The organism is Deinococcus seoulensis, assembly GCF_014648115.1.
GTDB classification, from domain to species: domain Bacteria; phylum Deinococcota; class Deinococci; order Deinococcales; family Deinococcaceae; genus Deinococcus; species Deinococcus seoulensis.
In genome coordinates this window covers 1-50,267 of sequence record NZ_BMQM01000026.1, presented here as the reverse complement: position 1 = coordinate 50,267, position 50,267 = coordinate 1, and the positions used below count along the sequence as shown (strand labels likewise).

45 protein-coding genes, 1 tRNA gene and 1 pseudogene are annotated in these 50,267 nt (G+C 70.7%); 28 read left to right on the top strand and 19 right to left on the bottom strand.

Annotated elements, in window-relative coordinates; all coding sequences use genetic code 11:
- The first annotated feature begins 64 nt into the window (after positions 1-64).
- From IEY70_RS16050 to IEY70_RS16005, 10 genes are all read left to right on the top strand, one after another.
- Entirely contained in the window at positions 65-937 is an 873-nt protein-coding gene (locus IEY70_RS16050; protein WP_189066033.1) for a hypothetical protein, read from the top strand.
- Position 938: 1 nt separating this feature from the next.
- Positions 939-4,001, top strand: a complete 3,063-nt coding sequence (locus IEY70_RS16045; protein ID WP_229777987.1) for a DUF11 domain-containing protein — start codon at positions 939-941, stop codon at positions 3,999-4,001.
- Positions 4,002-4,196: 195 nt separating this feature from the next.
- Entirely contained in the window at positions 4,197-6,473 is a 2,277-nt protein-coding gene (gene ung / locus IEY70_RS16040) for a uracil-DNA glycosylase (RefSeq protein WP_189066032.1), read from the top strand.
- Complete coding sequence (locus IEY70_RS16035) at positions 6,470-7,507, top strand: DNA topoisomerase IB (RefSeq protein WP_189066031.1); 1,038 nt, start codon at positions 6,470-6,472, stop codon at positions 7,505-7,507. Before ung ends, IEY70_RS16035 begins: the two co-directional genes overlap by 4 nt.
- A 154-nt stretch (positions 7,508-7,661) precedes the next feature.
- Positions 7,662-8,099 (top strand): DoxX family protein, encoded by a 438-nt coding sequence (locus IEY70_RS16030; protein ID WP_189066030.1) that lies wholly within the window; start codon positions 7,662-7,664, stop codon positions 8,097-8,099.
- 85 nt (positions 8,100-8,184) lie between these two features.
- Entirely contained in the window at positions 8,185-10,329 is a 2,145-nt protein-coding gene (locus tag IEY70_RS16025; RefSeq protein ID WP_189066029.1) for a putative bifunctional diguanylate cyclase/phosphodiesterase, read from the top strand.
- Positions 10,330-10,446: 117 nt separating this feature from the next.
- Positions 10,447-10,944, top strand: a complete 498-nt coding sequence (locus IEY70_RS16020) for a DUF427 domain-containing protein (protein ID WP_189066028.1) — start codon at positions 10,447-10,449, stop codon at positions 10,942-10,944.
- Positions 10,945-11,326: 382 nt separating this feature from the next.
- Positions 11,327-11,752 (top strand): hypothetical protein, encoded by a 426-nt coding sequence (locus IEY70_RS16015; protein ID WP_189066027.1) that lies wholly within the window; start codon positions 11,327-11,329, stop codon positions 11,750-11,752.
- A gap of 74 nt (positions 11,753-11,826) precedes the next feature.
- A complete protein-coding gene (gene gmk / locus IEY70_RS16010; protein WP_189066026.1) occupies positions 11,827-12,534 on the top strand; it encodes a guanylate kinase in 708 nt (235 codons plus the stop codon).
- Positions 12,535-12,544: 10 nt separating this feature from the next.
- A complete protein-coding gene (locus IEY70_RS16005; RefSeq protein WP_189066025.1) occupies positions 12,545-13,063 on the top strand; it encodes a macro domain-containing protein in 519 nt (172 codons plus the stop codon).
- A 135-nt stretch (positions 13,064-13,198) separates the two neighbouring features.
- Here the strand turns inward: IEY70_RS16005 and IEY70_RS16000 are convergent, their stop codons facing one another.
- Entirely contained in the window at positions 13,199-15,088 is a 1,890-nt protein-coding gene (locus tag IEY70_RS16000) for an acetate--CoA ligase (protein WP_189066024.1), read from the bottom strand.
- Between the two features lie 167 nt (positions 15,089-15,255).
- Here IEY70_RS16000 and ddrC point away from each other — a divergent pair, with 167 nt between their 5' ends.
- From ddrC to IEY70_RS15980, 4 genes are read left to right on the top strand one after another with little or no spacing between them, the layout of a single operon-like run.
- Positions 15,256-15,960, top strand: a complete 705-nt coding sequence (ddrC, locus tag IEY70_RS15995; RefSeq protein WP_189066023.1) for a DNA damage response protein DdrC — start codon at positions 15,256-15,258, stop codon at positions 15,958-15,960.
- A 53-nt stretch (positions 15,961-16,013) separates the two neighbouring features.
- Positions 16,014-17,060 carry an LptF/LptG family permease gene (locus tag IEY70_RS15990; protein ID WP_189066022.1) on the top strand — a complete coding sequence of 349 codons (1,047 nt, stop codon included), beginning with the start codon at positions 16,014-16,016 and terminating at the stop codon, positions 17,058-17,060.
- 5 nt (positions 17,061-17,065) lie between these two features.
- On the top strand, positions 17,066-18,166 hold the full coding sequence (locus IEY70_RS15985; protein ID WP_189066039.1) for an LptF/LptG family permease: 1,101 nt from the start codon (positions 17,066-17,068) through the stop codon (positions 18,164-18,166).
- Positions 18,167-18,203: 37 nt separating this feature from the next.
- Positions 18,204-19,622 carry a class I SAM-dependent methyltransferase gene (locus IEY70_RS15980; protein ID WP_189066021.1) on the top strand — a complete coding sequence of 473 codons (1,419 nt, stop codon included), beginning with the start codon at positions 18,204-18,206 and terminating at the stop codon, positions 19,620-19,622.
- A gap of 53 nt (positions 19,623-19,675) precedes the next feature.
- Here IEY70_RS15980 and pta read toward each other — a convergent pair whose 3' ends face one another.
- The 6 genes from pta to IEY70_RS15950 form a co-directional block, all read right to left on the bottom strand.
- On the bottom strand, positions 19,676-21,781 hold the full coding sequence (gene pta / locus IEY70_RS15975; protein ID WP_189066020.1) for a phosphate acetyltransferase: 2,106 nt from the start codon (positions 21,779-21,781) through the stop codon (positions 19,676-19,678).
- Positions 21,778-22,977, bottom strand: a complete 1,200-nt coding sequence (locus tag IEY70_RS15970) for an acetate kinase (RefSeq protein ID WP_189066019.1) — start codon at positions 22,975-22,977, stop codon at positions 21,778-21,780. Before IEY70_RS15970 ends, pta begins: the two co-directional genes overlap by 4 nt.
- Positions 22,978-23,077: 100 nt before the next feature.
- Positions 23,078-23,527, bottom strand: coding sequence for a tRNA (adenosine(37)-N6)-threonylcarbamoyltransferase complex ATPase subunit type 1 TsaE (gene tsaE / locus IEY70_RS15965; RefSeq protein ID WP_189066018.1), 450 nt, complete (start codon positions 23,525-23,527; stop codon positions 23,078-23,080).
- A 47-nt stretch (positions 23,528-23,574) separates the two neighbouring features.
- Positions 23,575-25,680, bottom strand: a complete 2,106-nt coding sequence (locus IEY70_RS15960) for a coiled-coil domain-containing protein (protein WP_189066017.1) — start codon at positions 25,678-25,680, stop codon at positions 23,575-23,577.
- Positions 25,680-27,335 (bottom strand): hypothetical protein, encoded by a 1,656-nt coding sequence (locus IEY70_RS15955; RefSeq protein WP_229777985.1) that lies wholly within the window; start codon positions 27,333-27,335, stop codon positions 25,680-25,682. Before IEY70_RS15955 ends, IEY70_RS15960 begins: the two co-directional genes overlap by 1 nt.
- Positions 27,332-28,054: a roadblock/LC7 domain-containing protein gene (locus tag IEY70_RS15950; protein WP_189066016.1), complete on the bottom strand. Its 723-nt coding sequence runs from the start codon at positions 28,052-28,054 to the stop codon at positions 27,332-27,334. Before IEY70_RS15950 ends, IEY70_RS15955 begins: the two co-directional genes overlap by 4 nt.
- Positions 28,055-28,188: 134 nt before the next feature.
- Here IEY70_RS15950 and IEY70_RS15945 point away from each other — a divergent pair.
- Positions 28,189-28,265 (top strand) — tRNA-Arg (locus tag IEY70_RS15945).
- 83 nt (positions 28,266-28,348) lie between these two features.
- Here IEY70_RS15945 and IEY70_RS15940 read toward each other — a convergent pair.
- The 3 genes and pseudogenes from IEY70_RS15940 to tkt all read right to left on the bottom strand — a co-directional run bounded on the left by IEY70_RS15940 (position 28,349) and on the right by tkt (position 31,098).
- Positions 28,349-28,681 (bottom strand): hypothetical protein, encoded by a 333-nt coding sequence (locus IEY70_RS15940; protein ID WP_189066015.1) that lies wholly within the window; start codon positions 28,679-28,681, stop codon positions 28,349-28,351.
- 58 nt (positions 28,682-28,739) lie between these two features.
- Positions 28,740-28,916, bottom strand: a pseudogene (locus tag IEY70_RS15935) (hypothetical protein); the annotation flags it as partial.
- Positions 28,917-29,115: 199 nt separating this feature from the next.
- A complete protein-coding gene (gene tkt / locus IEY70_RS15930; RefSeq protein ID WP_189066013.1) occupies positions 29,116-31,098 on the bottom strand; it encodes a transketolase in 1,983 nt (660 codons plus the stop codon).
- 542 nt (positions 31,099-31,640) lie between these two features.
- Between tkt and IEY70_RS15925 the strand changes: the two genes are divergently transcribed.
- The gene (locus IEY70_RS15925; RefSeq protein ID WP_189066012.1) at positions 31,641-32,567 is read left to right on the top strand and encodes a GNAT family N-acetyltransferase; all 927 of its coding nucleotides are present in this window, start codon (positions 31,641-31,643) and stop codon (positions 32,565-32,567) included.
- A gap of 162 nt (positions 32,568-32,729) precedes the next feature.
- Here IEY70_RS15925 and IEY70_RS15920 read toward each other — a convergent pair whose 3' ends face one another.
- From IEY70_RS15920 to IEY70_RS15895, 6 genes are all read right to left on the bottom strand, one after another.
- Entirely contained in the window at positions 32,730-33,206 is a 477-nt protein-coding gene (locus tag IEY70_RS15920; RefSeq protein WP_189066011.1) for a hypothetical protein, read from the bottom strand.
- Positions 33,203-34,375 carry a DUF1501 domain-containing protein gene (locus IEY70_RS15915; protein ID WP_189066010.1) on the bottom strand — a complete coding sequence of 391 codons (1,173 nt, stop codon included), beginning with the start codon at positions 34,373-34,375 and terminating at the stop codon, positions 33,203-33,205. Before IEY70_RS15915 ends, IEY70_RS15920 begins: the two co-directional genes overlap by 4 nt.
- An 83-nt stretch (positions 34,376-34,458) precedes the next feature.
- The gene (locus tag IEY70_RS15910) at positions 34,459-35,724 is read right to left on the bottom strand and encodes a DUF1800 domain-containing protein (protein WP_189066009.1); all 1,266 of its coding nucleotides are present in this window, start codon (positions 35,722-35,724) and stop codon (positions 34,459-34,461) included.
- A 65-nt stretch (positions 35,725-35,789) separates the two neighbouring features.
- Complete coding sequence (locus IEY70_RS15905) at positions 35,790-36,572, bottom strand: LolA-like protein (RefSeq protein WP_229777984.1); 783 nt, start codon at positions 36,570-36,572, stop codon at positions 35,790-35,792.
- Positions 36,569-36,883 carry a hypothetical protein gene (locus IEY70_RS15900; protein ID WP_189066008.1) on the bottom strand — a complete coding sequence of 105 codons (315 nt, stop codon included), beginning with the start codon at positions 36,881-36,883 and terminating at the stop codon, positions 36,569-36,571. Before IEY70_RS15900 ends, IEY70_RS15905 begins: the two co-directional genes overlap by 4 nt.
- Positions 36,876-37,436, bottom strand: coding sequence for an RNA polymerase sigma factor (locus tag IEY70_RS15895; RefSeq protein ID WP_373290804.1), 561 nt, complete (start codon positions 37,434-37,436; stop codon positions 36,876-36,878). The genes IEY70_RS15900 and IEY70_RS15895 overlap by 8 nt, the downstream gene beginning before the upstream one ends.
- Before the next feature lie 78 nt (positions 37,437-37,514).
- Here IEY70_RS15895 and IEY70_RS15890 point away from each other — a divergent pair, with 78 nt between their 5' ends.
- The 7 genes from IEY70_RS15890 (at position 37,515) to IEY70_RS15860 (ending at position 42,175) form a co-directional block, all read left to right on the top strand.
- Positions 37,515-38,177, top strand: a complete 663-nt coding sequence (locus tag IEY70_RS15890; protein ID WP_189066007.1) for a metal-dependent transcriptional regulator — start codon at positions 37,515-37,517, stop codon at positions 38,175-38,177.
- A complete protein-coding gene (locus tag IEY70_RS15885) occupies positions 38,177-38,893 on the top strand; it encodes an adenosylcobinamide-GDP ribazoletransferase (RefSeq protein ID WP_189066006.1) in 717 nt (238 codons plus the stop codon). The genes IEY70_RS15890 and IEY70_RS15885 overlap by 1 nt, the downstream gene beginning before the upstream one ends.
- Positions 38,894-39,036: 143 nt before the next feature.
- Entirely contained in the window at positions 39,037-39,615 is a 579-nt protein-coding gene (locus IEY70_RS15880; RefSeq protein WP_229777982.1) for a histidine phosphatase family protein, read from the top strand.
- Positions 39,616-39,634: 19 nt separating this feature from the next.
- A complete protein-coding gene (cobT, locus tag IEY70_RS15875) occupies positions 39,635-40,702 on the top strand; it encodes a nicotinate-nucleotide--dimethylbenzimidazole phosphoribosyltransferase (protein WP_189066004.1) in 1,068 nt (355 codons plus the stop codon).
- Positions 40,703-40,784: 82 nt separating this feature from the next.
- The gene (locus tag IEY70_RS15870) at positions 40,785-41,282 is read left to right on the top strand and encodes a hypothetical protein (RefSeq protein ID WP_189066003.1); all 498 of its coding nucleotides are present in this window, start codon (positions 40,785-40,787) and stop codon (positions 41,280-41,282) included.
- A 42-nt stretch (positions 41,283-41,324) separates the two neighbouring features.
- On the top strand, positions 41,325-41,570 hold the full coding sequence (locus IEY70_RS15865) for a hypothetical protein (protein ID WP_189066002.1): 246 nt from the start codon (positions 41,325-41,327) through the stop codon (positions 41,568-41,570).
- Complete coding sequence (locus tag IEY70_RS15860) at positions 41,567-42,175, top strand: phosphoribosylanthranilate isomerase (RefSeq protein WP_229777981.1); 609 nt, start codon at positions 41,567-41,569, stop codon at positions 42,173-42,175. Before IEY70_RS15865 ends, IEY70_RS15860 begins: the two co-directional genes overlap by 4 nt.
- Positions 42,176-42,478: 303 nt before the next feature.
- On the opposite strand, the gene IEY70_RS15855 is transcribed toward IEY70_RS15860, so the two are convergent.
- Positions 42,479-43,333 (bottom strand): metalloenzyme domain protein, encoded by an 855-nt coding sequence (locus IEY70_RS15855; protein ID WP_189066001.1) that lies wholly within the window; start codon positions 43,331-43,333, stop codon positions 42,479-42,481.
- A gap of 185 nt (positions 43,334-43,518) precedes the next feature.
- Here IEY70_RS15855 and IEY70_RS15850 point away from each other — a divergent pair, with 185 nt between their 5' ends.
- From IEY70_RS15850 to IEY70_RS15840, 3 genes are all read left to right on the top strand, one after another.
- On the top strand, positions 43,519-44,412 hold the full coding sequence (locus tag IEY70_RS15850) for a nucleotidyltransferase domain-containing protein (protein ID WP_189066000.1): 894 nt from the start codon (positions 43,519-43,521) through the stop codon (positions 44,410-44,412).
- Positions 44,413-44,540: 128 nt separating this feature from the next.
- On the top strand, positions 44,541-45,311 hold the full coding sequence (locus IEY70_RS15845; protein WP_189065999.1) for a nucleotidyltransferase domain-containing protein: 771 nt from the start codon (positions 44,541-44,543) through the stop codon (positions 45,309-45,311).
- A 33-nt stretch (positions 45,312-45,344) separates the two neighbouring features.
- Positions 45,345-46,586 (top strand): metallophosphoesterase, encoded by a 1,242-nt coding sequence (locus IEY70_RS15840; protein ID WP_229777980.1) that lies wholly within the window; start codon positions 45,345-45,347, stop codon positions 46,584-46,586.
- Positions 46,587-46,679: 93 nt separating this feature from the next.
- On the opposite strand, the gene IEY70_RS15835 is transcribed toward IEY70_RS15840, so the two are convergent.
- Positions 46,680-47,597, bottom strand: coding sequence for a magnesium transporter CorA family protein (locus tag IEY70_RS15835; RefSeq protein ID WP_189065998.1), 918 nt, complete (start codon positions 47,595-47,597; stop codon positions 46,680-46,682).
- Between the two features lie 78 nt (positions 47,598-47,675).
- Here IEY70_RS15835 and crcB point away from each other — a divergent pair, with 78 nt between their 5' ends.
- Both crcB and xseA read left to right on the top strand, forming a co-directional pair.
- A complete protein-coding gene (gene crcB / locus IEY70_RS15830) occupies positions 47,676-48,050 on the top strand; it encodes a fluoride efflux transporter CrcB (RefSeq protein ID WP_189065997.1) in 375 nt (124 codons plus the stop codon).
- Positions 48,047-49,267 carry an exodeoxyribonuclease VII large subunit gene (gene xseA, locus IEY70_RS15825; protein WP_189065996.1) on the top strand — a complete coding sequence of 407 codons (1,221 nt, stop codon included), beginning with the start codon at positions 48,047-48,049 and terminating at the stop codon, positions 49,265-49,267. Before crcB ends, xseA begins: the two co-directional genes overlap by 4 nt.
- Before the next feature lie 27 nt (positions 49,268-49,294).
- Here the strand turns inward: xseA and IEY70_RS15820 are convergent, their stop codons facing one another.
- Positions 49,295-50,164: a sulfurtransferase gene (locus IEY70_RS15820; RefSeq protein WP_189065995.1), complete on the bottom strand. Its 870-nt coding sequence runs from the start codon at positions 50,162-50,164 to the stop codon at positions 49,295-49,297.
- Positions 50,165-50,267 lie beyond the last annotated feature (103 nt).

Here is a 50,267-nt window from a genome sequence, read left to right as displayed (position 1 = left end):
AAGCGGATTTTAGCCGTCTGGGACAGCACTCGCCAGCATGCTGCTTAAAACTGAAAGATGTCAGATGACCAACCTCGCCGTGAACTACGACCTGCCCGGCGCGGACGGCTGGGGCAACCGCGCCCGCTTCGGCGCGGACACCGCCCTGCCCCTCAGCGACAACCTGAACCTGGGCCTGAACGGCAGTTACGTGCTGGACCTCGACGGCGACGCCCAGAACGAGAGCGGCTGGAACGCCGGGGTGGCCCTGCGCTACAAGAACGACCGCCTGACCGGCACCGTCGCCACCGACGCGGCCAGCACCGGCGGCGCGTTCAGCGTGGCCCTCAAGGGCGGCGCCACCTACAGCCTGAACGACCAGCTGACCCTGAGCGCCGACGGCACGCACGTCTTCGCCGGGGACGAGAGCGGCAGCAACTACTCGGTGTCCGCCGCCCTGCGCGCCGGGCAGTGGCAGGGCCTGGCGTACCTGCGCTACAAGGACGGCGCGCTGGCCGGGAACACCCCGGAACTGATCGCCGAGACCACCGCCGAGTACCACACGCCCCGCTACGCCGTGCGCGCCGGACTGGCCGGACGCAGCCTGCTGGACCAGCCGGGCAGCGCCACCTACCAGGGGTCGGTCAGCGGCACCTACTACGTGACCGAGCAGTTCGGCCTGGGCCTCGCCGCGCGCGGCCTGATCCAGCCCGCCACGGGATCGAGCCTGCTGAGCCTGGGCCTGGAAGGCAGCTACCGCGCCCTGCCCGGCACCTGGGTCACGCTGGGGTACAACCCCGTGGGCTTCCAGGGCATCGGCACGAACATCTACACCCGCCAGGGCCTGTACCTGCGCCTGGACCTGATGCTCGACGACGGCCAGCCGAACGGCGTGAACCTGAACGCACCGACCTCGCCCCCCTTGCCCGAAGAACCCGCGACCGGGGGAGGGGACTGATATGGGACACCGCATGCCTGCCCTGCTGACACTGCTCAAACGCGCCGCCGCCACCGTCTCGGCCGCCGCCACCTGCGCCCTGATCGGCGCCGGAGCCGGAGCGACCGGAACCACCGACATCTGCACGCCCAGCTCTCCGTGGGTGCAGTCCTTCAACTCCAATGCCCCGCTGAGCGACATCCAGAATCACAATTACACCACCAGCGTGGACGCCGTCACGGCCACCATGGGCAAGTACACCTTCTGGAGCGGGATCGACCACACCGGCAACCGCGGGTACGCGCTGTACCTGAACGTCGCCGATTACACCAGCCTGCCCGGCCTGCTGTACCGGAACGTCATCAACGTGCCGGCCGGCGGCACCCTGAGCTACCAGAACTACGCCCGCACCCACCAGAACACGCCTGCCAAACTGCGGTACGAGTTCACCGACACCGCCACCGGCCGGGTCCTGCAGACCACGGACGGCAGCACCCTGACCACCGGATACACTCGCCAGACCGTGCCGGACTTCGTCAGCAGCGGCTCGCAGGTCACGCTGAGCATCTACACCCTGAAAGACGGCGTGAGCGGCGACGCGAACATCCTGAAACTCGACGACCTGAAACTGAGCTGCACGGCCGCGCCCGCGACCCGCAAGACGGACCTGCAGGTGTTCAAGACCATCGTGACCCCGCCCCGCAACGTCACCACCGGCAAGTTCTTCGTGGGTGACACCGTGGAGTACGCGCTGCAGGTCATCAACCAGAACGCGAACGGCGTGTCCGCCGACGGCGCCACCCTGACCGACGTGTCCGAACCCGGCTTCGAGGCCCTGACCTGGAAGTGCGAGGTCGTCAGCGGCGGCGCGCAGTGCCCCGCCAGCAGCGGCACCGGCTTCCCGAACTTCACCATTCCGAAGTTCCCCGCGAACAGCGAACTGAAGATCACCTACACCGGCCGCGTCACCGCCGAGGACCCGCAACTGAAGAACACGGCGACCATCACGGCGCCCGTCGGCGTGACCGACACCAACCTCGCCAACAACACCGACACCGTGTACATCTGCACGGCGTTCCCGCCGCCCCCCTCGCTGATCATCACCAAGACCGGCAACGGCCCCTGGACGGCCGGGCAGAGCGGCGCCACCTACACCCTGACCGTCAGGAACGACGGCCCCACCGCCACCAGCGGCGCCATCACCGTCAAGGACCTGCTGCCGGCCGGGATCACGCCCGCCACGGACACCTTCTCGCCCGCCACTGGCTGGAACTGCACGACCAGCGGCCAGACCGTCACCTGCACGGGCAACGGCGTGCTGAACCCCGGTGCCAGCGTCGCACTGACCTTCGGCGTGAACGTCAGTGCCAGCGCGGCCTTCAACGTCACCAACCGCGCCAGCGTGGGCGGCGGCGGCGACCCCGACCCGATCCCCGACCCGGCCAGTTGCACGGCCACCGGCGGCCAGTGCGCCGTGTACACCACCACCGTGAGCGTCACGCCGCCCGTCTGCTCGGCCATCTACGCCCTGACCCTGAAAAGCGGCAGCAACAACGACAAGGACGGCGTCACGATCCGCGCGCTGGACGAGAGCAGCAACACCCTGGGCACCACCATCGCCACGCTGCCCGGCATGGAAACCTCGGCCACGCTGGCCGTCACGTCCGACGCCAGGAAGTTCTTCGTGGTGAACGACTCCAACCGCCTGCGCATCTACGACCTCAGCCTGCGCGACTGGGTCAGCGGCGGCTTGTTCACCGGCGTGGATGGCCGACTGGTCCGCATGACCATCACCAGAAGCGGCGTCGGCTACGCCATGGACACCAAACGGAACCTCTGGAGCTTCCAGACCAGCGGCGGTTATCAGGTCACGGCCCTGGGCCAGCTGACCAGCACCACCCTGAACGCCCCGAGCTTCAACGACAACGGCGACTTCTTCGCCGACAGCACCGGCAAGCTGTACATGATCAGCAGCACCACCGGCTCGACCAACATCGACCTGTGGCTGATCACGCCCGCCACCCTCAGCGCCGAGTACCTGGGCCGCCTGAGCAACCCCTCGCCGGGATCGCAGTTCAACGGCATCGCCGCCAGCCCCAGCGGCATCTACGCCCGCGACAACCAGGGCCGCCTCGTGAAGATCGACCTCGTGAACGTCAGTTACACCACCGTGGGAGGCAACAGCCTCGGCTCGACCGACCTGGCCAGCTGCACCTACCCGGTCCTGGCTCCCAACCTGGGCGCCGTCAAGAGCGTCACGAAAGTCGCCGGTTCCGTGGGTGACAAGGTGCAGCCCGGCGACACGCTGGAATACCGCGTGGTCATCCGCAACAGCGGCACCCTGCCCGCCGGGGGCGTGACCTTCAGCGACGCTCTGCCCGCCGGGACCGAGTACGTGGCGGACAGCGCCCGCGTGAACGGCTTCACCACCACCGTCACCGGGCAGAACGCCACCAGCCTGAGCGGCGCGGCGTACCCCTTCGCGCAGCCGGTCGGCATCTGCAGCCAGGACGGCGCGGCCTGCGACACGCAGGTCCTGAAGATCGACACCACGCCCGACACGCTGGACAACGAATCGGTCGTGAGCTTCCGCGTGACGGTCGTCAGTCCCTTCACCCTGACCCCCGCCGAGGTCCGCAACACCGCCCTGATCCGCTACGCCGGCGGCCCCAACGGCGGCGTGCCCAGCAACGAGGTCGTCACGCCCGTCTACCAGCCCGCGAAACTGACGGTCAGCAAGACCGTGCAGAACATCACGCGCGGCGGTACCGTCGGCACGACCGGTGAAGGCAACCCCGGCGACGTGCTGGAATACTGCATCACCACCACCAACGTGGGCGGCCTGAACGCCACGAACATCGGCTTCAGCGACAGCGTGCCCGCCAACACGGCCTTCGCCCTGAACGGCTTCGGCGCCGGTAAGGACATCCGCCTGACCGCCGCGAGCGGCGAGGTGTTCTACACCGCCGCCGCCGACCTCGACGCCGGGCAGCTGAAAGACGGCAAGGTACTCGTGCAGGGCGGCAGCTTCGTACTCGCCCCCACGCAGAGCGTCGTCATCTGCTTCCGCGCCAGCATCCAGTAACCCCTCCCAGACACGCGGGCCACCTGTGACAAGGGGTGGCCCGCGTTCCCGTCCCCTGCCCGCCGCGCAGCGTTCCCGTTCCCTGCCCCGCCGCGAAGCGTTCCCATCCTCTGCCCGGTGCGGGGCGTTCATGTCCTCTGAAGACGGGGCGCGCGCCTACCGTCCCGCCCGGCGGGGTGGGGGAGAGTGACCCCTATGCTCGGCGGCACCCAACTCGTGTGGTTCAAGAAGGACCTGCGCGTGCACGACCACGCGCCGCTTGCCCAGGCGGCGCGGCGCGGCCCGGTCCTGCCCGTGTTCATCTACGAGCCTGAACAGCTGACGCACGAGGAATTCGCCGGGCACCACCTGACGTACCTGAACGAGTCCCTGCGCGAACTGGACGCCAGCCTGCGCACGCTGGGCACGCCGCTGGTCGTGCGGATCGGGGAGGCCGTGACGGTGCTGGAGGAATTGCGCGCCGCCCATGACGTGCGGGCCGTGTGGGCGCACGAGGAGACCGGCAACGGCGTGAGTTTTCAGCGTGACCGCCGGGTGCGGGCCTGGGCGCGGGCGCGCGGGCTGCCCATGACCGAACTGCCGCAGAACGGCGTGATCCGCCGCATGCGTAACCGCGACGGCTGGGCCGCCACCTGGGAGGAACGCCTGGGCGCCCCGCAGGTCGCCGCGCCCGCGCACCTGAGCGGTGTGGATGCCGACCCCCGCGGCCTGCGCACGCACGCCGAACTGGGCGTGCCCGCCAATGCGAAGACCATTCCGCCGGGGGGCCGCGCCGCCGCGCTGGACACCCTGGAGTCGTTCCTGACGGCGCGCGGCGTGAACTACATGCGCGAGATGAGCAGCCCCCTGAGTGCCGAGAGCAGCTGCTCGCGCCTGAGTGCGCCGCTGGCCTTCGGGACCGTGTCGCTGCGGGAGGTGCTTCAGGCGACCCGGCAGCGCCTCGCGACCGTGAAGGGCGACCCGGACGCCGACCCGCGCTGGGTGCGGTCCCTGCGCTCGTATGAGTCGCGGCTGCACTGGCACTGCCACTTCATGCAGCGCCTGGAAAGCCAGCCGGACATGGAATTCCGCACCCTGAACCGCGCCCTGGACGGCCTGCGCGAACACGAATGGAATCAGGACTTCTACGACCGCTGGCAACACGGCCAGACCGGTTACCCCCTGATCGACGCCTGCATGCGGATGCTGCGCGAGACCGGCTGGTTGAACTTCCGCATGCGCGCCCTGCTGGTCAGTTTCGCCACGCAGCACCTCTGGCTGCACTGGCGCCAGCCGGGGCTGTTTCTGGCGCGCGAGTGGCTGGACAACGAACCCGGCATCCACTGGTCGCAGATGCAGATGCAGAGCAGCACGGTCGGCATCAACCGCGTGCGCATCTACTCCCCGACCCGGCAGGCGCGCGAACAGGACCCAGAGGGGATCTTCATCCGCCGCTGGCTGCCGGAACTCGCGGATGTCCCCACCGACTTCATCCACGCGCCCTGGGAGTGGAGCGGTGCCGGACGCCTGAGCTACCCGCCGCCCATCGTGAACGAACAGGAGGCCGGCCGCCGCGCCCGCGCCCGCATCAGTGCCGCCCGCGCCAGCCCGGAATTCGACGCGGAAGCCCGCCGGATCTACGCGAAACACGGCAGCCGCAAGAAGGCCGACCTGCGCGCCGAAAGGAAAGCTCAGGGTCTGCCCGACAACCCCCCACCCTCACGCCGCCCCGCTGCCGTAAAAAGGAACATCATGAGCGACCAACCCGACCTGTTCGGCCTGTCCCCGGCCACCCCGAAGGCCGTCCTGCCCGCTGGCCTGCCCGACGACTGGCAGCAGGCCCTGCACGGGGAATTCAGCGCCCCGTACTTCCACGAACTGAAGGACTTCCTGATTCAGGAACGCCGCGCCGGGAACGTGTTCCCGCCCGCGCTGGACGTGTTCAACGCCCTGCGCTTCACGCCGCTGGAGGACGTGAAGGTGCTGATCCTGGGCCAGGACCCGTACCACCGTCCCGGTCAGGCGCATGGCCTGAGCTTCAGCGTCCGCCCCGGCGTGACCATCCCCCCCAGTCTGCGCAACATCTACAAGGAACTGACCGCCGACCTCCCCGGCTTCACCGCCCCCCGCCACGGGTACCTGAAGGCCTGGGCGGAGCAGGGCATCCTGCTGCTAAACGCCGTCCTGACCGTCCGCGAGGGGCAGGCGAACAGCCACGCGAACAGGGGCTGGGAGCACTTCACGGACGCCGTCATCCGCGCCGTGAACGACAAACCCGGGCGGGTCGTGTTCGTCCTGTGGGGCGCGTACGCCCGCAAGAAGAAGAAACTCATCACCGCGCCCCAGCACGTCATCATCGAATCCGCGCACCCCAGCCCCCTCAGCGAGGCGAAATTCTTCGGCAGCCGCCCCTTCAGCCAGGTGAACGCCGCGCTGGAAGAAGCGGGCCTGACGCCCATCGACTGGCAACTGCCCATGCAGGTGACGGAATGACCTCCCGCACCGAACTCCTCGCCGAGGAGTACCTGCGCCGCGAGGGCAGTGACCCGAAGAAATTCAGATACTTCTGGCCCGACGGCACCCCGTACAAAGACAAGACGGGCATCGAACGCATCGCGAAGCTTGCCGTGCCTCCCGCCTACGAGGACGTGTACGTCAGCCCCGACGCGGACGCCGAACTTCAGGCCTTCGGGCGCGACGCCGCCGGACGCCTCCAGTACCGCTACCACCCGGACTTCGTGCAGGCGGGCGCGCTTAAGAAATGGCAGCGCCTCACCCGCTTCGCCGGGGCGCTCGGCACCCTCAAGACCGTCACGGCAGGCGACCTGCGCGCCCAGGGCCTCCCACCCCGCAAGGTCGCCGCCCTGATGACCCGCCTGCTGCACGTCGCCCGTTTCCGCGTCGGCAACGACATCTACGCCCAGCAGCACAAGACGTACGGCCTCAGCACCCTCCGCCAGCGGCACGTGAAAGTCGAGGGGAACACCGTCACCTTCCACTTCAAGGGCAAGCACGGCATCACGCAGCACAAGGCCACCACCGACCGCACCCTCGCCACGAACATCGGCCGCCTGCTCGACCTGCCCGGCCCCTGGCTGTTCCAGACCGTAGATGCCGACGGCGCCCGCAGGCGCGTCCGCAGCGGCGAACTCAACGCGTACCTCAAGGAAGTCATCGGCCCGTTCACCGCCAAGGACTTCCGCACCTGGGGCGGCACCCTCCTCGCCGCCGAATACCTCGCCGAGGCGGGCGTCGCCGACACCGAGAAACAGGCCCGGCAGACCCTCGTCGACTGCGTCAAATATGTGGCCGCCGACCTGGGCAACACGCCCGCCGTCACCCGCAGCTCCTACATCTGCCCCGTCATCTTCGACCGTTACCTTGAAGGCAAGATCCTCGACGATTACGAACCCCGCGCCAGCAAAGGTGAGAGCGACCTCGATGGCCTGACCCGCAGCGAAGCCGCCCTGAAACGCCTGCTGGAAAGCGAAAAGACGCTGAGGACGAGGCGGAGGAAGGCGGCGTAGGGGAGACCCCTCACCCCAGCGGGGAGGGAGAGAACTGGAGCGCCCTGAAGCGACAGACGGAAGAGGGATTCGCCCACCGAATGGGGGCGGTTTGCTCAAGGGGTGTGCAGGGGCGGCACATGTGGGCGTGGGGTGCGGCGTTTAGGGTGTGAGCATGACTGCTTCTGTGGTGGCTGATTCCGGGACTTCGTGGCCGCGCACGCTGGCGCGCGTGCTGCTGGGGTCGTTCATGATGTTCGCGGGTGTGGGGCACATGACGTTCCTGCGGCGGGATTTTCAGGCGCAGGTGCCGACGTGGTTGCCGCTGGATAAGGATTTCGTGGTGCTGGCGTCCGGTGTGGTGGAGGTGGGGTTCGGGGCGGCGCTACTGGCCCTGCCCCGGCAGCGGCGGACGGTGGGGTGGGTGCTGGCGGCGTTCTTCGTGGCGATCTTTCCGGGGAACGTGTCTCAGTACCTGACGCATCAGAGTGCGTTCGGGCTGGATACGGACGAGAAACGGTTGACGCGGTTGTTCTTTCAGCCGGTGCTGATCGCGCTGGCCCTGTGGAGTACCGGGGCGTGGCCGAAGTCGCGGCCCAGGTCGCGGCGCTGAACCGGAGGGCGTCCGGGGGCTGACCGCAGGCTTTAGGTTCCGGGGCGTCAATGTTCTGTGAGGGTGCGCCGGTTACGCTGCTGGTATGACTCGCCCGTCCGGTTCTTCCTCGTTTCTGCGCGCGGCCCGCAGTCCGGTCCTGCGTGCCGGGGATGCCGGGCTGGCCGACGCGGTCCTGGACACCACTGACACGCTGGTCGTGGTGCTGGACCCGGCGGGGCGGGTGGTGCGGTTCAATCCGGCGTGCGAGCGTCTGAGTGGCCTGAGTTTCGGGCAGGTGCGGGGGCAGGTGCTGTGGCCACTGGTGCTGGAGGACGACGAGGCGGCGGGTGTGCAGCAGATGTTCGCGCGGCTGCTGGCGGGTGAGACCTCGGCCCGGCATGAGAACCACTGGCGGGACGTGCACGGGGACCGGCGTGTGATCCTGTGGTCGAACAAGACCCTGCTGGACTGGCGGGGCCGCCCGTCGCTGGTCGTGGCGACCGGGGTGGACGTCACGGCCGAGCGGCGCGCGCAGGCGGCGCAGCATGAACTCGAAACGCGGTTCCGGGCGCTGTTCGAGCGGTCGGCGGACGGACTGGTCCTGATCGACCCGCACGATCCGGACGTGCCGTGGCGGATCGTGGACTGCAACGAGGCGTTCTGCCGCATGAACGGGTACGACCAGGAGGACCTGATCGGGGCGTCCATCGACCTGCTGCACCCGTACCCGATGATGGCGCAGGAGGGCGCCGAACTGCTGCAATGGATCCGCGAGGAGCAACCCGTGCACGGCGAGGGCGCGCACCTGCATCGCAACGGCACGGTCTTCCCGATCGAGAGTGCCAGCAGCATCGTGACCGTGGGGGGCCGCGAGATGATCCTGGGGCAGGACCGCGACATCTCGGCCCGGAAACGCGCCGACGAGCAACTGCGGGAACTGGCGGCGCAACTGGCGTTCGACGCGCAGCACGACGCCCTGACCGGCCTGCCCAACCGCACGTTGCTGCTGGACCGCCTGCAACTGGAGTTGCGCCGCGCGACCCGTTCGGGGCACGCGGTGGCCGTGATCTTCCTGGACCTGGACGGGTTCAAGCGCGTGAACGACATGCTGGGGCACGCGGTCGGGGATGACCTGCTGCGCGAGGTCGCGGCCCGGTTGCAGGGGTGCCTGCGGCCCGCCGATACGGTCGCCCGGCTGGGCGGCGACGAGTTCGTGGCGGTCATTCCGGACCTGCCGGGCCGTGAGGAGGCCGCGCGGGTCGCCCGGCGCCTTCAGGAGGCGCTGGCGCCGGTCGTGCAGATGAACGGGCAGCAGATCAACGTGCAGAGCAGCGTGGGCGTGGCGATCTACCCGCCGGACAGCAGCCTGCCGGCCAACCTGCTGCGGCAGGCGGACATGGCGATGTACCAGGCGAAACGGGCCGGGAAGAACGGCATCGAGTTCTTCGCGCCGAACCTGGACGTCGCGGCGCACAGTCAGATGCACATCGAGGTGCGCCTGCGCCGCGCCCTGCAGGAGAACCTGATGCACCTGCACTACCAGCCGCAGGTGGACGTGCAGACCGGCGAACTGCTGGGATTCGAGGCGCTGCTGCGCTGGACGGACGCGCACCTGGGGACCGTGCCGCCGGGCCGGTTCATTCCGGTGGCCGAGGAGACGGGCCTGATCGTGCCGCTGGGCCGCTGGGTGCTGAACGAGGCGTGCCGTCAGGTGGCCGAGTGGGGACTGACGGTGCCGGTGGCCGTGAACGTCTCGGCGCTGGAGGTGGCCCGCGAGGATTTCGTGGAGACCGTCACCGGCACGCTGGCCCGCCACGGCCTGAGCGGCGGGAACCTGAAACTGGAACTGACGGAGCGGCTGGCCGTGCGGGACCTGCACCGCGCCGCCCGGCACCTGTCGCAGCTGCGGGCGCTGGGCATTCAGCTTTCCCTGGATGACTTCGGGACGGGGCAGTCGTCGGTGTCCACGCTGCTGCAACTGCCGATGGATGAACTGAAACTGGACCGTTCGCTGATCATGGGCGTCGCGGACTCGCCCGCCGATCAGCGGGTCGTGGGGGCGCTGCTGGGACTGGCGCGCGGCCTGAACCTGAACGTGATCGTGGAGGGCGTGGAAACCGAAGAGCAGTACCGGGTGCTGCGCGACATGAACTGCGGCGCCGTGCAGGGCTACCTGACCGGGCGGCCCGGCCCGCCGGACGTGTGGGCCGAGCGTATCCGCCCGCACCAGAAACCCGGCCTGCGCTGATACGGACTGCCGTCTGTTTCGCTGACCATCCGGAACTTCACCGGCCCTGCCAGCCCCACGTCCGGACGGTACGCGACCTGACGGCGCACGCCTGCGCCCCGCCGCACACTGGGCGGCATGCCACCCGTTCAGCCCGTTCCCCCCGGACCCGGCCAGGAAAGCGTGTGGGCGTACCCGCGCCCGCCGCGCCTGGAACGCACGCACCGCCGCCTGGAAATCTGGCTGGGCGGCCAGCGGATCGCCGACACGACCGGCGCGTACCGCGTGCTGGAAACCAGTCACCCGCCCACGTACTACCTACCGCCGTCGGCGTTCACGCCGGGCGTGCTGGTCCGCGCGCCGGGCAGCAGCACATGCGAGTGGAAGGGAAACGCCACGTACTGGACCCTGCGCGGCGGTGGGCAGGTGGCTGCCGCGGCCGCCTGGAGTTACGAGGCACCCACGCCCGCCTTCCGGGACATGGCGGGATTCGTGGCCGTGTACGCGGGCCGCGTGGACGAATGCCGCGTGGACGGCGAAACGGTCACGCCGCAGCCCGGCGGGTTCTATGGCGGCTGGATCACGGGCGACGTGGTCGGGCCGTTCAAGGGCGGTCCCGGCAGCGTGGGTTGGTAGGCAGGAAGTCAACGATTCCGCCATTGATTTCCTGACTGGCCGGAGTCTGTACTGTACGGGGCGGTACTGGGTATGGGCGCGCAGAGCGGTGTGGGGAAGAGCCTGATTCTTTACCGGAAGGCCCCGGTTTCTCTGAGCGAACGCCACTTGCGCAGGCATGAAGGGCCGGAGATTGGTGTGGTGACTGCCGCCCCTGAAACCGGGCCGGGAGAAAGAACACGCGGGCGCTATACGACGCTGGAACCTGTTATTCCCGTGCGTCTGATCGGCAGGAAATTGGTTTTTTTGCTCCCGATGCAGCCGTCCTCGATGATTTGCTTAACATGAGAGAAATACCGGGTGCTTTACTTTCATTCCCTGCGCCCTTCATACTGTGCGCACTATGGCTTACAAGAAACTCAGTGAACAGGTGATGGAACTCAGCAACCCCCAGCGCAGCGATACCTTCGTGAAGATGTTCCAGGAAGCGGTGCGCCAGGGTCAATTCAACGGCGCGTATCTTCCCGAGCGTTTCACGATGCCCAAGCAGTTCAACCGTCGTGGCAGCACCGAGACGTACCAGCGTGACACCCGCGAGATGCTGTTCGACGAAACCCCGGAATTCACCGAGTGGTTCGATGGCGTGAACCGTGAACTGGCCGCCGCGCGCAAGGGCGGCACCATCAAGCCCAGCGTGGAGGCCATCGAGTCCGGCCTGATCAGCTTCGAGGACATGGTCGCCGAGACGCGCCGCAAGATGCAGGCCAGCTACGAGAAGGGTCAGGCGCTCGGCAAGGGCCGCGCCAAGGCCACCAAGAAGAAGAAGTAACCCGGCATTCCGGACGGGCGGCCTCCAGCGGGCCGCCTGTTCTCATTTCTGGGCGGGTCGCGTATCGTGAGCGGATGACGTTGCCGGACACCCCTCCTTCCGTGTCGCCCCGCCGGGGCCTTCTTCTGGTCATGACCGGCGCGTCCGGCGTGGGCAAGGGCACGCTGCGTGAACGCTGGCTGGCCGGGCAGGACGTGTTCTACAGCACCTCCTGGACGACCCGCGAGGCCCGCCCCGGCGAGCAGGACGGCGTGGACTACGTGTTCGTGACCCCCGAGGCCTTCGAGGCCAAGGCGCAGGCCGACGGGTTCCTGGAGCACGCGGCGTTCGTCGGGAACCGCTACGGCACGCCCATCGAACCCATCGAGGCGGCCCTGAGCCGCGGGCAGGACGTGATCCTGGAGATCGAGGTGGAGGGCGCCATGCAGGTCAAGGCCCGCATGGGCGACGAGGCCATCCTGATCTTCATCATGCCGCCCAGCCTCAGCGAGTTGCGCCGCCGCCTGGAAGGCCGGGCGACCGAGACGCCGGAACGCATCGAGAAGCGGCTGGCCCGCGCCCGCGAGGAGATCCGCGAGGCGCACGAGTTCCGGTACGTGGTCGTGAACGATGATCTGGACCGCGCACTCGGCGAACTGCACGCCATCCAGCGGGCCGAACGCGCCCGGCAGCTGCCGGAGAACGAATGGGTCGAGGAGGACCGCGAGGCGCGCGTGCAGGCCGACACGCTGCGCAGTTACACCCTGACCGACACGGAACTCGACCGGATCGGAAACGCATAAAGCAACGCGCATGCCGCTCGAACTGACCCAGGGGGACATCGCCGCGCAGGACACCGACGCTATCGTGACTGCCGCCAACAGGGAACTGGCGGGGGGCGGCGGCGTGGACGGCGTGATTCACCGTGCGGCCGGGCCGGAGTTGCTGCGTGCCATCCGCGCTATTGGCGGCACACCCACCGGCACGGCCGTCATTACCCCGGCGTTCGGGCTGTCCGCGCGGGGCGTGCGGTTCGTGATTCACGCGGTCGGTCCGATCTGGCGCGGCGGGCAGGCGGGCGAGGCCGAACTGCTGGCCGGGGCGTACCGCCGCAGCCTGGAGCTGGCCGCCGAGCACGGGTGCCGCAGCGTGGCGTTCCCGGCCATCAGTACCGGCGTGTACGGCTACCCACTGGACCGCGCCGCCGGGGTGGCCCTGGCGACCGCGCAGGCGTTCCTGACCGACCACCCGGACCTGCACGTGCGGTTCGTGCTGTTCGACCGGGGAAGCCTGAACGTGTTCCGCCGCGCCCTGGAACGTCTGCAAGGCTGAGCGGGGCGGGTGTGGCGGGACACCGTACCCTGCCCGCCACCCCACCCACTGCATATCGTTGACGGCCCGTGAATACCGCGCTATAGTTGTTGACATCACCGCCCGCCGAGGCGGATTTTTTATTTCTATTCCCGCCTAGCCTTCCAGGGTGGTGAGGTCGCCGGGGTCCTCGCCGAGCGCCTGTGCGCGCAGGAGGCGGCGCAGGATCTTGCCGCTGCGGGTCTTGGGGAGCGCGTCGACCACGCGGATCTCGGCGGGCGTGGCGATGGGGCCGAGTTCCCGGCGGACGTGTTCGGTGATGCTGGCGCGCAGGCCCCGGCCGACCTGATCTTCATGCCCGCGCCGGAGGATGACGTGCGCGATGATGCTCTGGCCTTTCAGTTCGTCGGGAATGCCGATCACGGCGGCCTCGGCCACGGCGGGGTGGGAAACCAGGGCGTCTTCCACGTCGGCGCTGCCGATGCGGTGCCCGGCGACCGACAGGACGTCGTCGCTGCGGCCCAGGATGCTGATGTACCCGTGTTCGTCGCGGGTGGCGAGGTCGCCGGACAGGTACCCGGCGGGGTTCTCGTTCCAGATGCGCGCGTACCGCTCGGGATTCCCGTGAATGCCGCGCATCATGCTGGGAAAGGGGCGGCGGATGACGAGGTGTCCCTGCTGTCCGTCCGGGACACTCTGGCCGTTCTCGTCGACGATGTCGGCGTCCACGCCCGCCAGGGGCCGCCCGGCGAATCCGGGGCGGACGGGCCAGCGGGGGTGCGTGCCGAGGGTGGGGGCGCCCAGTTCGGTCTGCCACCAGTGGTCGATGACGGCGGCGTGCGCGCCCTCGCCCAGCCCTCCGCCGATGTGTTCCTGCGCCCAGCGCCACGCTTCGGGGTTCAGGGCTTCCCCGGCGCAGGCGACGACGCGCAGGCGGGTCAGGTCGTGGGGGGCCAGGGTGTCGGCGCCGAGTTTCATGAACAGGCGCAGTGTGGTGGGCGCGGTGAACAGGATGTCCACGCCGTACTCCTGCACGGCGCGCCACAGGACGCCCGTGTCGGGGAAGTCCGGGGCGCCCTCGCGGAACAGGACGGTCGCCCCGGCGACCAGCGGGCCGTACACGATGTAACTGTGCCCGACGATCCAGCCGATGTCGCTGGTGCAGAAGAACACGTCGCCGCCGCGCACGTCGAACAGCTGGCGCAGGTGGTACGCGGTGCCGACCATGTACCCGCCGTGCGTGTGGATCACGCCCTTGGGTTTGCCGGTACTGCCGGACGTGTACAGGATGAACAGCGGGTCCTCGGCGTTCACGGTGACGGCAGGGGCGCGGCCGTGCGTGAACAGCGTCTCCCAGGGGACGGTGCGGGCGTCGTGTTCGCGCTGGTAGGTCTTGATGCGTTCCCACAGCACCAGGTGTTCCACGCTGCCCAGTTCGGCGATGGCCTCGGCGGCGATGGCGTACAGGTCCACCAGTTTGCCGCGCCGGTAGCCGACGTCGGCGGTGATGACCACGCGCGCCCCGGCGTCCGTGATGCGGTCGCGCAGGGCGCCCACGCCCAGCCCGGCGTACACGACCGAATGCACGGCGCCCAGGCGGGCGCAGGCGAGCATGGCAATCACGCCTTCCGGGGTCAGGGGCATGTAGATCACGACCCGGTCGCCGGGCTGCACACCCAGGTGCCGCAGTCCGGCGGCGGCGCGTTCCACCTGATCGAGCAGCAGGCCGTAGGTGTAGATCTGCCGCTCGCCGGTCTCGGACAGCCAGATCAGGGCGGCGCGGGTGCGGTTCTCGCCGCGTGCGTGGCGGTCCAGGGCGCTGAGGGTGATGTTCGTCTGCCCGTCTGCGAACCACTGCATGTCCGGGCGGTTCCAGGTGAGGGCGGTGGTGGGTTCCCTCGTCCACTCGTACTGCCGGGCCTGTTCCAGCCAGAAGCTGTCCGGGTCCTGCGCGGCGCGGGCGATGTCGGCCTCCGGGTCGCTGCGCAGGCGGCGCAGCACGCTGTCGGGGACGGGCCAGCGGTCGGGGCGGTGTGGGTCGGTCATGGGCGGTCCTCCAGTGGGGCAGGGGCGTGTCCGGCGGTTGGGTTGTGGAGTTGGGTTGTGGTGTGCCCCGTCAGTGTACGGCGGGCGGGGTGGGGGAGAGGTTGCCTGTGGGTGCGATCACCCGCCCGGGATTATGCTAAATACATAATCTATGCTATGATGTACGTATGAAAAACGCCCCGCTGACCCTGGAATTCGGCACCGTTCGTCTGCCCATCAGCGCGGACGGCCTGCTACACGCCCCCAGTGCCCTGACCCAGCTCGGCCTGAACGCCGCCGACCAGACCGCCGCCCTGGACGGCGTGAACACCCCGGAACGCGACTTCGGCGCCGGACCCGAAGCGACCCTGACCGTCGCCGACTTCACCCGGCTGGCCTTCACGCTGGACACCCCCCAGGCCCGCCGCTGGCGCAGACGCGCGCAGGACCTCCTGACCCACGCCATGCAGGGCGACGTGCGCCTCGCGGCCCAGATCGCCGAACGCAACCCCGACCCCGAAGCGCGCCGCTGGCTGGCCGCCCGCCTGGACAGCACCCACGCCCGCCGCGAACTGATGAGCACCGTCGCCCGGCACGGCGGCGCCGGAACCGTGTACGGGCAACTGGGCAGCCTCAGCAACCGCAGCGTGCTGGGCACCGACAGCGCCACCATCCGCCGCGAACGCGGCGTGAAACACACCCGCGACGGCCTGAACGCCACCGAACTGCTGCGCCTCGCGTACCTGGACACCGCCAGCGCCCGCGCCATCCAGGAACGCGGCGCGCAGGGCAACGCCGCCATCCTGCGCCTGCACGAATTCGTCGCCCGGCGCGAACGCCTCGGCTGGGAACTCCCGCTGCCCGGCGCGGCCGCCCCCTCACAGACCGGCTGAGCGGGCGGCGCCTGCGCGCCTCTCCCTCATGCTGGCCCGCTAGAATCCTGCTCGTGCCGCCCCTCCTGATCCGCCTCGTCCTTGCCGAGGTCACACGCTGGTACGCGGCGGGCGTGGCGCTGTTCCTGACCCTCCAGATGGTCGACGTGCTCAGCAGCACCGTCAGCAAACTCCTGACCTACCACCCGCCGCTCCTGAAGGGCGCCGCCGCGTTCCTGGCGATCCTGCCGACCATCCTGAACCGCGCGCTGGTGCTGGCCGTGCCCTTTGCGATCCTGCTGGCCTTCTCGCGCATGCAGCGCGACAGTGAACTCAAGGCCATCAGCGCGGGCGGCGTGCCCCCGCTGCGACTGGTGTGGCCGCTGGCCCTGCCGTTCCTGGCGGTGGCGGCCGTGGCGTTCGTGAACGCCGACCGGCTGGTGCCCGCCGGACTGGCCGCCTGGGACCGCGCGTGGTTCAGCATCTACGACATCCCCCCGCCCCCGCCCCGGCAGGAACGCTACACGTACGCCCCGCCCGGCGCGCTGTACTACGCCGGACGCATCGTCAGCGAACCCGGCGGCAGCACCGCGCAACTTCAGGGCGTGATGGTGCAGCGCGGCCAGGAAACCCTGACCGCCTCGGTGGGCAGCTGGGACACCCGGAACCGCACCTGGACGCTCACCACCCCCTGGATCACCCGCCCCGGCCAGCCGCCCCGCCAGAGCACCCAGTCCGTGACCGTCCCGCAGAACGACACCCTGCGCCCCCCACCCGGCAACGCCGAACAGGCCCCCACCGCCGACCTGCGCGCCCGCGCCGCCGACCCCGCCCTGCTGCCCGCCGACCGCCGCGCCGCCGCGTTCCAGCTGGCCCGCCGCGTGGCCGACCCGCTGACGGCCGTGGTGTTCGCCCTGGCCGCCGGGGCGCTGGGCCTGCTGCTGCGTAACCGCGCCGCCGCGTTCGCCGCCGTGCTGGTGTTCATCGTGACCTTCTACGTGCTGTGGAGCACCGTGCCGGGCCTCGCGACCGCCGGGGCGCTGAACCCCGCGCTGGCCGCGTGGCTGCCGAACCTCGCGTTCACGCTGCTGGCTGCCGCGCTCGCCTGGAGGCTCCGGTGAGAGGCCTGAAAACCTTCGAACGGTACGTCCTGAACGAGATCCTGCCGTTCCTGTTCGGCGCGCTGGCCGCCGTGATCAGCCTGCTGGTCGTCGGCAGCCTGGAAAAAGTCATCGCGCCGCTGCTCGCCAAGGGTGCTAACCCCGCCCTGGTGGCCCGCGTGCTGGCCCTGAACGTCCCAGAGGCCGCCGCGCAGGCCCTGCCCATCGCGCTGATGTTCGCCACGCTGCTGGGCCTGTCCCGCCTGGCCGCCGACAGCGAACTGAAAAGCGCGCTGGCCGCCGGGATTCCCGCCACGCGCCTGTTCCGCCCGGTCCTGGCGCTGGGACTGGCCGTGACCGTCCTGGCCTTCGCGCTCGGCGAGGGCCTCGTCCCGCGCGCCCGCACCGAGGCGCGCAAGGTGCAGCAGCAGATCGTGCTGGACAATCCCCGCGTGCTGGGCCTGAACGCCGCCGGGCAGAACGCCGTGCTGCGCGACTCGCTGGGCCGCGCCATCAGCATCGGGCAGATCCTGCCCGGCGGGGAACTGCGCGACCTGCGCGTCGTGACCATGCAGGCCGGACTGCCCCCCCGCGAGGTCATCACCGCCGCCAGCGGCCGCCTGCGCCCGGGCAGCACCGTCCTCGAACTGCGCGACGGGCAGCGCGTCACGTACCAGGACGCCCGGCCCGTCACGGTCCTGACCTTCCAGAGCGGCACCCTGCCCCTCCAGGACACCGGCACCGAACTCGGCGCAGAGGGCGGCGGCGACCTGAACCCCATCTACGAACCGCTGCCCACCCTGATCGCCCGCACGAACACCTACCGCGCGCAGGGCATCAGCGCCCCGGCCGACTTCACGGCGCTGCACCGCAAGTTCGCCGGGCCGCTGGCGGCGCTGGCCCTGGCGTTCTTCGCCGTGGCGCTCGCCGTGTTCAGTTTCCGCAGTGGCCGCGACCTGGGCCTGGTGTGGGCGCTGCTGCTGACATTCGCGTACTACGCGACCTTCAGCGTGTTCCGCATCATGGGCGAGAACGGCGCGCTGCCCGGCGCGGTCGCCGCCTACGCCCCGGACCTGATCGCCGTCGCGGCCGGCGGGGCGCTGCTGTGGCTCACCGCCCGGCGATAGACGGGACGCGGGAGGCGGGAATCCGGTAGGGTGCAGCATGTCCCCAACCAGAAGCACGGCCAGAAGCACGGCCGGACGCGCGGCCAACCGCTCGGCCCTGACCTGGGCAGCCCTGGCCACCGCCGGCGCCGCCCTGATCGCCCGGCAGGCCACCCGCCCCGCCCCGACCGACACCGAGACGCTGGACGCCACCCGCACCCTGCTGCGCGCCGCGCTGCCCAGCGTGCGCCCCTTCGACGTGCAACTCTGGAACGGAGAGGTCATCGCGGCCACCCGGCCCAGCCGCGCCCGCCTGATCCTGAACAGCCCGGAAACGCTGGGCCGCCTGCTGAAACTCCCGCTGGACATGGCCCTCGGCGAGGCGTACCTGCGCGGCGACTTCGAGATCGAGGGGAACATCGGGGACATCGCCGCCATCGCCGAGACCTTCGACGCGACCCTGAACCCCGCCGACGCGCCCGCCCTGCTGCGCGCCGCCGCCACCCTGCGCCGCCGCGCCGGGGCCACCCCGCCCATCGCCGTGACCGCCAGCCTGGAAGGCCCGCAGCACTCCCGCGAACGCGACCAGCAGGCCATCTCGTACCACTACGACGTCAGCAACGACTTCTACAAACTGTGGCTGGACCGGCGCATGGTGTACTCCTGCGCCTATTTCAGGGGCGGCACCGAGACGCTGGACGGGGCGCAGGAAGCGAAACTGGACCTCATCTGCCGCAAACTGCGCCTGCAACAGGGCGAGCACCTGCTGGACATCGGTAGCGGCTGGGGCGGCCTCGCCATTCACGCCGCGCAGCGCTACGGAGCGCGCGTGCTTGGCGTCACGCTCAGCGAGGCACAACTGCATGAGGCCCGCGCCCGCGCCGAGGCCGCCGGGGTTGCCGACCGCGTCACCTTCGAACTGCGCGACTACCGCGACGTGCTCGCCCACGCGCCCGAAGGCAGCTTCGACAAGATCGCGTCGGTCGGCATGGCCGAACACGTCGGCCGCCGGAACATGCCCACCTACTTCCGCGCCGCGTATACGGCCCTGAAACCCGGCGGCCTGATGATGAACCACGCCATCAGCGACGGCATCCCCCAGGCCCGCGTGCCCCTGTGGCTCCAGAGCGGCAACTTCGCCCGCCGGTACGTGTTCCCCGACGGCGAACTGCTACCCATCTGGGAAACCGTGAAACACGCCACCGAGGCGCAATTCGAGGTCCGCGACATCGAGAACCTCCGCGAACACTACGCCCGCACCCTCACCCACTGGGCCGCGAACCTCGAAACGCACCACGACGAAGCCCGCGCCGCCCTCGGCGAGCAACGCCACCGCCTGTGGCGCATCTACCTGGGCGCCACCTCCCACTACTTCGAGAAAGGCCACCTGGGCCTCTACCAGACCCTGCTGGCGAAACCCGACGAGCAACGCCGCGCCCACGTCCCCCTCAGCCGCGCGGACCTGTACGAGGGGTGAGCAGTTGATGGTTGAAGGTTGATGGACAGGGCTTTTCCATCAACCATCAACCTTCATCCATCAACTTTCCCTTGCGTGGCCTGGATGGCGGTCAGGGCGATGGTGTACACGATGTCGTCCACGAGCGCGCCGCGACTCAGGTCGTTCACGGGTTTGCGCAGGCCCTGGAGCATGGGGCCGACCGCGATGACGCCGGCGGCGCGCTGCACGGCCTTGTAGGTGGTGTTGCCGGTGTTCAGGTCGGGGAAGATGAACACGGTGGCGCGGCCCGCGACGGGACTGCCGGGCGCCTTGGCCTGCCCGACGGACAGGACGCTGGCGGCGTCGTACTGCATGGGGCCGTCGACCAGCAGGTCCGGGCGGCGTTCGCGGACCAGGGCGGTGGCGGCCTTGACCTTCTCGACGTCCTCGCCGCTGCCGGATTCCCCGGTCGAGTAGGACAGCATGGCGACCCTGGGCGTGATCCCGAAGGCGTGGGCGCTGTCGGCACTCTGAATGGCGATGTCCGCGAGTTCCTCGGCGTTCGGGTTGGGGTTGATGGCGGCGTCGCCGTACACGAGGACCTGTTCGGGCATCAGCATGAAGAACACGGAGCTGACCAGTTTCGAGCTGGGCGCGGTCTTGATGAGTTGCAGGGCGGGCCGCACGGTGTTCGCGGTCGTGTGGACGGCGCCGGATACCAGGCCGTCCACCTCGCCCAGCGCGAGCATCATGGTGCCGAGCACCACGCTGTCTTCCAGTTGCGCTTCGGCCTGCGGGGCGGTCAGGCCCTTGCTGCGGCGCAGTTCGACCATGGGTTCGACGTACTGCGCGCGGATGTCGTCCGGGTTCAGGATTTCCAGGCCGTCAGGCAGCGTCAGGCCCTGCCCCCCGGCGACCTGCCGCACGCGTTCCGGGTCGGCCAGCAGCACGCAGCGCGCGATGCCTTTCTCGGTGCAGCGGATGGCGGCCTTCACGGTGCGCGGCTCGTCGCCCTCGGGCAGCACGATGCGTTTGGCGGCCGCGCGGGCCTTCTGGATCAGTTCGTAGCGGAACGCGCTGGGCGGCAGGCGGCGGTTCCCGGCGATTTCCGGCACGCGCAGCCGCGCGCCCAGCGTGCCGATGTCCAGCCGGTCCGCGATGAAGTCCAGCATGCGGTCCATGCGGCCCGCATCGTCGTGCGGTACGCGCGGGTCCAGCCGTGAGAGGCGCGAGGCCGTCTCGAACGAGTTGGTACTGACGCGCAGCACGGGCAGGGTGCTGCTCAGGGCCGCGCGGCACAGCCGGTCGATGCTGTCCTCCGGGGCACTGCCGGACGTGAACATCAGCCCCGCCAGCGGCACGCCGCTCAGGTGCGACAGGGCCGCCGCCATGATCACGTCCTCGCGGTCGCCGGGCGTGACGACCAGCGCGCCCGGCACGAACAGGTGCGCCATCTTCGGCACGGTGCGCGCCGTGACGACCGTACTCGTCACGCGGCGCAGGCCCGCCTCGCCCTCGTTCACGATCTCGGCGCCCAGGTGCCGGGCGACGTCCAGCGTGCGCGGCGCGTTCAGGCTGCCGGACTGCGACACCACGCCCAGCAGCGGCAGCGTCCCGCCGCTCAGCACGCGGCTGCGGGCGCGCAGTTCCGCCATCAGCGTCCCGAAATCCAGTCCCGGCGGCGCGAAGTTCAGCACGTACCCGCTGAGGCCCGAGCCGTCGCTGCGGCGGTACGCCTGCGCCGCGATCTCCAGTTCGTCCGCCAGTTCCGCCGCGCCCACCCCCGCCAGACTGGACACCAGCACCGTGTCCGCCTCCAGGTTCCGCGCGAGACTGGCGTTCAGCGCCCCGGCGTACACGTTCCGTTCGTTCAGGGCGAGGCCCTCCACGACCAGCACGTCCGCGCCGCCCCCCGTGACCTGCCGGGCCAGCGTCACGACCGCCTCCATCAGGTCCTCCTCGGCCCCCAGGCTCAGTTGCTCCTCGGCGTGCGTGAGGGGAATCGGGTCGGGGGTGGGCAGGTGCGCCAGCGTCCGCGCGAAATGCACGCTGTCATCCGTGCGGGTTTCGTGCGTCTGCGCGATGGGTTTCAGGAACGCCACCTTCAGCCCCTGGCGTTCCAGCGCGCGGGTCAGGCCCAGCGCCGTGCTGCTCAGGCCCACGCCGTTGCGGGTCGGTGCGACGAACAGTGTTTTCATGCCTGGGCTCCCTTCAGCCCGGCCAGGACGTCCTGCGTCTGCCGGGCGATCATCAGTTCCTCGTTCGTGTTGATCACCAGCGCCGGCAGCGACCCTTCCGGACTGATCAGCCCGGACTCGCCGCGCACCGCCCGCGCGTTCAGGGCCGGGTCCACCGCCGCGCCCAGCACGCCCAGCCGCGCCAGGACCGCGCCGCGCACCGCCGCACTGTTCTCCCCGATGCCGCCTGTGAACACCAGCGCGTCCACGCGGCCCAGCGCGACTGCCATGCCCGCCATCTGCTTCGCGAGGCGGTACACGAACGCCTCGACCGCCAGCCGCGCGCCCGCGTGCCCGCGCGCCGCCGCTTCCTCCAGTTCCCGCATGTCGTTACTCAGCCCCGACAGGCCCAGCAGTCCGCTCTCGCGGTTCAGGGCGGCCGTCACCTCCGACAGGCTCAGGCCCGCCTGCCGCGCAATGAAATCATGCAGGCCCGGGTCCACGTCCCCGCTGCGCGTTCCCATGACCAGCCCTTCCAACGGCGTCAGGCCCATGCTGGTGTCCACGCTGCGCCCACCGGCCACCGCGCACACGCTGCACCCGTTTCCCAGGTGCGCCGTGACCAGATTCAGGTCCTCCAGCGGGCGGTCCAGCACCTGCGCGGCCTCCGCCGCCACGAACGCGTGACTGGTGCCGTGGAACCCGTAGCGCCGCACGCCATGCTGCCGGTACCACGCCTCCGGCACCGCGTACCGGAACGCCACCTCCGGCATGCTCTGATGAAACGCCGTGTCGAACACCGCCACCTGCGGCAGGTGCGGGAACGCCGCGCGCGCCGCCTCGATCCCCGCAATGTTCGCCGGATTGTGCAGCGGCGCCAGCGGCACACACGCCCGCACGGCGTCCAGCACCTCCGGCGTGATCAGCGCCGGCTCACTGAAGCGCTCGCCACCATGCACCACCCGGTGACCCACCGCGCCCACGTCGCCGCGCACGCCCAGCTCATCGAGCGCACCCGCGATCACCGCGAACGCCTCCGCGTACGTCCCGCCCGGCAACGCCACCGACCGCCGCCCCCCCGGCAGGTCCAGCCGCGCCGACGCGTCCCCCGACCCCAGCCGCTCGGCCAGACCCGACAGACCCACCGCCCCACTCCGAACGTCCAGCAACGCAAACTTCACGCTGCTCGACCCGCAATTCAGCACCAGAGTCCACATGCACCCATTCTGACAGCGCAGGCCAGGGCACACGGCCCCCCCCGTAACGAACGGTGCAGGTGGTGGTCCGTCATGACCGCAGCAGATCAGCGCTGTCAGGTCAGCGTCTGCGGGTCACGCGGCGCACGTCGGGCGTGCCGTCCAGGTGTTCGAGCAGCAGGATGGGCGCGGCGGGGTAGTCGGCGTACAGGCTCTCGCCCCATTCGATGACGCTCAGGCGGCTGCGTTCGATCAGGTCCTCGAGGTCCATCTCGTACAGTTCGTTCACGTCGCGCACGCGGTACGCGTCGACGTGCAGCACCTGTCCGGCCGGGGTGGGGTAGGCGTTCATGAGGGCGTACGTGGGGCTGGTGACGGTGTCGGTGAAGCCCAGCGCGGCGACCAGTCCCTGCGTGAGGCTGGTCTTCCCGGCGCCCAGTTCGCCTTCGAGGAACAGGACGCTGCCGGGTGGCAGGGCGGCCGCCAGTCGCGCCCCGAGCCGCTGCTGTTCGTTCAGGCCGCGTAGCAGCAGGACGTCACCCGGTTCGATCGGCAGGGAATCGGCGGTCATGCTGCCCAGTATGCCGGGCGGCAGGTGCCCAGTGGGCGGGGGGGGCGTCAGCTCTCGCCGGTGTCCAGCCAGGGGCCGACGCGTTCGTCCAGCGCGGTCCAGGTGACGGCGCGGCCCAGGCGCCACTCGCCGGGCGCGCTGCTGCGGGCCGACCAGACGTGCGCGGCGTCGTTCATGTCCAGGCGTTGCAGGCCGAGCGCGCTCGCCTGGACCAGCAGCGTGCCCATGCCCTGTGCGGCGGGGTCGTGCGGGCCGTGCTGAATCTGGCCGTTCAGGAACAGCCACGTTTCAACGGGTTCCTGCGCGGGCGCCGGTACGTCCGGCAGGGAGAACGACGCCGGGAAGGCCGCCGGTGCCGCCGCTGATGCCGGTGCGCTGGCCTGAGCGGCGGGGGCGCTGGTCGCGGCGGGCGTGATGGAGGACAGCAGCGTGTCGAACAGCGACGACGCGCTCTGGGCGGGCTGCCCGGCGTTCGACGGGGTGATGTTCACGGGCGGTGGCGCGGCGGACGGGTCGGGCGCGGCGGCGAACAGGTTGGTGTCGGTCGCTTCCTCGAAGTCGAACACGTCCAGCAGGCCGCTCAGGGCGTCCTGACCGAAGGTGGCGGTCACCTCCTGCGCGGCGCGGTACTCGGCGTGCGCTTCGGCCAGCAGGGCCTCGGCGTCCAGCAGCGTCTGCGCGTAGCGTTCGCGGGCCTGGGCGCTCATGCGGCCCAGGCGGCGCTGGGCGCGCAGCGTGTCGGCCAGTCGGCCCAGCGTCTGCGTGGTCTCGCCTGCCAGGTTGCGGACGGTGTCGTACTCCTGCACCACGCGGTCGGCGCGGGCGTCGAAGTCCTCGCGTTCCTGCGCGGCGGCGCCCATGCGGCGCTCCAGCAGACTCCACAGCGTCGCGACGTCCGGCTCCTGCCCCTGCGCCAGGGCCGCGCGGGCCTGCGCGAGCAGCGGCGCGAGTTCCGCGCTGGCGCCGGTCACGTTCCGCGCCGAGCGTTCGATGTCCAGCAGTTCGCGTTGCGTCGCCAGTTGCGCCTGCGCGTTCACGCCGGCCTGCAACGACTCGTGCATGGTCCGCAGTTCCTGCAGTTCGTCCGTGGCGAGACTGCCGATGTCCAGCAGGTGCCGCGCGGAATCCAGCGCGATGCGCATGTCCGCTCCGGCCGCCACGCCCGACAGGGCGGATTCCAGGCGCATCAGTTGCGTCTGCTGTTCGGCCAGCAGGGTGGTGCGCTCGAACTTCAGTTGCTCGCGCCAGTTCTCGACCGTGTCGGCCGTCAACTGGTTGCCGTGCTGCAGGTTGCGCAGCGCGTCGTGCTGGGCGCGCAGGTCCGGGCGGGCGTCCAGCAGGGCCGTGAACTCGCGTTCCAGCTTGCCGAGTTGCTGCGCGGCGTGCGCCTGTTCCAGCGCCAGCACGCGCGCCTGCGCTTCGGGGTCCAGGATGGTCGCGGACGTGGGAATCTCGGCGTTGTCGACGTTCTCGACGGTCTGCACCACCGAGGACTCCAGCAGTTTGCGCAGGTTGAAGGTGATGTTCCGCGCCCGCTCGACCTCGCCGGGCAGCAACGTGCCCTGCTGCTGCGCCTCGTCGATCTGCCCGATCAGGGTGTCCAGGCGGCGGACCTCGCGGCCCCCCATGCCCTGCACGCGCGCGAACGTCGCCTTGAGTTCCGCGAGGTCCTGCGCCTGCTCGACCAGTCCCTCGCGCAGGCGGCGGTCCATCACCTCGATCAGGTTCTGCCCTTCTAGGACCAGGGCGCTGATGTCGCGCCCCTCCTTCTCCTCCTGCTTGGCGACGCTCAGCACGCCACGCAGCCGCTGCGTTTCGGGCCAGTCGAAGTACAGCGTGAACCGCCGCGCGCCCTCCTCCAGGCCCACCAGGGAACTGATGGTCGGGGTGGGCAGCTGACGCTCCTGCGTGGTCTTCATCAGCTCGTTCAGCACTTCCGACACGCGTTTCTTGGCCAGCGGGGCGGGCACGCTCAGTTGCAGTCGCTTGAACACCTCACGCTTGAGGATGTCCTCGAGCACCTGCACTTCCAGGTGGTCGAGGCTGCTGCCCCGCGCCTGCGCGGCGTCCTGAAGGATGCGTTCCAGCGCGCGCGGCGACACCAGGTCGCCCAGCATCTGGACCGGCAGGCGGTGCAGGGAACCCCCGGCCATCAGACTTCCTCATCCCAGTCGATGCTGGTGTGCTGCGTGGCGTTCTGCACGCTGGGTTTGGCGGTGCCCAGCAGTCCGAACTGCTCGCACAGGCCCCGGAACCCGAAGGCCATCAGGCCCAGCGCGGCGGCGCTGAGGACCGCCCAGACCGGCAGCGCGTACGCGCCCTGCGAGAGCGTCAGGTTCAGCAGGTTGCGCAGCGGCGCCGCGCCGAACAGGTCACCGAAGGCCCCCAGCAGCCCGAACAGGCCCTCCAGGAACAGCGGCAGCATCAGCAGGCCCAGCCCCACCATGATCGCCCGCCAGTAGGTGTTCCGCCCGCCGAACGCGAGGTTCAGCAGGTACAGCGGCAGGACCGTCAGGCCCGCCAGCAGCGCGAAGATCAGCACGCGCAGCCACCCGCTGAACCAGCGGGACACCCCGGCGCTCGCGCCGTCCAGCGCGCTGACGGGACGGCCCGCCGCGGCGTTCTCCACGTTCGCCAGCGACGCGATCAGGGCCTGCACGTCCGTGGGACGCAGGGCGCTGCGACCCTGCGCGGCCGACACGGCCCCCTGAAGGCGGTCGAATCCGGCCGCGTTCCGCAGCGCCGCCGGGGCGCCCGCCAGGGCTGCGCTCGCCTCGGCCAGCGCCTCGCGGGCCGTGGCGTTGTCCGCGTGCCCGGACGCCGCGAGGGCGCGGCCCAGCGCCACGTACGCCGCACCGGCACCCGCCGTCGCCTCCGCTGCGGGCGTCTGCGTCGCCGGTGACTGCGTGGCTGGTGACTGGGTGGCCGGGGTCTGGGTATCCGGGGTCTGGGTGCCTGGCGTGACCGGAACGGGCGTCACGGTGGGCGCCGCGCCCCCGGCCGCCGGTTTCGTTCCTGCCGGAGTCGCCGCCGGTGGGGTCGCCAGGGTCGCCGCGAAGGCCGCCGTGCCCGAACGCAAGGCCGTCAGCGACGTTCCCAGCGCCGCCGTGTCACCCGACGTCAGTTGCCGCAGCGCGTCCCCGAACTGCGAGACCTTCAACTCGCCCGCCCCCGCCGAATCCTGCACCACCGTGAACCAGCTCGTCGCGCGCGCCAGGTTCACGTACGACGCCGTGCTCTGCGTGGGCCGCGCCGACGCCAGACTCGCGCTGACCTTCTGCACCGCCGCCCGCTGAAGCCGCCACGCCGTGCGCTCCAGCCGCCCGGCCTTCGCGTCACTGCCCAGCACCTGGAGCGCCTGCGCGTTCAGGCCGAACTCGCGGCCCAGCAGCTGAAGTTGCGCCGCGCCGTTCGCCGGGGCGTCCGACAGCAGCGACAGCGTCTGGTCGTACAGCGCCTTGCGCATCAGCCCGCGCGCCAGCAGCACCTGCGCCTCCAGTTCCGCCGGGGTGCGGCCCAGCGCCGCGCGGGAACTGCCCAGCGCGTCTTTCAGGCCCGACACGATCTGCCGGTTGCGGATGGTGGGCGCCAGCGTATCCAGCGCCGACTGCGCCGCGTCCAGGCGCGTCAGGGCCGCCTGCGCCGACGTGCCGCGCGCCGTCACCGCGCCGTCCAGGTTCTGCGCCAGCGCGTTGTACGCCGCGAGATCCTGCGCGCCCGCCCCGCCCAGCCCCAGCGCCGCGAGGGCCAGCAGCGTCATGGGCGCGCGCACGCGGCCCGTCCGGTCATCCTGAATGGACAGCCTCACGCCGCCACCCGCAATTGCTGAAGTTCCACAAGAAGTCTCCCCACGTTCGCTTGAGAATTGGCCACCACCGCCACGCAGTACCCACCCAGCGGGCACATGCACACCGTCTGACCACCCAGATCCGCCGACATCAGCCGCAGCGCCCGCTTCTGGAACAGCATCGCGCTCGCCGCCACCACACTGCCCAGCCCCGCCGGGTCCTTCACGGCCCGCGACCGCAGCACCTCACCACTGGAACGGCACACCATCACGCCCTGCACGCCCGACAGTTTCCCCAGCAGCTGAATCAGGGCGTCCTGATCCAGCGTGGTCGACAGGTCGTACGCACGGCCCTCCAGCATCCCGCCGTACTCCGGGTCCTCGAACTCGAAATCGTCCGCGCTGAGCATCAGGTCATTCCAGACGGTTGTGGCGCCCCCGGCGTCATCCCAGGTGGCCAGCGGCACGTTCTGCGTGAACAGCGTCGGCGCTTTCGGGTACTTCGACTCCAGTTGACCCGACAGGCCCTGCAACTCCCGCCGCGCCCGCGCCGACGGCATCACGGTCGACAGGCGCGCCAGCAGCGGCCCCGAGATCAGTTGCTGCATCTCCTGCGCCGACACCGTATCAGGCGCAATGTTCTGCTCGCGCAGCACCGCGCGCAGCATGGTCTCGGCAGCCCGTTCGGAAACAACGCCCGACAGGGCGCGGACGGTCATGGTGTACACAGCGTTCGTCATGAAGAACCTCAAGGGAGTATAGGTAGGCCGAGCTTACATTTTTATCTCACGTTTACATGCCCTGCGTGCGGGCGTTCCCGTCCACAGGCGACCCTGCTATAATCCCCGCTGCGCCGCTGCCGCGCCCCCAGTCGGCACTCGTAGCTCAGTTGGATAGAGCGGCCCCCTCCTAAGGGGCAGGCCACTGGTTCGAATCCAGTCGAGTGCACCAGAAAAAACCCCGCCTAGCGCGGGGATTTGTTTTCTTCGGCTTACGCCAATCGAGACACAGGACCAACGCGGGACCAACCGGTGTCAGTAGCAGAGCGTCGTGCTCTTGGATATTTCCCACTTGGTTCCGTCGCGCTCCTTGCCTGAGCTGCCGATCACAGAGAGCCAAGGGAAATCCATCTCAATAATCGACGCATTAGTTTTTGACCAGAAAATGACTACGTAGCTAGAGAAAGCGCTGTAATCGAAGCTTTTGGTTGCTTGGTTTAGTTCGGTGCCCTTGTAAAGAACCGCGTCAACCTTATAACCCTTCGACCATCCGCTATTTGTGCGGTATTTCGCGCATACGGATACCCGTTCGGCGGCAATGGCATTTCCCAACATCAGAAACGCTGCGATGGCCAGAAATTTTTTCATAGCTTCACTATTACCTTTTTTGTTGTTTTGTTGTCACGCGTGCCTGACGCGGCGGAGATTAATTCACCACCCTGAGCCGCGCCTTGACTAGGTCGGACAGGTTCACGGCCCACTCTTCATGCTCGCTCTGGTAGACGGTGCGGTACACGTCAGCCGTGAAGCTGGGCCGCGAGTGCCCCAGCTTCTCGCTCACCACTTCCAGCGGCACACCCCGGCGCAGCATCAGCGAGGCGTGCGTGTGCCGGTAGCCGCGCCTTGCGAGTGAGGGGCTGCTATGTAGTTAGGTATTCAGCGTTTCGGGAATATGCCAACACTGCACTTTGTGATGGCAGGCCACTGGTTCGAATCCAGTCGAGTGCACCACGCAGCGCCAAACCAGAAATGCCGGACCCCTCATCGCTGAGCGGGTCCGGCTTTTTCAGAGCGTGTGGGGGTTACAGGACGCTCTTGACGACCTTGACGACGTTGGCGACGCTGAAGCCGAACTTCTCGAACAGCACGTCGGCGGGCGCGCTGGCCCCGAAGGTGTCCATGCCGATGACGGCGCCGTCGGTGCCGACCCACTCGTACCAGGGGCCCTTGCTGGCGGCCTCGATGGCCACGCGCTTGACGCCGGGCGTCAGGACGCTGTCGCGGTAGCTGCGGTCCTGCGCGCGGAAGACTTCCATGCAGGGCATGCTGACCACGCGCGCCTGGATGCCCTCGGCGGCCAGGGATTCGGCGGCGTTCAGGGCGAGGCTGACCTCGCTGCCCGACGCGATCAGGATGACCTGCGCGCCTTCCCCGTTGGCGCCCTCGGCGTCACGCAGCACGTACGCGCCTTTCTTCACGCCGGCGTGGTTGCGGGGCAGGATCGGCAGGTCCTGGCGGGTGAGGGCCAGCGCGGTGGGGCCTTTGTCGTACTCGAGGGCCATCTGCCACGCGGCGGCCGTCTCGTTGGCGTCGGCGGGGCGGATGACGTGCGCTCCGGGCACGGCGCGCAGCATGGCCAGCTGGTCGATGGGCTGGTGGGTGGGGCCGTCTTCGCCCAGGCCGATGGAGTCGTGCGTCAGGACGAACGTGACGGGCTGCATCTGGATGGCGCTGAGGCGGAAGGCGGGTTTGAGGTAGTCGGCGAACACCAGGAACGTGCCGACCAGGGGGCGCAGGCCGCCGTAGAGGCTCAGGCCGTTGGCGGCGGCGGTCATGCCGAATTCACGCACGCCGAACAGGACGTTCCGGCCGGCCATGGAGCCGCTCTGCATCTCGCCTGCGTCCTTGATGGTGGTCTTGGTGCTGCCGGACACGTCGGCGCTGCCGCCCATCAGGCCGGGCACGGCGGCGGCCAGGGCATTGATGATCTCACCGCCGGCGTTGCGGGTGGCGACGGCCTTGCCGCCGACCTCGTAGCTGGGCAGCACGTCGCTGAGGTTGGCGGGCAGTTCGCGGGCCAGCAGGGCGTCCACTTCGGCGGCCAGTTCGGGGTGCGCGGCGCGGTAGCCGTCCATCAGGGCGTTCCAGTCGGCTTCCAGTTTGGCGCCGCGTTCCGTGGCGTCCATGTGGGCCTTGACTTCTTCGGGCACGGTGAAGGGCGGGTATTCCCAGCCGAGCGCGGCCTTGGTGGTCGTGACGCCCTCGGCGCCGAGGGGTTCGCCGTGCGCCTTGCTGGTGCCGGCGCGGGGGCTGCCGAACCCGATGACGGTACGCACCTGGATCAGGGTGGGGCGGTCGCTGGTGTGCGCCTCGCGGATGGCGGCGCGGATGGCATCGAGGTCGTTGCCGTCGGCGACTTTCAGGACGTTCCAGCCGTACGCCTCGTAGCGCTGGGCGGTGTTCTCGCTCTCGGCCTTGAAGGTGGCGGTGTCCAGCTGGACTTCGTTGTCGTCGTGCAGCCAGATCAGTTTGTTCAGGCGCAGGTGGCCGGCCAGGGCGGCGGCCTCGTGGTTCACGCCTTCCTGCAGGTCGCCGTCACCGAGGATGGAGTACGTGTGGTTGTCGAAGATGGGGAAGTCGGGGCGGTTGTAGCGCGCGGCGAGGTGCGCTTCGGCCATGGCCATGCCGACGGTCATCGCGGCGCCCTGCCCGAGCGGGCCGGTGGTGGCGTCGAGGCCGGGGGTGTGGAAGAACTCGGGGTGGCCGGGGGTCTTGCTGCCCCACTGGCGGAAGTTCCTGAGTTCCTCGAGGGGCATGTCGTAGCCGGTGAGGTGCAGCAGGCTGTAGATCAGCATGCTGGCGTGCCCGGCGGACAGCACGAAGCGGTCGCGTCCGGCCCATTCCGGGTGCGTCGGGTTGAAGCGCAGGAAGTCCTGCCACACCGCGTACGCCATGGGTGCGGCGCCGAGGGGAGCGCCTGGGTGGCCGCTGTTGGCGGCCTGCACGGCGTCGATGCTCAGGGTGCGGATGGTGTTCACACTCAGCTGGGGGATGTCGCTGGACATGTTTCGTATCCTACCCCGAGAAGAGTATGTGTACTGTGTACACTTATGGGAACACCTTCACAGTCCCATAGATAGGCCCTGCCGGGCGCTCCCGTGGGCTGCCGCGCAGGGCGTCCAGTCTGCCTGCCAGATGGCCCGGGTGCGGGCAGAAACGGGTGCGGGCAGAAAAGGGCCGCCCGGCGTGGTAACGGGCGGCCTGACTGGGCTCTGTGAGGGTGTGGGGCTGGCCGCGCAGGGTCCGTGGACCTGATCTGGGGCCGCAATCCGTCCTGGGGTGCAGGCGCTCCGACGTCGCCTCCGTTCCGGTAAGCACATAATACGCCATGAGCGTAATAAGATCAATCCCTTCCGTGAATAGAGCCTGAGTATGCGGGGCGGTGCATCTTCACCGAACATCCATCAAAGACCGGCAGTAGCGGGACGGGCGAACTAGCCACGCACGCCGCATATGCACAGACCAGACCACCGCACGCCCGGCGGTACGCCAGAATGCCTACCCGCCCGGTTCGCCTCCAGGGGACCGCGCCGGGCACCATGACCGCATGACCCACGCGAAACACCCCACCGACCACCTGCCCACCCTCCGCCCGTTCCGCGCCGCCGACGCGTCATCGGTCGCCCACCTCGTGACCGAGGGCGTGCGCGGCCACTGGACGTACACCCCCGAACACTTCCGGGAGGCGCAGCCCGGCACCCGCCCCACCCGCCTCGTCGCCGAGCAGGGCGGCGTGGTGGTCGCCACCGCGCGCCTCGCACCATTCGGGGAGGGCGTGCCGGACGCCCTGCGTCTGGACGTCGCCGGGGATGGGGCATGCTTCACGCCGCTGCTGCTGGCCCAGCTGGCCGAGGCGCCCGGCGGGTTCCGGCGCGTGCTGGGCGTCACCCGCGAGGACTTTACCGAGCAGATGACGTTCTTCGCGGCGGCCGGGTTCCGCAACGCCTGGCAGTCCTGGGGCGCGCACCTGGACCTGACCACCTTCGACCCCGCCCCCTTCGAGGCAGGGCAGGAACGGCTGTTCCTCGCCGGGTACGAACCCGAACGCCTGAACCCGGACGCCCCCGACGCCGACTGGGACGCCCTGTACGACCTGCACCAGACTGGCGTGCGCGACCAGCCGCGCAACCCCACCACCACGCCCGACCCCCTCACCCGTGATGCCCTGCGCGACGTGATCCGGCGTGAGGAGGCCGCGTTCGTGACCCGCTGGCGCGGCCAGATCGTCGCCCTGACCCGCCTGACCCCACGCGGCCCGGAAGTGGACAGCGAGGGCACCGTCACCCACCCGGATCACCGCCGCCGGGGCGTGATGACCGCCCTGAAAGCCCACGCCCTGACCTGGGCGAAAGGAGAGGGACTCGCGTACGCCGGGACGGGCGGCACGGTCCTGAACCTGCCCATGCTGCGGGTGAACACCCGCCTGGGCTACCGCACGGAACGCATGTGGATCACCTGGGAGAAAGACCTCTGAGCACAGGCAAACGCTGCATACCCCGCCCGGCCGCCCCCACAACAGGAGCGTGCCAGGGCGGGTTTTCCGGCGCCCGTGCATAGGCTTGACGATCCCTGCATTCCGGGGTATTCTGTTCCTATCAATCGAAAGAAACCCCGCCGCCCGTAAGAGGCGGATTTTTTATTTGTTCCCAGCGCCCTTCCGGCCGGGTTCCGGCGGGGCGAACTGCGCCGCGCCGCCCGCCGCATCGAACTCTGCCTGAAGGTCGGCCACGGGCCGCTCCGGGCGGCTGGCCGGATCGCCGGGCAGGGTCCTGGCGAAGACCTCCAGCGCGTCCGTGTACCCGTCGCCGTCGGCGTCCCCGCCCGATTCGAGCAGCACTGAGAGTGCCTGCGGGAACTTCACGGCGCGGCCCGCCTCCGCCTCGCTGCGGAACGTCGCCTGGATCGCCTGCCCGAACGGATTCCAGGGCGCGCCGCCCGACTCGCGCACGTGGCAGTACGTGCAGGGCATCACGCGGCGGTCCAGCTGCCACAGGTCGTTTCCATCCGTCAGGTGCAGTTGCGGCGCGGCCTGCAGGCGGTACTTCGGGAGGGCCAGCGCCGCGCCGCCCAGCAGCGCCGCCAGCGCCAGCGTCACACGGCGCGCGGCACTCATGCCAGCCAGCCCGGACCCCGGAAGTCGCCGTTCAGGATCTCGCGGGCGTTCAGGTCCAGCCAGCCGCTCAGGGCCTCGGCGTACACGCCCCGGAAATCCTGCCGGTACTTGATGTCTCCGTCCGACAGGTCCTCCAGGTCCGGGCTGCTACCGTGCACGCCGCCCCTGACGCCGCTACCGAGCGCGAACATCACGCTGCCCTTGCCGTGATCGGTGCCGGCGCTGCCGTTCTCGGCGACGCGCCGCCCGAACTCGGAGAAGCCCATGACGACCACGTTCTCGGCCAGTCCCTGCCGTTCCAGGTCCGCGTGGAAGGCCGCGAGACCCGACGCGAGCGTGCCCAGCAGTTCGTCCTGCTCGGCGCGCTGCCCGGCGTGCGTGTCGAAGCCGCCCAGCGACACGTACAGCACCCGCTGCCCCACCCCGGCGGCGATCAGGCGGGCCGTGTCGCGCAGCTGCGCAGCGAATCTCCCTTCCGGGTACGTCGCCCCGGCCCGGTACTTCTGAGCGTTGGCCTGCACGCGCGCCGTGTTCTTCATCATCTGCCGCGTCGCCTGCGTCAGGAACGCCGCCTCACCGCTCCTGGCGGCGTCCAGCATGTCCCCGAACGCGCCGCCCAGCCCCTGCGGGAGTTTCAGCTGGAAGGAATCCACCGCGTCGATGCTGGGCAGGCTGAACTCGCTGGCCCGCAGCGCCTGCGGCGTGGCCGCGCCGATGTTACTGGCGCAGAACGGATCGCCGATGCTCTCGGCCAGACGGCCGATCCAGCCGTCCGACTGCGCCTGCGAGGGGTCCGCCGTGTGCCAGATCGCCATGCTGGCAAAGTGACTGCGGTTCGGGTTGGGGTAGCCCACGTTCTCCATCCAGGCGAGGCGGCCACTGTCCCAGAGGCCCATCAGCGGCCGCAGCGCGGGGTGCATGCCCAGGTCCGGCGTGAGGGTCAGCACGTCCTTCTTCGGGATGGCGATGGTGGGCCGCGCGGCGTAGTACGCGCCGTTGCTGTACGGAACGAGGGTGTTCAGGCCGTCGTTCCCGCCGGTCAGCTGAATCACGACCAGGGTCTTGCTGCCGCTGGCCTGCGCGGCGGCGCGCGCCAGGAAACCGGGCATGCCGGTCGTGGCGGCGGCCGCCAGGGCGGAGAGTTTCAGGAAATCACGTCGGTTCGTCACGGATAAAACCTCCCGGAAGGTTCATGTTCAAAGCAAAGAAGAATGATTGGACACGGTGCCCACAGCCCACAGCCCGGTCAGGGTCAGGCCAGCTGGAATTCAGGACTGGTCAGGTGCAGGTACGTCGCCTGTCTTGGGTTCAGCTTCAGGGTGGCGGCCGCGCCGGGCGGGCGTTCCAGGCCGGTCAGGGCCAGCGCGGACGGCGCGGCCGTCAGGGGCGGGGCCTTGCTGCCCAGCGTCAGGGCCGCCGCGAGTTGCAGGCGCAGCAGCAGGGTGGTGTCGTTGATCCACTCGCGCCCGCCGTCCCAGCCCTTGACGTTCTCGGGTTGCAGCAGCACCTGCCCCATGCGTCCGGCCGTCTGCGTGAGGTTCAGCAGGGCCTTTGCTTCCAGTTTCGGTTGCCCCAGGGTGCGCAGCGCGCCCACCACGAACTCGACCGGACTGCGGATGATCCGGGCGCGGCTGGCGTAGAAGGCCTCGCTGGACAGCAGTTCCTCCAGCACGGCCCGCACGTTCCCGTTCGTGCGCCGCCACGTCTCGGCGCTGCCCTGCACGGCCGCCCCGTCCGGCGTGTCGGCCAGGAACGCGCGGTGCAGTTTGCGGCTCACGAACACGGCCGTCTGCGGGTGCGTGGCGGCCAGCCGGATCACGTCCTCGCCGCGCAGCGGGCCGCTCTGACCCAGGTACGTCTTGCGGCCCGCGTCGTGCTGCCGTTCGTTGAACACGAACCGGGGCGCCTGCCGGTAGTTCTGGTTGCCGCGCCCACCCTCGAAGGTCCAGCCGGTCAGGGCGCGCGCGCCCTCGCGCACGTCATCCTCGGAGTACGGCCCGATGCCGGTCGTGAACAGTTCCAGCAACTCCCGGCTGAAATTCTCGTTCGGTTTCCCCCGCCGGTTCTGATCGTTGTCGAGGTACCGCAGCATCGCCGGGGCCTGCGCGACCTCCAGCGTGAACGCCCCGAAACTCGTGGTCGCCGCGTGCCGCCGCAGCAACCCCAGGTACCCGGCCAGCGCATGCACGTTCCGGACCTTGTCGGTGCCGATCACGAAGTGATTACTCCAGGTCAGGGCCAGTTTCTCGCGCAGTGGGTGCGGGCCGTACACCAGTTCGAACAGCCACGCGCCGCGCGTCAGCTGAATCATCGGCCCCGGCCCGGCCCCCTGCATGGGATCGAAGGGATTGCCGGGCGCGGTCTTCTGATCGAACGCCAGGGCCTCGCGCGCGACCGTGCGGGCGTCCTTGCCCACCAGCGCGCGGATCTGCGCGTCGGTCGCGCCGAACGCCGTGCGCCGCAGGAAGTGCGCGGCGTCCTCGGCGCTCAGGGGGCGGGTCAGGGGAGTCAGGGTCATGAGGTCTCCTTGAAACGGGTGGTGCCGTGGAAGCGGGTGGTGCCGGGAGCCTTGATGTGGGTGCTCTACGGGTTAGAGTCGCCCGGCCCCGCAAAAGTTCCCAGGGTGTCCGCCGAGGCCCGCCGCACCCCCGCGAGCGCCGCGCGCAGCGCGTTGTCCGGGAGGTTTCCGACCAGCCACACGAACACCTTCCCCACCCGCCGGGAGGCCACGCCCGGCGCGGCCCGCACGTCCTGCGGGGCGACCACCAGCGCCAGCACGTTCAGACCGTCACTCAGGGTCACCTCGGCGCCGCCCGCCACGCGTGAGCGCACCGCGACCGGCGCGAACCCCGCCGGGAACCGCAGGCCCGGCAGCGCCCCGGTCACGGCGGCCCGCAGCCCCGCCGGAATGGCCGGCACCGCCGCCGCGACCTTCACCGGCGCGGCGTTCACCTTCAGGAACGCGGCGCGGCGCACCACCGCGCCGTCCGCGCGGCGTTCCTCGAAGGCCAGCGGCACGTTCCATGCGCGGTCCACCCACAGCGACCAGTGGCCCGCGCCGCCCACCTTCGGCATCAGGTCGAAGCGCACGGCGTCCCGGCCCGCCACGGACTGCGGCCCGGCGTTCACCACCGCGAAATTCTTCAGCAGCAGCGCGGGGCGCACCGCCACGACCGGCAGGGCGTTCGCAGTGTGGGTGGGCACGGCGCGCGGCGGGAACAGCACCGTCACCTCGGCCTGCCCGCGCGCCGCGAGCGTCCGCGCCCGCTTCAGGGCCGCCAGCAGGTCGTCCGTGTCGGTGGCGTGCGCCGCGCCCCCCAGCGCGGCGAGCAGCAGGGCGGTTCCCGGCAGCGCGGCCCGCCTCACCAGCCCTCTCCCCAGGCACTCTGGTACGCGTCGTACGCCGCGCTGCTCGGCAGGGCCGGGGCGGGGCGCAGCACGGTCAGGCCCGCCACGACCGCCGCCGAGGCCAGCGCCGCCGACACCCACCCGGCCCGCCGGGTCCGGGCCCGCTGCTGCCGCGCCGCCTCCTGCCGCGCGCGGTGGGCCGTCAGGAACCGCCCGGCCGCGCCGGAGTCCTCGGGCGTCAGGGTGCGGGCCTGTGCCAGCAGGGCGTCCAGTACGGGGTCAGGCAGCGCAGGGTCAGGCAGGTCATTCGGGTGTGGGTGGTCAGTCATGGGGGGTCACTCCGGCGCGGGTCAGCCACGCCCGCAGGGCCGCGCGGCCCCGGCCAATGCGGCTCTTGACGGTGCCGAGTTCCGCGCCGGTCAGCGCGGCGATCTCGGCGTACTCCAGGCCCGACACCTCGCGCAGCGTCACGGCCTCGCGCTGCTCGGGCGGCAGGGTCCGCAGCGCCGCCGAGAGCTGCTCACGCAACTGCGTGACCTCGGCCGCGCGCGTCAGGTTCTGCGCCGAGGCGGGTTCCGGCGCGTCCTCCAGCGGCACGTCACGCCGCCGCCCCAGCGCCCGGGTGCAGGCGTTCAGGGTGATGCGGTGCAGCCACGTACTGAACTGCGCGTCGCCCCGGAAGCCCCGCAGGCCCCGGTGCACGGCCACGAACACGTCCTGCACGACCTCATCCGCCGCGCCCGGCCCGACGTTCAGGGCCGCCAGCCGGTGCACGGCCGGAGCGTGACGGGTCACGAGCACCTCGAAGGCCCGTTCGTCCCGCACGGCCAGCCGCGCGAGTTCCGGGTCAGACAGGGCATCCAGGGGGTCATTCAAGGTCACCTCATACCTTAGAGTCACGGCCCGCCCAGAAAGTTCCGCCGCCCGTCCGCCCCGCACCCCCCGGCTACACTGATGGGCATGACCGCCCGTCCGCTCTCGCCCTCCGCCGAGGATTACCTCAAGCACCTGCTGCGCCTCGGGCAGACCGGGAAGGTCAGCACGCAGGCGCTGGCCGACGCCCTGAACGTCGCGCCCGCCAGCGCCACCGGCATGCTGCGCAAACTGACCGAACAGGGCCTCGTGTCGCACGCCCCCTACCAGGGTGCGCGCCTGACCGCCGAGGGCGAACGCGTCGCGCTGGAAGTCCTGCGCCACCACCGCCTGCTGGAACTGTTCCTGCACCGCGCTCTGGGCGTCCCGCTGGACGAGGTGCACGAGGAAGCCGAGCGGCTCGAACACGCCCTGAGCGAACGCCTGGAAGCCCGCATCGCCGCGTGGCTGGGCGACCCCACGCACGACCCGCACGGCGACCCGATCCCCACCCTGGACGGCGAGATGCCCACCCGCCCCGAACGCCGCCTGTCGCAGCACGCCGTGGGTGACGAGGTAACCGTGGCCCGCATCCCGGACGCGGACGCCGCGCAACTGCGGACCCTGATGCACGTCGGCCTGACCCCCGGCGCGACCCTGGCCGTGCGCGAGGTGGACGCCGCGCTGGGCACCCTGACCGTCTGGGTGGACGGCCACACCCTGACCGTGTCGCTGGGCGTCGCCGCGCAGATTCACGTGCACACCCCCTGATGCGTGACCAAGTGCGGGCCGCGCACCTGGCCCTGACGTTCCTGACAACCCTGCCGCTGCCGCACGTCACGGAGGTCCGGGACGGCGATTTTGCGCGGGCCAGCGCGTACTACCCGCTCGCCGGGTACGCCGTGGGCGGCGCGGTCTCGCTGCTGCTGTGGCTGAACGTGCCGCTGCCGGTCGGCGTGACCGCCGCGCTGGGCGTGGGCGCGTGGCTGCTGCTGACCGGCATGCTGCACTTCGACGGACTGGTGGACAGCGCCGACGCCCTGTTCGCCATGAAGACCCCCGCCGAGCGGCTGGTGATCCTGCGCGACGTGCACGTGGGCGCGTTCGGACTGGCGACCGGGGGGCTGTCCCTGCTGCTGCTCTGGAGCCTCCTCTCGGCGCCGATTCCGCCGCTGGCCCCGCTGGTGGCGGCCGTCGCCGCGCGGACGCTGCTGCTGATTCCCATGAACACCTACCCCGCCGCGCGCGCCGAGAGCCTGGGAGCCCGCTCCCGCGAGGGCCGCACCTGGGCCGCGCTGCTGATCGCCGCACCCACCCTGCTGATCCCCGGCGCGTGGGTCGCGTGGCTGGCTGCCCTGGCGGGCGCGCTGCTGGTCGCGGCGTTCGCGGCGCGGCGGCTGGGCGGCGGCCTGAACGGCGACACCTACGGCATGATCGTGGTGACGGCAGAACTGCTCGCGCTGGGCGCGTTCGCCTGGGGCCGCTGAGCTTGACATACGGAATGAAATTGGCGCCCTTCCACCGTGATCGCGTTCCGTTGTCCCCTCTCCCCCTGCGGGAGAGGGAGGGAGGAGCGCAGCGACGGAAGGGTGAGGGGGCCACCGGGCGACTTTGAATGACGAGGAATCACTTGAATCCCGTATCAGGCCTGACGCTGCATCTGGTGCGCCACGCCCCTACCCTCCCGAACGCGCAGCGCCGCTACCCGCACCCGCACGAGGACGCCCCCCTGACAGAGGCCGGGGAGGTGCTGGCCCGCCGCCTCGACCTGCCCCGGAGCGCGCTGGCGTTCACGTCCCCGCTGGGCCGCGCCCGGCAGACCGCGCGACTGGCCGGATTCCCGGACGCCCTGCCCCAACCCGCGCTGGCCGAGGCAAGGTTTGGCGTGATGGCCGGGCACACCTGGGCCGAACTGGAAGCCGTACACGGCGACGCGCCCCGCACCTGGATCGACGCGCTGAGCGACCCCCGCAGCTCCCACGGCCCCCCCGGCGGCGACACCGGGCAGGGCTTCCACGCGCGGGTGCAGGCGTGGCTGGACACCCTCCCGGCGGGCGAGGTGGTGGCCTTCACGCACGCCGGACCGCTGCTGGCCGCGCTGCGCCTCACCGTGAACCTGTCTGCCGTGGCCACGCCGCCCGGCACGGTCGCCACCCTGCGCCGCGAAGCCGGACACTGGTGGCTGACCGCGCTGCGGCCGCCCACCTGACGCGGCACAATGCCCCCTGATGCATCCTGACCTGACGGCCCTCCTGACCGCCATCCAGCCTGCCGACGCCGACGCGATGGCGCGCGCACGGGACCGGCAGGCGCAACTGACCAAACCGGCCGGGGCACTGGGCGACCTGGAAGACCTCGCCGTTCGCCTCGCGGGCGTGCTGGGCACTGAGCGGCCCGACCCGCGCGGCGTAGCGGTGATCGTCGCGGCCGGGGATCACGGCGTGGCCCGCGCGGGCGTCAGCGCCTACCCCCCCGAGGTGACCCCGGCGATGGTCGCCAATTTCCTGGCGGACACGCCCGCCGGGCCGGGCGGCGCGGCCGTGAACGCACTGGCACGGGCAGTGGGCGCACGGGTGTACGTGATGGACGCCGGAGTGGACGCCGACCTGCCCGAGCACCCGGCGCTGGTCCGCGCGGCCGTGCGGCGCGGCACGCATGACCTGAGCGTGCAGGCGGCCATGAGCCCGGACGAGGCGCAGGCCCTGATCCTCGCGGGCGCGGCCCTGGCCCGCCGGGCCATCGAGGACGGCGCGGACATCCTGATTCCCGGCGAGATGGGCATCGGGAACACCACCCCGGCCGCCGCCATCACGGCGCGCCTGCTGAACCTGGACGCCGCGCAGGTCACGGGACGCGGCACCGGCGTGGACGACGAACGACTGACACACAAGGTCGCCGTGATCCGCGCGGCGCTGGAGCGCACGCCGACCACAGACCCGCTGGACGTCCTCGCCGAGTTCGGCGGGTTCGAGATCGCCGCGATGCTGGGCGTCATGCTCCAGGCCTCCGCCATGAGGCGCGCCGTGATCCTCGACGGTTTCGTGGAGGGCAGCGCCGCCCTGATCGGCGTGGCCCTCGCCCCGCACCTGCGCGCCTCCCTGTTCCCCGCCGGACAGTGCGCCGAGATCGGGCACGCCGCGCAACTCGCGCACCTGGGCCTGAAGCCCATGTTCCACCTGAACCTCCGCCTGGGCGAGGGCACCGGCGGCGTCCTGGCCGCGCCCATCCTGCTCGGCGCGGCCGCCACCCTCCGCGAGATGCGAACCTTCGCCGAGGCAGGCGTGCCGGGGGCCTGAGGCGAGGGTCAAGGCAACTCCCCCCGGTGGGCATCCGTCAGATGACGCAGCGGCCCGACTCGGGCCCGGCTACGCTGGGCGGGTGACCCTGTCCCGACACCGCTGGTCGGCCCTCCGCGCGGTCCTCTCGCCCCGCACGGTGCTGGGGACCGCGCTGGACGCGCTGCTGATCGGGACGCTGTGCCTGCTGTGGCTCACGCAGATGTTCTGGGGGCGTCCCTTCATGCGCATGACCGACGAGTGGACGAAATTCACGTTCTTCGCGCACATTGCGGGGTCGGTGGGCATAGCGGCGTGGTTGTGCAGCCTGGGTCTGGCCGCGTGGCACCGCCCGCTCGACACGGCGTGGTGGCGCGTGGCGGCACAGGCGCTGCTGACGGGCGCGCTGGTGTCGTTCGTGGCGGGCGCGCTGTACTCACTGGGGGGGCTGCCGAGCGGACCTCTGATTGTCCTGAGTCTGCTGCCCGTCGCGGCCACCATGGCGGTCATGATGGCGGCCATGTCGGGCCTGCTGCCGGTGGCGGGGTTCCTGACGAATCGCAGCGCGGCGTGGGTGCGCCGCCATGCGCAGGGGAGATGACGGTCATGGTGCGCCGCGCGCCGTTCAGCGAGAATGGCGCGCATGAGTGACCGGGAATTGAATTTTGCGCGGGAGATTCTGGGCAGCCGCAGTTACCGGGACGTGCCGGACGACGAGGTGCTGCGCGAGGCCGAGCGGCTTCTGGGCGCCTGGATGAGCGGCGAGGCGCGCATGGAACGCCCGAAACTGTACGACCATTACGCGCTGCTGCTACTGTCCCTGACGCGGCAGGTGCGGTCGCTGGAGGCACGCGTGACCGAACTGGAAGCCGCGCGGGGGCCGCAGTGACCGTGCGGGTGAAGGTGTGCGGCACGACCAGCGTGCACGACGCGGTCCTGAGCGCGCAGGCGGGCGCGGACGCGCTGGGGTTCATCTTCGCGCCGGTCAGTAAGCGGCTGGTGACCCCGCAGGTGGCGCGCGAGGCGGGCCTGAACGTGGGGCCGGTCGTGGCGCGCGTGGGTGTCTTTCTGGGGCAGGGGCTGGACGAGGTGCTGCGCACGGCGGAGGCGGCGCGTGTCAGTGCCGTGCAGTTGCACGGTCCGCTGCCGGGTCTTTACGTGAGGCAGGTTGCCGCGTATTATCCCGTTCTGCGTGTCGTGCGCCCCGCCGATCTGGCGGCCGAGGCCGGCATGTGGAGGGACGAGCCCGGCGTGACCCTGATGCTGGACGCCCCGGAACCGGGTGGCGGCGTGCCCCTGGACTGGGCGGCGCTGCGGGACGTGTTCCCGCGTGGGGCGTGGCTGGCGGGTGGGCTCGGCCCGGCGAACGTGGCGGCGGCCATGCAGGCGCTCAGCCCGGCCGGGGTGGACGCGGTCAGTCGGCTGGAGGCCAGCCCTGGCGTGAAGGACCCGGCGCTGGTGCGGGAGTTCGTGCGGGCCGCCCGGTCCTCATAAACCAGAGTTATCCACAGTGAAACGAGAGCCTGTGGATAACTTGCGGCTATGGTCGATTCCGGCTGTGAAGCACGGCATTCTGCGCGTCAGACAGACAAAATGAGGATCGGGTGACGCAGTCCGTCGCCGGTTATCCACAGACTTTCCACAGGGGTTGTGGATAAGCCTGTGGATAACTTCCGTGTCAGAAACGTGACCTGCGTCAGCATCTGAAAAAACCCTGACAGCAGGCGCGGAAACCACGTCGCTCCTCCCGCCGCGCCTTTCGGAACCCGGCCCGGCCCCGCCCATCCGAAAGCCGTATCAGTCCGGCAGGCCGAACCACCCGGCCAGCACCCGCCCGGCCTCCACCACGTTCACGGGCGCCCCCAGGTTCACGCCGGACCCCGCGAACGGCACGCGCGCGTGCGTGTGGCCCTTCACACCCAGGTCCTCCAGGTTCCCGTGATCGCTGCTGACCACCACCCGCGCGCCCGCGTCCAGCAGTCCGGCCAGCAGGGCGTCCACCCGGCGCAGGTACGTGCGGCCCGCCATCAGCGCGTCCGGCGGGACCGGCTGCGCGCCCGCGTGCCCCAGCAGGTCCCCGAACCACAGGTCCGCGGCGATCAGGTCATGCCCGGCCGCCGCGTCCGCCAGGGCCGCGCCCAGCCGCGCCCAGTTCCCCGCATTCCCGTCCTGCTGCGGCCAGGGGCGCGCGTACCCCAGGCCCAGCGTCGCGCCCACGAGCGGCACGCCCGGCGGGTTCAGGGGCAGGCCCGCCGCGCGGAACGAGAACGGAAAGCACCCCAGTCGGTTGCGGCCCCCCGCCGCCGCCGCCTCGAAGTACGCCGGAACGTAATGGTTCGCCAGCGCCGCCCGGCCCCCCGCCCGCGCCAGTCGCACCGGCAGGCTCTGCGAGTTCAGCAGGCGTTGCAGCGTCGGCCCCGGCTGCGGCCCGAAATGCTCGCCCATCAGCGCCACGGCGTCCGTCCCGGTCAACCAGCACGCCTGCCCCGTCCCGGACTGCGGCAGGCCCGGCACGCCCAGCGTCGCGTCCAGGCACAGGCCCGCATCCACCAGCGGCCGCAGCGCCGGGAGGTCCTGCTCCCACACGCTGCCCGGCGGCGCGTCCTGCGGGTGCCCCACGCCGTCCAGCGCCAGCCACACGATCCCCCTCACCCGGTCACCCTCACCCCGCGAGGATACGCCCCACACCCGCCGCATACCCTTGACCGTCCCTGCATACCGCGCTATAGTTGTTGACATCACCGCCCGCAGAGGCGGATTTTTTATTGCCTGCTCCACCTGCCGCCTGCGCCGGATGGCGGATGCCCTGCCCACCCACGACCCGCTAGCGTATCCGCATGACCCGTGACCTGCCGCCCGGCACCCGCGTGACCCTGCATGCCGCGCAGGGTGACCTGCCGCCGGGCGCGGCGGGCGTGATCACCTCGGGAAGCGGCAGCGTGTACGACGTGCAGTTCGGGGCGGGGGTGCGGGCCGTGAACCGCGTGCACCTGAAGGTCGAGCGCGCCGCCCTGGAGGCCCTGCCCCCCGTGCGCGGGGACCTGCGGCCGTTCGTGCAGTACGCCTGCGTGATGGGCAGCCGCGCTTTCGGGCTGGACACCAGCGCCAGCGACACGGACCTGCGCGGCTTCTACCTGCCGCCCGCCCACCTGACCTGGGGCCTGAGCGACCCGCCCGAGCAGCTGGAGTTCGCCGCGCCGGCCGGGCCGGGGCCGGGCACCGAGGAGGTGTACTGGGAGGCCCGCAAGTTCGTGCGGCTGGCCCTGAAAGCCAACCCGAACGTGCTGGAGGTGCTGTTCTCACCCATGCCGGTGCAGGTCACGCCGGTCGCGCGGGCGCTGCTGGACATCCGGGGCGCGTTCCTGAGTCGCCTGATGTACGTCACGTACAGCGAGTACGTCCGCGCGCAGTTCCGCCGCCTCCAGGCAGACCGCGAGCGGCACGGCGAGGTGCGCCCCAAGCATGCCATGCACCTGCTGCGCCTGCTGATCAGCGGCGCGCACGCCCTGCGGACCGGCGAGGTCATGGTGGACGTCGGCCCGCACCGCGAGGAGCTGCTGGCCGTGAAAAGCGGGCACCTGACCTGGGAGGCTGCCGGGGCTTGGCGGGAGGAACTGCACCGCGACTTCGAGCGGGCCTTCGCGGAAACGGATCTACCCGAACGTCCCGACCATGACGCCGCGCAGGACTGGCTGATCGGGGCGCGGCGCGCGGCGCTGGAGTGGTCGTGAAGGACTGGTAGTGCAGGGCTGGCAGCGCAGGACGGGTGGCACACCCTGGCACACCTGGGCCAGGAGGCCTACGCCCCCGCTCGCAGATGGCGGATGCCGCGCCGCCCGCGCGTGCGGGACAGTGAAGCATGGACACCGTGACCTTCCCGCCGCAACTGCCTGCCGCCGTTCACGCGCATCCCTTCCCGCTGATGTTCGCCACGGTCAGTGGGGCGCACCTGTACGGCTTTCCCAGTCCGGACAGCGACTGGGACCTGCGGGGCGTGCACGTACTGCCGCTGCGGCAGGTGCTGGGTCTGGAGGACGCGCCAGAGACGTACTCGCTGGAGCGGGACGACGGGGTGGTGGAACTCGATCTGGTGTCGCATGACGTCCGGAAGTTCGCGCGGCTGCTGCTGACCCGTAACGGGTACGTGCTGGAGCAGCTGCTGTCGCCGCTGGTGGTGCACACGACGCCGCTGCACGCGGAACTGATCGCGCTGGCCCCCGGCGTGCTGACGCGCTGGCACGCGCACCACTACCTGGGGTTCACGGCGAACCAGTGGCAACTGCTGGCAAAGGAACCCGTGCCGCGCGTGAAGCCGCTGCTGTACGCCTTCCGCACGGTCCTGACGGGGTTGCACCTGATGCGCGCGGGCGTGATCGAGGCGAACCTGGAGGTGCTGAACGCCGACGCGCGCCTGCCCTTCCTGACCGACCTGATCGCCCTGAAACGCGGCGGGCGCGAGGCCGAACCCCTGCCGGAACCGCTGGACGTGTACCGCGCCGAGCACGCGCGGCTGGTGCAGGCACTGGAAGCCGCGCGCAGCACGACCCACCTGCCCGGCGCCGTGTCGGAGGGCGTGCGCCGCGCCATGAGCGATCTGGTGGTGCGGGCGCGGCTGGGCAGCCCTGTCTGACGTTCCGGCACGGCGTGTGCGAGGATACGGGGCGTGTCCGCCGAGCCCGCCCTGACCGAACTGACGGTTCCCGCCCTGTCCCTGGTCGTGCTGATCGGCGCGCACGGCGCGGGCAAAAGTACCCTCGCCGCGCGGCACTTCGCGCCGGAGGAGGTGTTCGCGCAATCGGACTACCCGGACGTGCCGTCACTGCTCGCGGCCGCGGGGGAGAGGCTGGCGGCGGGACGGCTGGCGGTGCTGGATGGCCTGTTCGTGCGCCCGGTGGACCGCGTGCCGGTCACGGCGCTGGCCCGCGCGCACGACGTGAAGCCCGTGCCGGTGGTGCTGGACCTGCCGCGCGCCGTGCTGGAGGCCCGCACTGCCGCCCCGGCGGACGTGGTGGCGGCGCAGGTGGCCGAGTTGCGCCGCACCCGCCGGGGCCTGCACGCCGAGGGCTTCCGGAACGAGCAGGTGCTGTTCAGTGACGATCAGGCGCGCACGCTGCCGCTGCGGCGCACGCTCCTGCGCGGGGACCGCCGCGACCTGACCGGCCCGTTCGACGTGATCGGCGACGTGCACGGCTGCCTGCCGGAACTGCGCGACCTGCTGCGCAACCTGGGGTATGACCTGAGCGGCGACGGCGCGCGGCACCCGCAGGGGCGCACGGCGGTGTTCGTGGGGGACCTCGTGGACCGCGGACCGGACAGTCCGGGCGTCCTGAAGCTCGTCATGGGCATGGTCGCGGACGGCGCGGCGCTGTGCGTGCCCGGCAACCACGACGAGAAACTCTGCCGCGCGCTGGCCGGGAAGGCCGTGAAAGCCATGCACGGCCTGGATGTCACCCTGGCGCAACTGGAACAGGCAGGTCCGGACGTACAGGCGCAGGTCCGCTCCTTCATCGAGGGACTGCCCACGCAACTGGTCCTGGACGGCGGCGCGCTGATCGTCGCGCACGCCGGGCTGCCCGCCCACTACCACGGGCGCGGCGGCGGACGCGTGCGCAGCTTCGCGCTGTACGGCGACGTGAACGGCCAGCGGGACGAACTGGGCCTCCCGATCCGCCGGGACTGGGCCGCCGATTACCACGGCGCGGCGCTGGTCGTGTACGGCCACACCCCGCACGCCGCGCCCCGCTGGAAGGGCAACACCGTGAACGTGGACACCGGCTGCGCCTTCGGCGGTCACCTGAGCGCCCTGCGCTACCCGGAACGCACCACCCTCAGCGTGCCCGCCCGCGCCGTGTACGCCCCCCCACCCCGCCCCCTGCCCGTCCCGGAAGGGGGAAGTGGGGTGTAGGCAGCAGGCAGTGGGTAGCCCTTGACGGCGCCAGAGGCACCGCGCACACGCTGCCATCCGCCATCCGCCATCCGCCATCAACCATCATCCGCCTCACCACCAGCCGCGCCGTTTGAAGTAAGCCGCGAGCAGGCCGCCGATCAGCAGGAAGCTCGCCCAGGCCAGCGCATACCCGTAGGGGCTTTTCAGTTCCGGCATGAATTCGAAGTTCATGCCCCACACGCCCGCCAGGAACGTCAGCGGCAGGAAGATCACGCTGACGGCTGTCAGGGTCCGCATGACCTCGTTCATGCGCTGGCTCTGGAGGTTCAGGTGCAGGTCCAGCAGGCTGGTCAGCAGGTCCCGCAGTCCGTCGAGGCGGCCAGCGGCGCGCGTAAACGAGTCCTGCACGTCGCGGTAGCGGACCAGGTCGGCGGGCGTGCAGTTGGCGTGGCGGCCCATCAGGGCGGTCGCCTCGCGGGCGTCCGTGGCGAGGCGGCGGGCCTGCCCGATGCGGTGCTTGAGTTCGAACACGTCCGGCACCGGGTTCTGCCGCCGGTTCTGGAACACGCGTTCCTCCAGGTCGTCCGCCTGTTCTTCCAGGGCGTCGGCCGCCGCGAAGAAGGTGTCGGCGGTGTGGTCGAGCAGTTCGTACGTGACCTCCTGCGGGTTGTTCACGCTGTCGCGGCCGGTCAGGGGCCACACGGCGTTCAGGGCGCGCGTGCCGCCGCTGCTGACGGTCAGCACCCCGTCCGGGAACGTGAAGATGCTCAGGCGTTCCGTGAACTCGTCGGCCTGTTCGGGCCGCGCGAAGGACCGCACCGTGATGAACGAGTGCTCCGGGTACACCTCGGCGCGGCTCCAGTGGCCCTGCTCCAGCGCGTCCTCCAGGGCCAGGGGGTTGAGGCTGAACGCCGCCTGGAGGCTGGCGAGTTCGTCGGGCGTGAGGTTCTGAACGTCCACCCAGACGCCGCCGGTCTGCCCGTTCCAGGGCTGGTCCTCGCCGCTGCCCAGCTGTTTGACGCGAATCATGCCGCCCAGCATGGCAGACGCGGCGCGCCGGGAGCGGCGTGACCCGCTGCTCTATGCTGCGTGAATGGGGCTGCGGGCATGAGTGCGTGGGTGTGGGTGATGGCCGGTGGAGCGCTGGGCGCGGCCGCGCGGTACGGCGCGGGCCTGGCGCTGGGGCCGCTGCTGAACCGGGGCGGGCTGCCCGTGACGGTGCTGCTGATCAACGTGCTGGGTTCGTTCCTGCTGGGCCTGACCCTGACCCTGGTGGGCCGGGGCATCTGGCCGGACGCGGCGCGACTGGCGTTCGGGACCGGGCTGCTGGGCGCGTTCACGACCTTCTCCACCTTCAGCGTGGACCTCGACACCCTGCTGGCGCGTGGGCAGGGCGCGGCGGCGCTGGCCTACGCGCTGCTCAGCGTGACGCTGGGCCTGCTGGCGGCCGTCGCGGGCCGCGTGCTGGGAGGGCGCCTGTGACACGCAGGAAAAAAACTGAACCGGCCCGGCCGCCCGAGCAGTTCCTGGAACTGTCGGAGTTGCTGGCGTACGTGGGGCAGGTCATCGCGCGCGGCGTGCCCGGCGCGGTGTGGGTGCGGGCCGAGGTGGCCAGCGTCACGGACCGCCGCCACCTGTACCTGGATCTCGTGCAGGCGGGCGAGGACGGCGAGGTCGCCAAGTGCCGCGCGACCGTCTGGGCGCGGGAACGCTTCAGTCTGGAAGGCAAGTTCCGCCGCGCGACGGGCGGGACCCTCACGGCGGGCCTGAAGGTCCTGCTGTTCTGCGAGGCGACCTTCCACGGGCAGTACGGATTCTCGCTGAACGTGCTGGACATCGCGCCGGAATTCACGCTAGGAGACGCCGCGCTGCGCCTGGACGCCCTGCGCGAAACGCTGGTGCGCGAGGGCGTGTACGGCCTGAACCGCCTGCACGCCGCGCCCACCGACTTCGACCGTTTCGCCGTGATCGCCCCGGCCGGCGCGGCGGGCCTGGGTGACTTCCGGCGCGAGATCGACCCGCTCCAGAGCGCCGGGGTGCTGCGCCCCGTCTACCTGGAGGCGACCTTCCAGGGCCGCGACGCCGCCCCGAGCCTGCTGCGCGCCGTGCAGGCGGCCGCCGACCTGCACGCGCAGGAGCCGCTGGACGCCCTGATCGTCATCCGGGGTGGCGGGGCCGTCACGGACCTCGCGTGGCTGAACGACCTGCCGTTCGCGCGCGCCCTGGCGACCTTTCCCGCGCCGGTCATCACGGGCCTCGGGCACGCGCGCGACGACACCCTGCCCGACGAGGTCGCGCACACCCGCACCGACACGCCCAGCAAGGCCGCCGCCCTGATCGTCCACACGGTCGCGGGGGCCGCCGCGCAGGCGCAGGAGGACACCCGCACCATCCGCGCGCACGCCGCGCAGATTCTCGTGGACGCCGACGCGGGCGCGCAGTGGGCACTGGACCGCGCCCGGACCGCCGCCACCCGGCACGTGGACCGCGCCGCGCAGGACGTGGACGCCCTGATGCGTCAGGCGCTGGGCCTGACCCCGCAGCGCACCCTGGCACGCGGGTACGCCCTCGTGCGCGGCGCGGACGGGCAGCCCGTCACCCGCGCCGCGCAGGTCCGCGCCGGGGACACCCTCACGCTCGAATGGACGGACGGCACCGTCCCGGTCACGGCAGACGACCGCCCGGCACAGGGGGAATGACCACCCTGGCCCAGGTCTGGTCGCCGTTCAGTCCTCCGCGCCCACGGCCACCGGGCGCGTCGGGTCGCTGATCCAGTCGCTCCACGATCCGGCGTACAGGCGGTTGTCCGGGCCGAGCGGCACGCCCGCCAGTTCGCGGGCCAGCAGGTTCGGTGTGGCACTCACGCCGCTGCCGCAGTACGTGATGCTGGGGGCGTTCCCGGCGTTCAGGTGCACGCCCAGCACCTCGGGGCTGCGCCAGTGGCCCGCGCCGTCCAGCACGCCGCTCCAGTCGCGGTTCACGGCGCCGGGGATGTGCCCGGCCTTCCGGTCGATGGGTTCCATCTCGCCCCGGTAGCGGGCCGGGGCGCGCGAATCGATCAGCACCGTGCCCGGCGCGCGGGCCTGCACGTCCTGCGCGGTGGCGACCATGTCGGTCTGCACGCGCGGCGTGAAGGTCGTGGGTGCGTGGGCAGCGTCGTCGGTACTGACCGCGCCGCCCGCCGCCTGCCACGCAGGCCAGCCGCCGTCCAGCACGAACACCTGCGCGTGCCCCAGCCAGCGCAGCAGCCACCACGCCCGCGCCGCGTAGAAGCCCTGCCCGGTACTGGGGTCGTCGTAGCACACGACCACGCTGTCGTTCCCGATGCCCACGCCGCCCAGCCACCCGGCCAGCACGTCGGGGTCCGGCAGCGGGTGGCGGCCGCCCGCGCCGCCGGGCTGCACGGGGCCGCTCAGGTCCGTTTCCAGGTCCGCGTACACGGCACCCGGAACGTGCCCCGCCAGAAACTCGATGCGGCCCACCAGTGGGTCGCTCAGGGCGTACCGGCAGTCCAGCACGCGCACGTTGCCCTGTGAGTCTGCGTCCTGCGCGTGGTCCAGTAGCCACGCGACGGCCTTCAGTGGGTGGGAGGTCATGCCCCACAGGCTACAACCGTGCCACGATCAAAAACAAAAGGCTCATCCTGGATTCCGGGGAGCTGAGGTCAGAAGTAGGTTCAACATTGGCTCCAACAGCGAA

Bases quoted from the DNA above. Each gene is read 5' to 3' on its own strand.
- IEY70_RS15970 (WP_189066019.1), bottom strand. From the start codon at position 22,977: ATGTGGACTCTGGTGCTGAATTGCGGGTCGAGCAGCGTGAAGTTTGCG.
- IEY70_RS15925 (WP_189066012.1), top strand. From the start codon at position 31,641: ATGACCCACGCGAAACACCCCACCGACCACCTGCCCACCCTCCGCCCG.
- IEY70_RS15960 (WP_189066017.1), bottom strand. From the start codon at position 25,680: ATGGCCGGGGGTTCCCTGCACCGCCTGCCGGTCCAGATGCTGGGCGAC.
- IEY70_RS15820 (WP_189065995.1), bottom strand. From the start codon at position 50,164: ATGACCTCCCACCCACTGAAGGCCGTCGCGTGGCTACTGGACCACGCG.
- IEY70_RS15890 (WP_189066007.1), top strand. From the start codon at position 37,515: ATGACCGCCCGTCCGCTCTCGCCCTCCGCCGAGGATTACCTCAAGCAC.
- tsaE (WP_189066018.1), bottom strand. From the start codon at position 23,527: ATGACCGCCGATTCCCTGCCGATCGAACCGGGTGACGTCCTGCTGCTA.
- cobT (WP_189066004.1), top strand. From the start codon at position 39,635: ATGCATCCTGACCTGACGGCCCTCCTGACCGCCATCCAGCCTGCCGAC.
- IEY70_RS15885 (WP_189066006.1), top strand. From the start codon at position 38,177: ATGCGTGACCAAGTGCGGGCCGCGCACCTGGCCCTGACGTTCCTGACA.
- IEY70_RS16045 (WP_229777987.1), top strand. From the start codon at position 939: ATGGGACACCGCATGCCTGCCCTGCTGACACTGCTCAAACGCGCCGCC.
- crcB (WP_189065997.1), top strand. From the start codon at position 47,676: ATGAGTGCGTGGGTGTGGGTGATGGCCGGTGGAGCGCTGGGCGCGGCC.
- ung (WP_189066032.1), top strand. From the start codon at position 4,197: ATGCTCGGCGGCACCCAACTCGTGTGGTTCAAGAAGGACCTGCGCGTG.
- IEY70_RS15835 (WP_189065998.1), bottom strand. From the start codon at position 47,597: ATGATTCGCGTCAAACAGCTGGGCAGCGGCGAGGACCAGCCCTGGAAC.
- IEY70_RS15850 (WP_189066000.1), top strand. From the start codon at position 43,519: ATGACCCGTGACCTGCCGCCCGGCACCCGCGTGACCCTGCATGCCGCG.
- IEY70_RS15980 (WP_189066021.1), top strand. From the start codon at position 18,204: ATGTCCCCAACCAGAAGCACGGCCAGAAGCACGGCCGGACGCGCGGCC.
- IEY70_RS15900 (WP_189066008.1), bottom strand. From the start codon at position 36,883: ATGACTGACCACCCACACCCGAATGACCTGCCTGACCCTGCGCTGCCT.
- IEY70_RS16015 (WP_189066027.1), top strand. From the start codon at position 11,327: ATGGCTTACAAGAAACTCAGTGAACAGGTGATGGAACTCAGCAACCCC.
- IEY70_RS15845 (WP_189065999.1), top strand. From the start codon at position 44,541: ATGGACACCGTGACCTTCCCGCCGCAACTGCCTGCCGCCGTTCACGCG.
- IEY70_RS15940 (WP_189066015.1), bottom strand. From the start codon at position 28,681: ATGAAAAAATTTCTGGCCATCGCAGCGTTTCTGATGTTGGGAAATGCC.
- IEY70_RS15950 (WP_189066016.1), bottom strand. From the start codon at position 28,054: ATGACGAACGCTGTGTACACCATGACCGTCCGCGCCCTGTCGGGCGTT.
- IEY70_RS16020 (WP_189066028.1), top strand. From the start codon at position 10,447: ATGCCACCCGTTCAGCCCGTTCCCCCCGGACCCGGCCAGGAAAGCGTG.
- IEY70_RS16005 (WP_189066025.1), top strand. From the start codon at position 12,545: ATGCCGCTCGAACTGACCCAGGGGGACATCGCCGCGCAGGACACCGAC.
- IEY70_RS16050 (WP_189066033.1), top strand. From the start codon at position 65: ATGACCAACCTCGCCGTGAACTACGACCTGCCCGGCGCGGACGGCTGG.
- tkt (WP_189066013.1), bottom strand. From the start codon at position 31,098: ATGTCCAGCGACATCCCCCAGCTGAGTGTGAACACCATCCGCACCCTG.
- IEY70_RS16000 (WP_189066024.1), bottom strand. From the start codon at position 15,088: ATGACCGACCCACACCGCCCCGACCGCTGGCCCGTCCCCGACAGCGTG.
- IEY70_RS16030 (WP_189066030.1), top strand. From the start codon at position 7,662: ATGACTGCTTCTGTGGTGGCTGATTCCGGGACTTCGTGGCCGCGCACG.
- IEY70_RS15920 (WP_189066011.1), bottom strand. From the start codon at position 33,206: ATGAGTGCCGCGCGCCGTGTGACGCTGGCGCTGGCGGCGCTGCTGGGC.
- IEY70_RS15865 (WP_189066002.1), top strand. From the start codon at position 41,325: ATGAGTGACCGGGAATTGAATTTTGCGCGGGAGATTCTGGGCAGCCGC.
- IEY70_RS15910 (WP_189066009.1), bottom strand. From the start codon at position 35,724: ATGACCCTGACTCCCCTGACCCGCCCCCTGAGCGCCGAGGACGCCGCG.
- IEY70_RS16035 (WP_189066031.1), top strand. From the start codon at position 6,470: ATGACCTCCCGCACCGAACTCCTCGCCGAGGAGTACCTGCGCCGCGAG.
- pta (WP_189066020.1), bottom strand. From the start codon at position 21,781: ATGAAAACACTGTTCGTCGCACCGACCCGCAACGGCGTGGGCCTGAGC.
- gmk (WP_189066026.1), top strand. From the start codon at position 11,827: ATGACGTTGCCGGACACCCCTCCTTCCGTGTCGCCCCGCCGGGGCCTT.
- ddrC (WP_189066023.1), top strand. From the start codon at position 15,256: ATGAAAAACGCCCCGCTGACCCTGGAATTCGGCACCGTTCGTCTGCCC.
- IEY70_RS16025 (WP_189066029.1), top strand. From the start codon at position 8,185: ATGACTCGCCCGTCCGGTTCTTCCTCGTTTCTGCGCGCGGCCCGCAGT.